Origin of the sequence: Amycolatopsis melonis (assembly GCF_040064235.1) — a bacterium.
GTDB classification, from domain to species: Bacteria; Actinomycetota; Actinomycetes; order Mycobacteriales; family Pseudonocardiaceae; genus Amycolatopsis; species Amycolatopsis melonis.
In genome coordinates, this window is the sequence record NZ_JBDZYD010000001.1 from 971,758 (window position 1) to 1,017,025 (window position 45,268).

At 70.9% G+C, this 45,268-nt stretch carries 43 protein-coding genes (1 of these 43 cut by a window edge); 21 read left to right on the forward strand and 22 right to left on the reverse strand.

Annotation, left to right across the window (positions count from 1 at the left end; genetic code table 11):
- Together ABJI51_RS04300 and ABJI51_RS04305 are read right to left on the reverse strand one after the other, a co-directional pair.
- On the reverse strand, positions 1 to 223 hold the 5' portion of the coding sequence (locus ABJI51_RS04300; protein ID WP_348947601.1) for a Zn-ribbon domain-containing OB-fold protein. Its footprint begins 200 nt before the window's first position; 223 of the gene's 423 nt are visible here — the first part of the coding sequence; the start codon lies at positions 221 to 223; the stop codon falls past the left edge of the window.
- Between the two features lie 20 nt (positions 224 to 243).
- Positions 244 to 1,419 carry a thiolase C-terminal domain-containing protein gene (locus ABJI51_RS04305; protein ID WP_348947602.1) on the reverse strand — a complete coding sequence of 392 codons (1,176 nt, stop codon included), beginning with the start codon at positions 1,417 to 1,419 and terminating at the stop codon, positions 244 to 246.
- Positions 1,420 to 1,641: 222 nt separating this feature from the next.
- Here ABJI51_RS04305 and ABJI51_RS04310 point away from each other — a divergent pair, with 222 nt between their 5' ends.
- The 7 genes from ABJI51_RS04310 (at position 1,642) to ABJI51_RS04340 (ending at position 8,872) form a co-directional block, all read left to right on the forward strand.
- The gene (locus ABJI51_RS04310; RefSeq protein WP_348947603.1) at positions 1,642 to 2,262 is read left to right on the forward strand and encodes a TetR/AcrR family transcriptional regulator; all 621 of its coding nucleotides are present in this window, start codon (positions 1,642 to 1,644) and stop codon (positions 2,260 to 2,262) included.
- On the forward strand, positions 2,262 to 3,752 hold the full coding sequence (locus ABJI51_RS04315; protein ID WP_348947604.1) for an FAD-dependent oxidoreductase: 1,491 nt from the start codon (positions 2,262 to 2,264) through the stop codon (positions 3,750 to 3,752). The genes ABJI51_RS04310 and ABJI51_RS04315 overlap by 1 nt, the downstream gene beginning before the upstream one ends.
- 41 nt (positions 3,753 to 3,793) lie before the next feature.
- Positions 3,794 to 5,020, forward strand: coding sequence for a cytochrome P450 (locus ABJI51_RS04320; RefSeq protein WP_348947605.1), 1,227 nt, complete (start codon positions 3,794 to 3,796; stop codon positions 5,018 to 5,020).
- 96 nt (positions 5,021 to 5,116) lie between these two features.
- The gene (locus ABJI51_RS04325) at positions 5,117 to 6,508 is read left to right on the forward strand and encodes an MFS transporter (protein WP_348947606.1); all 1,392 of its coding nucleotides are present in this window, start codon (positions 5,117 to 5,119) and stop codon (positions 6,506 to 6,508) included.
- 26 nt (positions 6,509 to 6,534) lie between these two features.
- The gene (locus tag ABJI51_RS04330) at positions 6,535 to 7,401 is read left to right on the forward strand and encodes a TIGR03620 family F420-dependent LLM class oxidoreductase (RefSeq protein WP_348947607.1); all 867 of its coding nucleotides are present in this window, start codon (positions 6,535 to 6,537) and stop codon (positions 7,399 to 7,401) included.
- Between the two features lie 28 nt (positions 7,402 to 7,429).
- On the forward strand, positions 7,430 to 8,182 hold the full coding sequence (locus ABJI51_RS04335) for an SDR family NAD(P)-dependent oxidoreductase (protein WP_348947608.1): 753 nt from the start codon (positions 7,430 to 7,432) through the stop codon (positions 8,180 to 8,182).
- Positions 8,183 to 8,197: 15 nt separating this feature from the next.
- Entirely contained in the window at positions 8,198 to 8,872 is a 675-nt protein-coding gene (locus ABJI51_RS04340; RefSeq protein ID WP_348947609.1) for an NAD-dependent epimerase/dehydratase family protein, read from the forward strand.
- Here ABJI51_RS04340 and ABJI51_RS04345 read toward each other — a convergent pair.
- A complete protein-coding gene (locus ABJI51_RS04345; RefSeq protein WP_348947610.1) occupies positions 8,859 to 10,289 on the reverse strand; it encodes an MFS transporter in 1,431 nt (476 codons plus the stop codon). The genes ABJI51_RS04340 and ABJI51_RS04345 overlap by 14 nt on opposite strands.
- 41 nt (positions 10,290 to 10,330) lie before the next feature.
- A complete protein-coding gene (locus ABJI51_RS04350) occupies positions 10,331 to 10,528 on the reverse strand; it encodes a ferredoxin (RefSeq protein WP_348947611.1) in 198 nt (65 codons plus the stop codon).
- Between the two features lie 116 nt (positions 10,529 to 10,644).
- Between ABJI51_RS04350 and ABJI51_RS04355 the strand changes: the two genes are divergently transcribed.
- Complete coding sequence (locus ABJI51_RS04355; RefSeq protein ID WP_348947612.1) at positions 10,645 to 11,274, forward strand: TetR/AcrR family transcriptional regulator; 630 nt, start codon at positions 10,645 to 10,647, stop codon at positions 11,272 to 11,274.
- A 53-nt stretch (positions 11,275 to 11,327) separates the two neighbouring features.
- Here the strand turns inward: ABJI51_RS04355 and ABJI51_RS04360 are convergent, their stop codons facing one another.
- Both ABJI51_RS04360 and ABJI51_RS04365 read right to left on the reverse strand, forming a co-directional pair.
- On the reverse strand, positions 11,328 to 12,545 hold the full coding sequence (locus ABJI51_RS04360; RefSeq protein ID WP_348947613.1) for a cytochrome P450: 1,218 nt from the start codon (positions 12,543 to 12,545) through the stop codon (positions 11,328 to 11,330).
- Positions 12,546 to 12,578: 33 nt separating this feature from the next.
- The gene (locus tag ABJI51_RS04365; RefSeq protein ID WP_348947614.1) at positions 12,579 to 13,823 is read right to left on the reverse strand and encodes an NAD(P)/FAD-dependent oxidoreductase; all 1,245 of its coding nucleotides are present in this window, start codon (positions 13,821 to 13,823) and stop codon (positions 12,579 to 12,581) included.
- Positions 13,824 to 14,081: 258 nt separating this feature from the next.
- On the opposite strand from ABJI51_RS04365, the gene ABJI51_RS04370 reads away from it, so the two are divergent.
- Positions 14,082 to 14,477, forward strand: coding sequence for a hypothetical protein (locus tag ABJI51_RS04370; RefSeq protein WP_348947615.1), 396 nt, complete (start codon positions 14,082 to 14,084; stop codon positions 14,475 to 14,477).
- A 322-nt stretch (positions 14,478 to 14,799) separates the two neighbouring features.
- On the opposite strand, the gene ABJI51_RS04375 is transcribed toward ABJI51_RS04370, so the two are convergent.
- The gene (locus ABJI51_RS04375) at positions 14,800 to 15,780 is read right to left on the reverse strand and encodes a LacI family DNA-binding transcriptional regulator (protein ID WP_348947616.1); all 981 of its coding nucleotides are present in this window, start codon (positions 15,778 to 15,780) and stop codon (positions 14,800 to 14,802) included.
- A 121-nt stretch (positions 15,781 to 15,901) separates the two neighbouring features.
- On the opposite strand from ABJI51_RS04375, the gene ABJI51_RS04380 reads away from it, so the two are divergent.
- Both ABJI51_RS04380 and ABJI51_RS04385 read left to right on the forward strand, forming a co-directional pair.
- Positions 15,902 to 16,831: a dihydrodipicolinate synthase family protein gene (locus ABJI51_RS04380; RefSeq protein WP_206792006.1), complete on the forward strand. Its 930-nt coding sequence runs from the start codon at positions 15,902 to 15,904 to the stop codon at positions 16,829 to 16,831.
- A gap of 100 nt (positions 16,832 to 16,931) precedes the next feature.
- Complete coding sequence (locus tag ABJI51_RS04385) at positions 16,932 to 18,314, forward strand: MFS transporter (protein WP_348947617.1); 1,383 nt, start codon at positions 16,932 to 16,934, stop codon at positions 18,312 to 18,314.
- Positions 18,315 to 18,954: 640 nt separating this feature from the next.
- On the opposite strand, the gene ABJI51_RS04390 is transcribed toward ABJI51_RS04385, so the two are convergent.
- From ABJI51_RS04390 to ABJI51_RS04410, 5 genes are all read right to left on the reverse strand, one after another.
- Entirely contained in the window at positions 18,955 to 19,287 is a 333-nt protein-coding gene (locus ABJI51_RS04390) for a recombinase zinc ribbon domain-containing protein (protein ID WP_348947618.1), read from the reverse strand.
- Between the two features lie 77 nt (positions 19,288 to 19,364).
- The gene (locus ABJI51_RS04395; protein ID WP_348947619.1) at positions 19,365 to 20,114 is read right to left on the reverse strand and encodes an SDR family NAD(P)-dependent oxidoreductase; all 750 of its coding nucleotides are present in this window, start codon (positions 20,112 to 20,114) and stop codon (positions 19,365 to 19,367) included.
- A gap of 23 nt (positions 20,115 to 20,137) precedes the next feature.
- Positions 20,138 to 22,318: a glycoside hydrolase family 3 C-terminal domain-containing protein gene (locus tag ABJI51_RS04400; protein ID WP_348947620.1), complete on the reverse strand. Its 2,181-nt coding sequence runs from the start codon at positions 22,316 to 22,318 to the stop codon at positions 20,138 to 20,140.
- Positions 22,318 to 24,792 carry a glycoside hydrolase family 78 protein gene (locus tag ABJI51_RS04405; RefSeq protein WP_348947621.1) on the reverse strand — a complete coding sequence of 825 codons (2,475 nt, stop codon included), beginning with the start codon at positions 24,790 to 24,792 and terminating at the stop codon, positions 22,318 to 22,320. The genes ABJI51_RS04400 and ABJI51_RS04405 overlap by 1 nt, the downstream gene beginning before the upstream one ends.
- A 10-nt stretch (positions 24,793 to 24,802) precedes the next feature.
- Positions 24,803 to 26,104 (reverse strand): MFS transporter, encoded by a 1,302-nt coding sequence (locus tag ABJI51_RS04410; RefSeq protein ID WP_348947622.1) that lies wholly within the window; start codon positions 26,102 to 26,104, stop codon positions 24,803 to 24,805.
- A 146-nt stretch (positions 26,105 to 26,250) separates the two neighbouring features.
- On the opposite strand from ABJI51_RS04410, the gene ABJI51_RS04415 reads away from it, so the two are divergent.
- Entirely contained in the window at positions 26,251 to 27,090 is an 840-nt protein-coding gene (locus ABJI51_RS04415; RefSeq protein WP_348947623.1) for an alpha/beta hydrolase, read from the forward strand.
- Between the two features lie 54 nt (positions 27,091 to 27,144).
- Here ABJI51_RS04415 and ABJI51_RS04420 read toward each other — a convergent pair whose 3' ends face one another.
- The 10 genes from ABJI51_RS04420 to ABJI51_RS04465 all read right to left on the reverse strand — a co-directional run bounded on the left by ABJI51_RS04420 (position 27,145) and on the right by ABJI51_RS04465 (position 36,850).
- Entirely contained in the window at positions 27,145 to 28,164 is a 1,020-nt protein-coding gene (locus tag ABJI51_RS04420; RefSeq protein ID WP_348947624.1) for a LacI family DNA-binding transcriptional regulator, read from the reverse strand.
- A gap of 267 nt (positions 28,165 to 28,431) precedes the next feature.
- Positions 28,432 to 29,319 carry a fumarylacetoacetate hydrolase family protein gene (locus ABJI51_RS04425; RefSeq protein WP_348947625.1) on the reverse strand — a complete coding sequence of 296 codons (888 nt, stop codon included), beginning with the start codon at positions 29,317 to 29,319 and terminating at the stop codon, positions 28,432 to 28,434.
- Complete coding sequence (locus tag ABJI51_RS04430; RefSeq protein WP_348947626.1) at positions 29,316 to 29,714, reverse strand: RidA family protein; 399 nt, start codon at positions 29,712 to 29,714, stop codon at positions 29,316 to 29,318. Before ABJI51_RS04430 ends, ABJI51_RS04425 begins: the two co-directional genes overlap by 4 nt.
- Before the next feature lie 11 nt (positions 29,715 to 29,725).
- A complete protein-coding gene (locus tag ABJI51_RS04435; protein WP_348947627.1) occupies positions 29,726 to 30,184 on the reverse strand; it encodes a cupin domain-containing protein in 459 nt (152 codons plus the stop codon).
- Positions 30,181 to 30,840 (reverse strand): cupin domain-containing protein, encoded by a 660-nt coding sequence (locus ABJI51_RS04440; protein ID WP_348947628.1) that lies wholly within the window; start codon positions 30,838 to 30,840, stop codon positions 30,181 to 30,183. Before ABJI51_RS04440 ends, ABJI51_RS04435 begins: the two co-directional genes overlap by 4 nt.
- Entirely contained in the window at positions 30,837 to 32,441 is a 1,605-nt protein-coding gene (locus ABJI51_RS04445) for an FAD-dependent monooxygenase (RefSeq protein WP_348947629.1), read from the reverse strand. Before ABJI51_RS04445 ends, ABJI51_RS04440 begins: the two co-directional genes overlap by 4 nt.
- Positions 32,438 to 33,172: an SDR family NAD(P)-dependent oxidoreductase gene (locus tag ABJI51_RS04450; protein WP_348947630.1), complete on the reverse strand. Its 735-nt coding sequence runs from the start codon at positions 33,170 to 33,172 to the stop codon at positions 32,438 to 32,440. Before ABJI51_RS04450 ends, ABJI51_RS04445 begins: the two co-directional genes overlap by 4 nt.
- Before the next feature lie 17 nt (positions 33,173 to 33,189).
- Positions 33,190 to 34,743, reverse strand: a complete 1,554-nt coding sequence (locus ABJI51_RS04455) for a phytoene desaturase family protein (RefSeq protein WP_348947631.1) — start codon at positions 34,741 to 34,743, stop codon at positions 33,190 to 33,192.
- Positions 34,740 to 35,768 carry an Ldh family oxidoreductase gene (locus ABJI51_RS04460; RefSeq protein ID WP_348947632.1) on the reverse strand — a complete coding sequence of 343 codons (1,029 nt, stop codon included), beginning with the start codon at positions 35,766 to 35,768 and terminating at the stop codon, positions 34,740 to 34,742. Before ABJI51_RS04460 ends, ABJI51_RS04455 begins: the two co-directional genes overlap by 4 nt.
- Positions 35,769 to 35,854: 86 nt before the next feature.
- A complete protein-coding gene (locus ABJI51_RS04465) occupies positions 35,855 to 36,850 on the reverse strand; it encodes an AraC family transcriptional regulator (RefSeq protein ID WP_348947633.1) in 996 nt (331 codons plus the stop codon).
- Positions 36,851 to 37,001: 151 nt separating this feature from the next.
- Between ABJI51_RS04465 and ABJI51_RS04470 the strand changes: the two genes are divergently transcribed.
- From ABJI51_RS04470 to ABJI51_RS04510, 9 genes are all read left to right on the forward strand, one after another.
- A complete protein-coding gene (locus ABJI51_RS04470; RefSeq protein WP_348947634.1) occupies positions 37,002 to 37,796 on the forward strand; it encodes an SDR family oxidoreductase in 795 nt (264 codons plus the stop codon).
- Between the two features lie 2 nt (positions 37,797 to 37,798).
- Complete coding sequence (locus ABJI51_RS04475; RefSeq protein ID WP_348947635.1) at positions 37,799 to 39,022, forward strand: styrene monooxygenase/indole monooxygenase family protein; 1,224 nt, start codon at positions 37,799 to 37,801, stop codon at positions 39,020 to 39,022.
- 14 nt (positions 39,023 to 39,036) lie between these two features.
- Complete coding sequence (locus tag ABJI51_RS04480) at positions 39,037 to 39,555, forward strand: flavin reductase family protein (protein ID WP_348947636.1); 519 nt, start codon at positions 39,037 to 39,039, stop codon at positions 39,553 to 39,555.
- A gap of 10 nt (positions 39,556 to 39,565) precedes the next feature.
- The gene (locus ABJI51_RS04485) at positions 39,566 to 40,411 is read left to right on the forward strand and encodes an FAD binding domain-containing protein (RefSeq protein ID WP_348947637.1); all 846 of its coding nucleotides are present in this window, start codon (positions 39,566 to 39,568) and stop codon (positions 40,409 to 40,411) included.
- Complete coding sequence (locus ABJI51_RS04490; protein ID WP_348947638.1) at positions 40,408 to 40,878, forward strand: (2Fe-2S)-binding protein; 471 nt, start codon at positions 40,408 to 40,410, stop codon at positions 40,876 to 40,878. The genes ABJI51_RS04485 and ABJI51_RS04490 overlap by 4 nt, the downstream gene beginning before the upstream one ends.
- Entirely contained in the window at positions 40,875 to 43,322 is a 2,448-nt protein-coding gene (locus ABJI51_RS04495) for a xanthine dehydrogenase family protein molybdopterin-binding subunit (protein ID WP_348947639.1), read from the forward strand. The genes ABJI51_RS04490 and ABJI51_RS04495 overlap by 4 nt, the downstream gene beginning before the upstream one ends.
- Positions 43,319 to 43,744, forward strand: a complete 426-nt coding sequence (locus tag ABJI51_RS04500) for an SRPBCC domain-containing protein (RefSeq protein ID WP_348947640.1) — start codon at positions 43,319 to 43,321, stop codon at positions 43,742 to 43,744. The genes ABJI51_RS04495 and ABJI51_RS04500 overlap by 4 nt, the downstream gene beginning before the upstream one ends.
- Positions 43,744 to 44,655, forward strand: a complete 912-nt coding sequence (locus ABJI51_RS04505; protein ID WP_348947641.1) for an amidohydrolase family protein — start codon at positions 43,744 to 43,746, stop codon at positions 44,653 to 44,655. The genes ABJI51_RS04500 and ABJI51_RS04505 overlap by 1 nt, the downstream gene beginning before the upstream one ends.
- A 62-nt stretch (positions 44,656 to 44,717) precedes the next feature.
- Positions 44,718 to 44,990, forward strand: a complete 273-nt coding sequence (locus tag ABJI51_RS04510) for a hypothetical protein (RefSeq protein WP_348947642.1) — start codon at positions 44,718 to 44,720, stop codon at positions 44,988 to 44,990.
- Positions 44,991 to 45,268 lie beyond the last annotated feature (278 nt).

Sequence of the window (45,268 nt, forward strand, 5' to 3'; positions counted from 1 at the left end):
GGTGGTGCAGGACCGTGTAGCTGTAGAGCGTGCCGCGGCCGCTGACGTCGCTGACCTCCCAGTCGAGCGAGTGGCACTCCGGGCAGGCGGGACCGGGCGGGTGGCGCAGCGCGCGGCACGCGGAGCAACGCTGAACCGCCAGCCGGCCTTCGACGGCGGCGTCCCAGAAGAACCGGGTGTCGGGGTTCGTCGCCGGGCGCGGGCGACCGGATGTGGAAGCCATGGTTGGCTCCTGCTCGTGGGTCATGCCGTCCGTCCCAGGACGACTCCGCTGGTGGGGGCGTGGGAGCCGCCGGTGACGACGGCGTGGGCCGCGCCGGCGACCTGGTTCACGGCGGTGCCGCGCAGCTGGCGCACCGCTTCGACGAGTCCGTTGAAGCCGTGGATGTACCCCTCGGACAGCTGGCCGCCGTTGGTGTTGGTGGGGATCACCCCGCCGAGCTCGGTGTCGCCGTCCCGGACCAGCCCGGGGGCCTCGCCGCGGCCGCAGAACCCGAGTGCCTCCAGCTGCATCAGCACCGCCGGGCTGAAGTGGTCGTAGAGGATGGCGACGTCCATGTCGCCCGGCCCCAGTCCGGACTGGGCCCACAGCTGGTCGCCCATCACCTCGGTCTCGGCCGCGACGGCGAGGTCGTCCCGGTACAGCGGGGCCACTCCGTACTGGCGTGGGCCGATTCCCATCGCCGCTCCGAGCACGGCGACGGGTGGCTGGCGCAGGTCCTTCGCGCGGTCCGGGGCGGTGAGGACCAGGGCGACCCCGCCGTCGCTCTCCTGACAGCAGTCGAAGAGCCGCAGCGGGTCCGCGATCATCCGCGACGCCTGGTGGTCGTCGAGGGTGAGTGGCCGGTCGTGGAAGAAGGCCTGCGGGTTCTTGTTCGCGTAGGCGCGCTGAACGACGGCCTGGCGGCCGAAGTCTTCCGAGGTCGCGCCGTATTCGTGCATGTAGCGGCGGAAGCTCGGCGCGAAGAACGCCGCAGGGGTCACCATGCCGAAGGGAGCGGCCCACGACATGGTGACCGCAGCGGTGGTGGCCCCTCTGTCGCCGGTGTAGTGCGACGGCTGCCCGAACCGTCCTTGCGAGCGCTCGTTCATCGCCCGGTAGCAGAGGACGGTCCGCGCCCGGCCGGTGGCGATCGCCATCGACGCCAGCGCGAGGGTACCCGGTCCGCCACCGCCGCCCCCGGAGGTGCGCGCGAAGAACGTCAGCGCGTCGAGTCCGAGGTAGTGGGCGACGGCCGGCTCGTCGTTGCCGTCCATCGTCATGGTGACGAGCCCGTCGACGTCCGAGGGGTCGAGGCCGGCGTCGGCGAGGGCGAAGGTACAGGCCTCGAGCGCGAGCCGTAGCTCGCTTCGGCCGGAGGCTTTCGAGAACTCCGTGGATCCGGCGCCGACGATCGCCGCCGATGGAGAGTGGCTCATGAACGGCTCCTACTTCCTCGTAGGGCGTTGGCTGACCTCGCTGAGTGCGCTGACCAGTACAGATTATAGAAACGACGCGATGGCCTTTCCTAACTCCTTCCAGAGAAACACGGGCCGGGCGCGCTTGTCAACGGAGCGTCCCGGGCGCTTGACGTGAGGGCCGAGTTGGTCTCTACTGGGGGAAAGGACATGAGGTCGTTTCCTAATTGCGAGGTCGAAGTCATGACTGTGTCGAGTCAGGGGAAGTCACCTGGCCGTCCGCTGGATGCCCAGCGTGAGACCGCACTGCTGGACGCGGCGCTGGAGCTGTTGTCCGAGGTGGGCTACGAGCGGCTGAGCCTGACCGAGGTGTGCCGCAGGGCCAAGGCCAGCACGAAGACGGTGTACCGGCGCTGGGCCAACAAGGACGAGCTGATGACGGCGGCGCTGCGCCGGGCGGTCCTGCGAGCGGTGGACGAGCCGTTCGAGGTGACGGCCACCGGGACGCTGCGGGGTGATCTGCTGGAGAACTTGCGGGCCTCCGCCGGGCGACAGCGGCAGTTCTCGCCGCAGTACACGGCCGGGCTGCTGGTCGCCGCGTCCAGCGGCAGCGAAGCCGGCCGGATGGCCAAGGACCTGTTCCGCACGCACTACACCCGGGTGACCGAGACGGTCCTGGAGTGGGCCCGGCAGCGGGGAGACATCGGCGAGGACGTGGACGCGGCGTTCGTGGGGGACCTCATCCGGGGCATGGAGCTCAACCAGGTCCTGGTCGGCGACGGGCAGCTGGACGACGCGTTCCTGGAGTCCTTGGTGGACCGCGTGCTGATCCCGGTGCTCACGGCGGGCCGGGAGAGTGCTTGATGAAGGTCAGCGTTGATCTGAACCGCTGCGCGGGTTACGGGCAGTGCGTGTTCGCCGCACCCGACGCCTTCACCCTGCACGGTGCCGAAGCACTGACCTACGTGCCGAACCCGCCCGACGAGATGCGCGAACAGCTGCTGCGCGCCCAGGTGGCCTGCCCCGTCCAGGCCATCACCCTCGGGGTCGAGGACGCGGAGGCAACGGCGGCGAGCAGCCCGCGCCAGGACCCGCACGTGGTGGTGGTCGGGGCGTCGCTGGCCGGGGTGAAGACCGCGGAGTCGCTGCGCGAGGCGGGGTTCGCCGGACGGCTGACGATCATCGGAGACGAGCCGCACCGACCGTACGACCGGCCACCGCTGACCAAGGCTTGCGTGAGCGAGAAGCTGCCCCCGGACCGCCTGGAGCTGCCGGTCACCCAGAACCTGGACGCCGACTTCCGCCTCGGGGTGGCAGCCGTCGGCCTGGACACCGGCCGCCGGCTGGTGCACCTCGCGGACGGCAGCAGCATCGGTTACGACACCGTCGTGATCGCCACGGGTACCCGGGCCCGCCCCTTCCCCGGAGGCGCCACCGACGGCATCACCGGCATCCTCACCGTCCGCACCCGCGACGACGCCGCCGAACTGCAGCGCCGCCTGGCTCTGCAGCCTCGCCGGGTGGCCGTGATCGGCGCCGGCTTCCTCGGCGGCGAGCTGGCCTCCGGCTGCCGCGAACTCGGCCTGGACGTCACCCTCGTCGAGGCCCAGCGCACTCCGTTGCAGGGGCCGTTGGGCGGCACGGTCGGTTCCGTTGTCGCCGATCTGGCCCGTGCCAAAGGCGTCGACCTGCGCCTGGCCACCACGGTCGAGGGCTTCGACGCCGACGAGACCGGCGCGCTGCGGCAGATCCGCCTGTCCGACGGCACCACCGTCGAAGCGGATCTCGCCGTCGTCGCCCTGGGCGCCCAGCGCAACGTCGAATGGCTCGACGGCTCCGGCGTACTCGCCGACGGCGGCGGAGTGCGGTGCGACGACTACTGCCGCGCCGTCGACGAGCAGGGCGAGGTCGTGCCGGACGTGTACGTGGCAGGCGACGTCGCCGCCGCTCCCCACCCCGTCCTGCCCCACCGCCGGCTGTCGGTGGAGCACTGGAGCAATGCCCTCACCCAGGCCGAAACAGTCGCCCGCAACATCACCCGCCGGGAGGACCACGACCCGGTTCCCCACACCGGCCTGCCGGCGTTCTGGTCCAGCCAGTTCGGCGTGAACATCAAGGGCGTCGGCTACCCCGGCATCGCCGACCAGGTCGAGGTCGTCCAGGGTGCGCTCGGCGATGGCTCCTTCAGCGTGCTGTACGGGCGCGGGAACCGCACCGTCGCCGCGGTCACCTTCGACAACGGGCGTCATCTGCCCTGCTACGAGTCCCTTGTCCGCGAAATCGCGCCGTTCCCGGCCGGGTTCGCCGCCTGCGACGACAACACCTCCCACGCGGTCCATCCGGTCGGCCGCTGAGCAGCTCATCGCCCCACCCACCGGAAGTGAGGAACGGTCTCATGACATCCACCGTGTTCAAGCAGGTCCTCCACCCCGACAGCCGCGTGCACCCCTGGGACCTGTACGCCGAGCTGCGCAAGGAAGCGGTCTCCGTGCAGGACGACGGGACCCATGTCGTCAGCCGGTACGAGGACGTGAAAGCGCTGCTGAGCGACCCGCGCATTTCCTCGGACGTCGGCAAGGCGGCACCGGGCACCCGGCTCACCGCGAACGTTCCGGCGCCCGGAACGGCCCCGACGTTCATCGTCCGCGACAACCCCGAGCACGACCGGTTGCGCGGCATGACCATGCGCCACTTCGGCCCGCCCGCCCGCCCCGGCGGCGTGGAGGAGTACCGGCCGATGGTGGAGCGGCTGGTCCGCGAGCGCCTCGACAACCTGATCGGACGGACCGAGTTCGACCTGGTCGAGGAGTTCTCCCACCCCATCCCCGTCCGCGTGATCTGCCACATCATGGGCATCCCGATCGAGGAGGGGGCCACCGTCCTCAGCCCCCTCCTCGGCACCGTCGAAGCGGAGTTCCTGGTCGACCCGTTCGATCCCGAACCGGTCGCGGTCTGGAAACGCAACCACGCAAAGGCGGTCGACTACCTGAGCGCCCACGTCGAGCGACTCCGTGAGAACCCCGGAGACGACATGCTGTCCCGGATGATCCACGACGACCTCCCCGGCGCCCCGATGAACATCTCCGAACTGCTCGGCACCGCACTCATGATCTTCGGTGCCGGCCACGAGACCACCGTCAACCTCATCACGAGCAGCATGCTCCTGCTGCTGCGTCACCCGGACCAGCTGGCCCGGCTGAAGGCCGACCCCTCGCTCGCGTACGGCGCGGTCGAGGAGACCCTCCGGATGGAGCCGCCCGCGCACATGCGGCCCCGGGCCGCCACCGCCGACATCCGGGTCGGTGACCACGTGATTCCCCAGGGTGCTTCGGTCGTCCTGAACCTCGCCGCGGCGAACCGGGACCCGCGGCGCTTCACCGATCCGGACACCTTCGACATCACACGCCCCGACAACACCGCTCACCTCAGCTTCGCCGGTGGCACCCACTTCTGCTTCGGTGCCCCGCTCGGCCGGATGGAAGGCCAGATCGCGGTCCGGGAACTGAGCCGGCGCCTCGTCAATCCGCGTCTGGTCCAGGATCCGCCGCCCTACCGCGACTCGCCGGACCTGCGCGGCCCGTCGGCCCTGCGGCTCACGGTGGACGAGGTCCTGCCCGCCTGACCGCCGAAGGCGCACCCACAGATCGATCAATCAGAGAGAACGAAACACGTGACGAAGGAGATCGAACTCCCCGCGGGACAATCCGTGGGGCGCGCGATGGCGATTCTGGGGCTGGCGGCGATGGCCTACTCGCTGGCGCAGACCTCCATCGCACCGGCACTGGGCGACATGGCCGTCTCGCTGCACGCCGGCAGACAGGACGTGGCGTGGACGTTCACCGCCTACCTGGTGTCGGCCGCGGTCCTGACGCCGGTGGCCGGGCGGCTCGGCGACATGTTCGGCAAGCGGCGGCTGCTCGTGATCGCGCTGGTGCTGTTCGCGGCGGGCGGCACGATAGCGGCTCTGGCGGGCAACCTGGCTCTGGTCGTGGCCGGGCGAGTCGTGATGGGCGCGGGCGGCGGCATCTTCCCGCTGTGCTTCGGCATCGTCCGCGACACCTTTCCCGAACGGCGACGGGCCGGAGCCGTGGGCCTGGTGTCCGCCATCGCCGGCATCGGCGGCGGTATCGGCCTGCTGATGGGCGGCCTGCTGGTCGACCACGCCTCGTACCGCTGGATCTTCTGGGCCGGTACGGCGATGGCGCTCCTCGCGGCCGTCGCGGCGCAGACGCTGCTGCCGGAGTCCGCGAACCGCGCCCCCGGCCGGGTCGACCTGCGGGGCACCCTGCTGCTGGCCGTGGGCATCACCGCCCCGCTGATCGGCGTCAGTCAGGCCACTCTGTGGGGTTGGACCAGCGGCCGGACCCTCGGGCTGATCACGTTCGGCGTGGCGGTCCTGGCGTTGTTCGTGCTGGTGGAGCGCCGCACGGCCGAGCCGTTGGTCGACATGGCCGTCCTCCGGCGGCGGCCGGTGCTCATGACCAACCTGGTGACCTTGCTGGTCGGCTTCGGCTTGTTCGGCGTCTTCCTGCTGGTGCCCCCACTCGTGCAGACACCCCGGTCGTCCGGTTACGGCTTCGGTGCCGACGCGACCCGCGCGGGACTGCTCATGCTTCCGGGCTCCGTGACGATGCTGTTCGCAGGACCGCTCTCCGGCAAGCTGAGCAGCCGCTTCGGGAGCAAGGTGCCCCTGGCCCTCGGCGGCGCGATCAGTTCCGCCGGTCTGTTCGCCCTGGCCGCGGACCACCGCTCCCAGGGCGCGGTGCTCGGCTTCACCACGCTCGCGTTCGCCGGGATCGGCCTGAGCTTCGCTGCCTTGCCCAACCTGATCGTCGACTCCGTGGAGGCCACCAAGACGGGAGAAGCGACCGGCGTGAACGCACTGGTGCGTTCGGTCGGCTCCTCGCTCGGGAGCCAGGTTATCGCGGGAATCCTGGCCGGCAGCGCGACCGCCGCCGGCCTGCTGCCCACCGACCACGCCTACACGGTCTCCTTCGTGGTCGCCGCCGCCGGCACGCTCGCTGCCACCGCCGCGACGCTGCTCATCCCGCGCACCAGGGGCAGTCACCGTGAGCCGGGCTTGGCGGACGCCCCCGCCCTCGCGGGCTGATGGTGACCTACAGACGAAAGGACAGCATGGATCTCTCCGGTGTGGGTGTGTGGAGTGCCGGGCTGGGCTACGGCGATGCAGCCGAGGCCGTCGACGCGGTCGCGGAGCTGGAGGAACTGGGATTCAGCGCGGTATGGGTCCCGGACCCGGGCGGGCCGGAGGTGTTCCACGCGGCCGACCGGCTGCTGGCCGCCAGCCGCCGGATGGTGGTCGCGACCGGCGTACTGAACCTGTGGGCGCACACACCGGCGGCGGCCGCGGCGGCGTACACCTCGTTGTCCGCCGCGCACGGGGACCGGTTTCTGCTGGGCGTCGGCGTGAGTCACGCCCACCGCGTCGACTCCGGTCGCTACCGCGGGCCGCTGGCCGCGATGACGGCGTTCCTCGACGGGCTGGACACGGCGGACGAGCCGGTGCCGTCCGAAGGCCGGGTCCTCGCCGCGCTCGGCCCGAAGATGCTGGAGGTGGCGGCGAAGCGGGCCCGGGGCGTGCACCCCTACCTCGTCACCCCCGAGCACACGCGGCGGGCCCGCGAGGCCGTGGGTGGGGGAGGGCTCGTACTCCCGGAACAGACGGTCGTCCTCGCCGCGGACGCGGACGACGCACGGGCGATCGCGGGCGACTGGCTGCGGTCGTATCTCGCCCAGCCGAACTACGCCAACAGCCTCCTGCGGCTGGGATTCACGGAAGAGGACGTGTCGACGATGAGCGACCGCCTGTTCGACGCCGTGATCGCCTGGGGAGACGAAGCAGCGGTGAAACGCCGCATCGACGAGCACCGGGCTGCCGGCGCCGACCATGTCGCCCTGCAAGTCCTCACCGCCGAGTCCGCCGCCTCGCCGACGGCTCTTTCCCGCACGCAGTGGCGGCGCCTCGCCACCGCCCTGATTTAGCACCTGCCGAACATCCAGAAGGACAGCCATGAACAGCAGCGTCATCGTCACCGGCGCGGCCAGCGGCATCGGGCGCGCCACCGCCCTCGGGTTCGCCCGCGAGGGAGCCAAGGTGCTGGCCGCCGATCTCAACGACGAGGGCCTCAAGACGGTCGTCGAGGAGATCCGGGCAGCGGGCGCGACCGCGGAGGCCGTCAGCGGTGACCTGAGCGACCCAGCTGTGATCGAACGCGTGGTCGGCGCCGCCGTGGCCGAATTCGGCGGCGTCGACGTGCTGGCCAACATCGCCGGCGTCATCGATTCGCAGTCCGCCGCCGCCGATGTGACCGACGCGGAGTGGGAGCGGATCATCCGGATCAACCTGACCGCACCGTTCATGCTCGCCCGGGCCGTGGTGCCGCACATGCTCGCCAAGGGCAAGGGCGCGATCGTCAACACCGGTTCCACGGCAAGCCTGCGCGGGAGCGCGTCCGGCACCGCCTACACGGTGTCCAAGCACGGCGTGATCGGGCTCACCCACTCCCTCGCGGTCATGTACGGCGGCTCCGGGATCCGCACCAACGCCATCGCACCGGGCCCCACCATGACGAACATCGTCGCCGGCTACCGCGGCGACGAGGAGGGGCACGGCCCCAAGGTCCTCGCCGGGTACCGGCAGAACCTCCCCCGCTTCTCCGAAGCGGACGAACCGGCCGCGGCCATCGTCTTCCTGGCTTCGGACGCGGCCGGCAGCATCAACGGTGTGGTCCTGCCCGTGGATAACGGCATCGCAGCCGCCTAGCACCAGGAGCAGCCGATGCGAGTCGTCATCTTCGGGGCGTCCGGAATGATCGGTCACGGTGTGCTGCGCGCCTGCCTCCTGGATCCGCAGGTCGACTCCATCCTGCTGGTGGTGCGCAGGCTGCTGGACGTGGACGATCCGAAGGTCCGGCAGGTCGTCCATGCCGATTTCACGGATTTCGCGGCCATCCAGGGCGAGTTCGAGAATCTGGACGCCTGCTTCTATTGCGCGGGTGCCTCCTCGACCGGCCTCCGTGAGGAGGAATACGCCCGGATCACCCATGACCACCCGCTGGCGGCTGCCAACGCGGTGAGCGCTGCCAACCAATCCCTGACGTTCACCTTCGTGTCGGGAGAGGGGGTCTCCGAATCGAGCCGGTCGATGTGGGCCCGGGTCCTGGGCCGCACCGAGAACGCACTGCTGGCGATGCCGTTCGACGCCCATGTCTTCCGGCCCGCCTACATCCGGCCCCGCAACGGCGCCCTTCCCCGAAGTTCGGCCTACCGCTTGATTTACCGGCTCACGTCGTGGCTCTACCCGGTGCTGCACCGGCTGGCCCCGGCGCACACGACCACGACCGAGCACCTGGGCCGCGCAATGATCGCCGTCGCCCGCTCTCAGGGCAGCGCTCCCGCTGTGCTGCACAGCCCTGACATCAACCGGCTGGGTGCCGTCGTCAGGGGGCGGTGACCCGGCGCGGCAGGAAGGCGGCGACGGCGAGTGCCAGCAGCGCGGCGCCGGCGCCGAGGGCCAGGACGGTGCGGAATCCCGCTTCGGACGGCAGGGCCCTGCCGGCAGGGCCGAACGGGGTGGTCATGTGGGCGAGGACCACCCCGATCACCGCGCTTGAAGTCGCGGTTCCGATGGAGCGCATGAGGGTGTTGAGGCTGTTGGCCGCGGCCGTCTCGGAAATCGGCACGGCGCCCATGATGAGCGCGGGCATCGCGCCGTAGGCCAGCCCGATGCCGGCGCCGATGATGCAGGAGGCCAGGACCAGCTGCCAGACCTGGGACATCAGCACGACGTCGATGCCGTAGCCGGCGGCCACGACGATCGCGCCGAGCATGAGGGTGGCCTTGGGGCCCCTGGTTCTGGTGATCGCGGCGGACACCGGGGCCACGGCCATCATCACCAGTCCCATCGGGGCCATGACCAGCCCGACGGTCAGCAGTGACTTGCCCATGCCGTAGCCGGTGGCCTCGGGCAGCTGCAGGAGCTGGGGGAGGACCAGGGACATCGCGAACATCGCGAAGCCGAACACGATCGAGGCCACGTTGGTCAGCAGCACCTGGCGGCGGGCGGTGGTGCGCAGGTCCACCAGCGGCTGTGCGGTGCGCAGTTCGAACCAGCCCCAGACCAGCAGCACGACGGCGGCGACGGTGAACAAGCCGAGGGTGGTGGGGCTGCCCCAGCCCCAGTCGGCTCCCTTGGACACCGCGAGCAGGAGGCAGACGAGGCCGGCCGACAGCCCGATGGCGCCCGCGAAGTCGAAGCGGCCGCCGGTGCGCACTCCGGACTCGGGGATGAGCGCCAGGACGGACGCGAGGGCCGCGGCACCGAAGGCGGCCGAGGTCCAGAACAGGACGTGCCAGTCGAAGTTGTCGGCGATGAACGCGGCGGCGGGGAGGCCGAGGGCGCCGCCGACGCCGAGGGAGGCACTCATCAGCGCGGTCGATCCGGGGAGCTTCTCGGCGGGCAGTTCGTCGCGCATGATGCTGATCCCCAGGGAGACGACACCGGCGGACAGTCCTTGCAGAATGCGCCCCACGAGGAACGGGAGCAGGGAGTCGCTGAGGCCGCACAGTACTGAGCCCGCGACCAGCAGGGCCAGGCTGACCAGCAGCATTCGCCGCTTGCCGTACATGTCGCCGAGGCGTCCCATGACCGGGGTGGCGACGGCGGCGGCGAGCAGCGTGGCGGTGATGGCCCAGGCGATGTTCGCCGCCGAGGCGTTCAGCAGCTGCGGCAGCTCGGCGATCAGCGGGATGACGAGAGACTGCATCAGCGAGACCACGATCCCGCTGAAGGCCAGCACGGCCACGGTGGTGCCCGGCCGCGGCGCGGCCGACGGTCTTTCTTCGGTGAGGCGGGATTGTGCTTGGGACATGGTGGTTTCTTTCGTGTGATGGTGGCGTTGAGGTCGGCCGGCTATTTGTCGGTCAGCCGGATCGCGGCCGCGGGGCAGACCACGGCGGCCTCCCGTACCCCGTCGTGCAGTTCGGGGGAGGGGGTGTCGGTCAGCAGGACGGCGATGCCGTCCTCATCGCGCTGGTCGAACACCTCGGGGGCGGCGAGGACGCACTGCCCGGCGGCGACGCATTTCGGTTCGTCCAGTTCCACGTGCATGGGTCTCTCCTGTGTTGTAGGCCACGCTGAGCGCATAAGTGATATACAACTATCACTTCATTTGGATGGGAGGTTAGCACATGAGATAGTCGACTATCGTTTGCTACCCTGTGATGATGACCGCCGAGACTCCGAGACGGCCGCGGGCCGATGCCGCTCGCAACTCCGGGAAGATCCTGCGGGCCGCACGGGAGGCCTACGCCGAGATCGGCCCCGACGCGCCCATGGAGGAGATCGCCCGCCGGGCCGGGGTGGGGATCGCGACGCTCTACCGCCATTTCCCCAACAAGGAAGAGCTCGCTACAGCGGCCCTGGAGCAGAAGGCCGCCGAAGAGATGTCGCCCGCGATCGACCGGGCACTGGCCGACGACGACCCGATGCGAGGCATGACGGCCCTGCTGGAGGCGATGGCGTCCCTGGGCTCACGCGAGCACAGCACCTTCGCTGCCGTGCGGCACTACGGCTCGCTCAGCCCGGAGATCTCCACCCCGTACTACGAGGCGCTTCTCGTGCTCGTTCGCCGCGCTCAGCTGGCCGGCCTCGTCCGCGCGGACCTCGTGCCGGACGACCTGCACCGGATCACCGTGATGCTGCTGAGCGTGTTGTGGACGATGCCCCCCGCCAGCGAGGGCTGGAAGCGCTACGTCACGCTCGTCCTCGACGGCCTGTCCCCGGCCCGGCCGTCCTCGCTGCCGCCCGCGGCACCCCTCTGGCACCCGGAGAAGCGCGACACCCGGCCTGCCTGACAAGGGCCGGGTCACCGCCGGCGTGACCGCGACGGTGACCCGGTTGTCCGTCCCTACCAGGTGACCGGCAGCTCGTGGACGCCGAAGGCGGACATGTCGTGCCGGAACTTCACGTCCTCGAGCGGGACGGCCAGGCGGAGATCGGGCAGCCTCCGCAGCAGTGCGGGCAGCGCCTCCATCAGTTCCACGCGGGCCAGGTTCTGCCCGAGACACTGGTGGATGCCGTGCCCGAAGGCGATGTGCCCGCGGACGGAGCGGCCGATGTCGAAGACGTCGCCGGTGTCCGGCAGGAACGCCGGGTCCCGGTTGGCCGCGGGCAGGTTCACGGTCAGGATGTCGCCTTCCTTGATCTCCTGGCCGCCGATCGTCAGGTCCTCGGTGGCGGCACGCCAGATCATGTCCTGGGCGATCGCCAGGTAGCGCAGCAGTTCCTCGACGGCGCCGGCGACCACCTTGGGGTCGTCGGTCTCCCGGATCCGCGCGGCCTGCTCCGGGTGCTCCAGCAGGGTCAGTGTCCCCAGGGAGATCATGTTGGCCGTGGTCTCGTGCCCGGCGAACAGCAGGATCATGCCGTTCATGGCCAGTTCCTCGCGCTTGAGCTCGCCCGTCACGACCCGCTCGGCATACAGGCGGCTGAGCAGATCGTCGCCCGGCTCGCGCTCCTTGCGCGCCACCAGTTCCATGAGAAAGCCGAACAGTGAGGCACTCGCGGCCGTCTTCTCCTCCGGCGTGGCCTGCGCCTGGTTGATGACGAGGCTGTTCTGCTGGAAGTACTCGTGGTCTTCGTAGGGCACTCCGAGCAGCAGCGAGATCACCAGAGACGGGATCGGCAGTGCGTAGGCCTGCACGAGATCCGCCGGGGAGCCTTCGGCGATCATCTGCTCCAGGAAGCGGTCCACGATCTCCCGGATCCGGGGACGCATCGCTTCCGTGCGTTTGACGGTGAAGTCCTTGGTGAGCATCAGGCGCAGCCGGGCGTGTCCGGGGTCGTCCATCCGCGGGAAGGCCGGCACCGGCGGCATCCCGGCGGGGCTGAGCTGGGGGTAGCGGGCGGGGTCCGCGCTGAACCTCGGGTCGGCCAGGATCTTCTTGACGTCCTCGTACCGGCTGACCACCCAGGCGGTGCGGCCGTTCCACATCCGCACGCGCTGCAGCCCGTCGCCCAGCCGCCAGGCCTCGTACTCGGGCGGGAGGTCGAACGGGCAACGGGAATCGCGCACGCCGGGGTAGACGGGAAGGCCGGTGCCGTCGTTCGTGACAGCAGTACTCATGAACACTCCAAGAAGAGGACGGAAAGGGGATGGCTAAGCGACGGGCGTGGTGTCGAGGGCGTCTGCCCACGGCGTCCGGGCGGCGATGAGGGCCCGCCAGGCGCGCAGGATCTTGGGTGGTACGCCTGCGGAGAGCACTCCGGTCAGGCGGTCATCACGGCGGTAGGCGACGAGCAAGCGGGCCCCGGCAGCGTCGTGCTCGACGACGACCGCTTCGTCGTGGCCGCGCAGGTATCCGTAGGCCTGGGTCTTCACGGCGTACTGGTCGGACCAGAAGTACGGCACCGGCGCGAACGGTCGCCCCGGGTCCGGGCCGAGCAGGTTCCGGGCGACGGCCATCGCCTGTTCGGCGGCGTTGGTTCGGTGTTCGATGCGCATCGCCGTGCCGAACAGCGGGTTGTGCCAGCGGGCCACGTCACCGACGCCGTACACCCCCGGCGCGGCGGCACAGAACTCGTCGCACACCAGCCCGTCGTCCACGGTCAGCCCACTGCCCGCCAGCCATTCGGTGTTGGGCAGCGAACCGATGGCGACGAGGACGTCGTCTGCGGCGATGTCGGTGCCGTCGGCGAGGCGCACGCCGGTGACACCGGTCTCGGACCTGCGGATCTCGCTGACCGCAGTACCCGTGCGTACCCGCGCTCCCTGTTCGTGGTGGACGGCGGCCAGGAATCGTCCGACCTCGTCCCCGACCGCCGGCCCCATCGGCACCGGCCCGGCCTCGAGCAGGGTCACTTCGGCACCCAGACCACGAGCCGTGGCGGCCACTTCGGCCCCGACGAACCCGCCGCCGACGATCACCAAGCGCCGTCCCGGCCCCAACCGGTCTTTCAGCACCAAGGCGTCGTCCAGGGTGCGCAGCACGTGCACCCCTGACACGCCGTCGCACCCCGGCAGACGGCGAGGACGGACACCGGTCGCCACGACCAGAGCGTCGTACGGCACCCGGGCTCCGTCGGCGAGCACCACTTCACGTCCGTCGCGGTCCAGCCCGGCGGCGGCAACACCCAGAAGCGGGTCCAGGTGCAGGGCGTCGATGTCCGCCGTCGAGCGCAGCTGGAGCCGATCCGGCTGCCAGGCACCCTTCAGCAGCTGCTTCGACAGCGGAGGCCGGTCATAGGGCAGATGCGGCTCGTCACCGATGAGGGTGATGACGCCCTGGTAACCGGACCTGCGCAAGGCCTCGGCAGTGCCCAGCCCGCCCGCCGATGCCCCGACGACGACAACCCGCTCCACCTCACCCCCACGCGGATGCCCGGCGCCGGCTGTCGCTTCCATCCGAAACTTCCCTTCATGAACCACCCCGGCAACAAACGATAAGTCACTATCGCTTAGGTGGTCTATTGGTGTCAACCAAACAAGATGCAACTCTCGCTTCTGGCCGATCAGGTCTGGGTGTCCTCGTCAGACCAGGTAAGATCCCGCGAGACGCGAGCCAACAAACGAGGGGGTTATGTCATTTAGTGTGCTGCGGTATCTGGCTGGAGTACACGACCTTGGCTGGTCATCACCCGCGCACAGTCGTCCGCTCGCTCCTTGAGGACCTTCCGTGAGGATGAGCGCATAAACCTGCTGCTCCTCGCCGCCCTCGTCATGGTCATCCGGTCGACGGCGGCGGCCCGGGCTCGACCGGCGGGAACCTGGGCGCCGGTGGTGATGGTGCCGGCCGGTGTCGTCGTCGGTCTGCTGTACGAGAACTCCATCGCGGCCGAGTTGAACACCGAGGTGCGGCAGGCAGTGGAGATCATCCTCGCGGTGCTGCTGTTCGTCGATGCCGCCGAGGTTCAGGTGCTTGACGGTCAGCCGGCGGAGGTCGATGCAGTCGAGAGCGATACCCGGCTCGTGGCGGACGGTGCTGCCTGCGCCCTCGCATCCGGCCGAGGTGGGCGGCACGGCCGGCGCGGGTCTCGCCGGTCTCGGTACAGCGGATGATCGCGTCGACTCCAGATTCGTCCTGCGTGGGCGGACCGGTGAGCACTCCGCGCAAGGTCTCCTCGGTCAGCCCGAAACGCACCGGTCGATCCGGCCCTGCGGACGAGCATCGCTTCGTTGATGATCGGCACGACCTTGAGTGCCATGTGGATGGTCCTGGAAGGACACCAGGGGTGACGGGAGGCAGGCACTCCGGCCGGTGCGCTGATCCTGCGCGCGCTCGGGATCCAGTCCGCCGATGTGAAGGAGATCGTCGCCGCCGACCTGCCGGCCCCCGCCCGAGGACTGATCGGCCGGCGGCGCCCGCACAACCCACGTCACTTCAAGATGATCGTGGTGCCGTGGAACGGCGGGGGATCAGGGTCGGTGCGGAGACGATGGTCCGCGGCGCCCGGTCGTCGCTCGCTTCGTTCAGCAGGTCGAGGGCTGTGGTGGCGATCTGGGCGAAGGGGACGCGGACGGTGGTGAGGGGGACGGGCAGGCTGCTGACGACGGGGATGTCGTTGTAGCCGACCAGAGACACGTCTTCCGGGACACGTAGGCCGAGAGCGTGGGCGGCGGCCATGACGCCGATCGCCGTGTTGTCGTTGACGGCGAAGATGGCGGTGGGCCGGTCGGTGCGGTCGAGCAGGACCCGGCCGGCGACCTCGCCGGACTTCATCGAGAAGGAGTCACCGGCGATCAGCGACTCATCGACGGCCATCCCTGCTTCGGTGAGGGCGTCGCGGTATCCGTCGAGCCGGCCGCGGGCGCTGGAGGCGTAGTCCGGGCCGCCGACGAGGCCGATCCTGCGGTGGCCGAGGTCGATGAGGTGGCGGACGGCCAGCCGGGCGCCGAGCCGGTCGTCGCCGATGGCGGCCGGGCCGATGCCGTCGGTGCGTAGCGCCAGTGCGTGCGGGACGCCTTGCGCGGTGGGGACGTCGAGCCTCGCGGTGGTGAGGATGAGGCCGTCGACGCGGCGGCGGACGAGGGTCTGGACGGCGAACTGCTCGGTGGCGGGGTCGTCTTCGGTGGTGGCCACGACGGCGAAGAGACCGCGACTTGCCGAGGCTGCCGCGATCTGCTCGTACAGGATCGCCATGACGGTGTCGGTGAGCCGGGGGACGATCACGCCGACGGTGTTGGTGCCGGCGCGGCGCATGCCAGCGGCGAGCGGGTCGCGGACGTAGCCGAGTTCGGCGGCGATCTGGCGGACGCGCTGGGCGGTTTCGCTGTTGGATCGGGGGAGGCGTTCGTTGAGGATCCGGGACACGGTGGACTTGCTGACCCCGGCCGCCCGGGCGACGTCGACGATGGTCACCACACGCTGAAGGCTACTGGTTGGCGGCGCATTTCCGGGGGAGGGGTTGACGGCAGAGAGCTCGTGGCGCATCGTGTGGGAACGTTCCTGCAACCGTTCCCATCGATGTCGGAAAGGCTCGAGAATGTCTTCGGAGCACACCCTTGACCTGCGCGGACTGGTGCCCGCCCCCGTCACGCCGTTCACCGTGGACGGTGCGGTCGACCACGCGGCTCTCGCGTCCTACGGCAAGTGGCTGGCCGGGTTCGAGGGGGTGAAGGGCCTGGTCTGCCTCGGCCACGCCGGCGAGGGCACCTTCCTGACCCAGGACGAGCAGGTCGCCACCATCCGCACCCTGGTCGAGGCGGTCGGCGGCACGGTCCCGATCATCGCCGGCATCACCGGCGAGGGCACCGCCGTCGCCGCCGAGGAGGCGGTGCGTGCGGTGAACGCGGGTGCGTCCGCCGGGCTGGTCTACCCCTCGCACGGCTGGCTGCGGTTCGGCTTCCAGACCGGCGCGCCGCAGGACCGCTACCGGGCGATCTTCGAGACCTCGGGGCTGCCGCTGATCCTGTTCCAGTACCCGGACGTCACGAAGGCCAGCTACGACCTGGCGACGCAGCTGGAGATCGCCGCGCAGCCAGGCGTGTTCGCCACCAAGAACGGGGTGCGCAACATGCGCCGCTGGGACACCGAGATCCCGGTGCTGCGGGCCGAGCATCCGGAGCTGCAGATCCTGTCCTGCCACGACGAGTACCTGTTGCACACGATGTTCGACGTCGACGGTCTGCTGGTCGGCTACGGCGGCCTGGCGCCGGAGCCGCTGCTGGAGCTGATCGCCGCGGGCAAGGCGCGGGATTACCCGGCCGCTCGCGCGGTCCACGACCGGCTGCTGCCGGTGACCAAGGCCGTCTACCACCGCGGTTCCCACATGGAGGGCACCGTGGCGCTCAAGCTGGGCCTCAAGGCCCGCGGCGTCCTGCCGACCGCGACCGTGCGGTCTCCGCTGATCGACCTGTCCGCCGAGGCCGAAGAAGAGATCGTCCTCGCGCTCAAGGCCGCCGAACTCCTCTGAACGTCGATCGGGGCGGCAGCACGCTGCTGCCGCCCCGCGATCCGGTGACAATGCAGTCCCGAAGGACTCCGCGACGAGGCGGAGAGCGAGGAACGAACCCATGACCACCATTGCTGCAGGCGGAGGCACCACGGCGACCGCGACCGCGGCCCTGGTCGCCCGCCTCGAGCGGCTCCCGATCACCCGCCGGCTCCTGCTGATCCGCGTCATCATCGGCTCGGCGACCTTCTTCGACGCCTACACCGTGCTGGTCATCGCCTTCGCGATGCCCCAGCTGGTCACCGAATGGCACCTCAGTCCCGCCCAGGTCGGCGCCATCCTCTCCGCCGGCTACGTCGGCCAGCTCATCGGCGCGGTCACCTTCGGCTGGATCGCCGAGAAGTTCGGCCGGATGAACACGCTGCTGATCACCATCGTGCTGTTCGTCTCGATGGACGTCGCCTGCCTGTTCGCCTGGAGCGGCACCTCGATCCTGATCTTCCGGTTCCTGCAGGGCATCGGCACCGGCGGCGAAGTCCCCGTCGCCAGCGCCTACATCAACGAGTTCATCGGGGCCCGCAAGCGCGGCCGGTTCTTCCTGCTCTACGAGGTCATCTTCCCGGTCGGGCTGATGTTCGCCGGGATCGCGGGCTACTTCCTGGTCCCGGTCTACGGCTGGCGCGCCCTGTTCGTCGTCGGGCTCATCCCCGCCGTGCTGACCATCCCGCTGCGCCTGCTGATGCCGGAATCACCGCGCTGGCTGGCCACCAAGGGGCGCGTCGAGAAGGCGGACGAGGTCGTCTCGATGCTCGAGAACGAGGCCGTGAAGCAGGGGCACGTCCTGGTCGAGCCCGTCGTCCGCCCGGTGGACCCGAAGGTGAAGACCCGCTCGGACTGGCGCGAGCTGTTCCACGGCATCTACCGCAGGCGCACCCTGATGATCTGGGTGCTGTGGGCGACCGTCTACCTGGTCAACAACGGCCTGGTCACCTGGCTGCCCACCCTCTACAAGCAGCTTTTCCACCTGCCGCTGCAGACCAGCCTCGCCTACGGCTGGATCACCTCCGGCGTCGGCGTGCTCGCGTCGGTGGCTTGCGCGCTGCTGATCGACAAGGTCGGCCGCAAACGCTGGTACTCCTGGGCTTTCCTGCTCGCGATCGTGCCGCTGACAGCCCTCACTGTCTCCGGCGCCACCTCGGCGATCCAGGTCCTGATCATGGCCACGCTCGCCTATGCGATCCTGCAGACGATCTCGTTCTCCCTGTACCTCTACTCGGCCGAGCTGTATCCGACACGGCTGCGGGCGATCGGCACCGGCTTCGGCAGCGCCTGGCTGCGCGCCGGCTCCTCGGTCGGCCCGCTGCTGGTCGGCTGGATCGTCGCCGACCTCGGCATCCGCTACGTCTTCTCCGCCTTCGCCGCCGTCGCCCTCATCGGCGGGATCGTCACCATCCTGTTCGCCATCGAAACCCGGAACCAGGTCCTCGAAGAACTCTCACCATGACGTGACCTGGGCTCCGGGGGCAGACCCGGCGATCCGTTCCGTTCCCGGAACGACCGCTCCGAACCCGCCGTGCCTGCCGCTCAGCCGACCCGCGTCGATCGGGTCACGTCCAGGTGCTGCAGCGAGCGGCGGCCGCGGCCCCGGGGCAAGCCCGCGTCGTCCTGTCCGCCTGCTGGGAAACCCCTTGCCGGCGACGCCGGAAGGCCCCGGAACTCGCGCGTGCTTGGTGGGGGCCTTCGAGGCGGAGCGGCAGGCGTGATGGTCACTTTGTTTCGTCGGTTTCGCCATTTTCGGCGGGGAGGGCCGGCGGCTGATCACGATCAGGAAATTTCCGCTCATGTCCGATAGAAATACCCCCGTCACCGTTTTCGTAGTTCCTGATCAAGGAGCTGTGGTCACCAGGCCCGGCATGACTTGCGCCCCCAGTCGAACCCATGATCCGGGGGGTGGTGTCACCGGGTCTGGTGGCATCAAGGGCGAACACCCGGCCCGGACCGGAAACCGCCAGCTCAAACGCGCGTCTTCCTCGCCGCCTTCGCCTCGTTGTCCGACCCGGCCAGCAGGACCTACTACTAAAGCAGCAGGTCGGTGGCGAACTTCAGTGTGGGGTTATAGATCAACTCGGTCCTCGGACACTCAATTACCCGGCTGGAGCGGGTCGTATGGGCTCCTGACCGACGGGTTTGACTTCTCGGGTGGCACCGCCACAGCGGATCGTCAGGCAGTTCGTTCTCAGGTGGCTCGCGATCGCGGGATCATCGTTGTCGGCCGTCTCGGGGAATCGGGCGCGGAGATCATCGAGCAAGTGGTCTTCGCGGACGTAGACGTTCTTGGCGAGTTCTGGTGGGCGGTTGCGGGCGCTGGTGTGGCCGTGACGGCAGCGGTAGCCAGGGCGGCCGTTGATCCGGTGTGAGTCCAGCCGGCGGCCGCACAGCTGACATTGCACGAGCCCTGCCAACATGTACGTCCTCATTTCACCGTGCTGGGTGGGGTCGGGCCGCGCGCATGCCCTGGACCGCCGGGAACGTCGCCTCGCCTGGGCCGCCGGCGCTACTGGTGGGTGCCCCCGTCGACGCGGATCTCGGTGCCGGTGATGAACGCGCCGTCTTCGGAGGCGAGCATCGCGATGACGCCGGCGACGGACTCCGGTGGGGCGAAGCCTTCGCCGATGGCCGGCTGGAGCTTGCCGAACAGCTGCCAGTCGACGTCTTCGGGCAGGTGCTGGACCGTCGTTTCGGTGATGCCGCTGCGGATGCTGCCGGGGGCGACGCACACCGCACGCAGGCCCTGCTTCGAGTACTCCTGCGCTATGGAGTGGGTGAACGACTGGATGCCGCCCTTGCTGGCCGAGTAGGCCGCCATATATGGGTGGGCGAACGAGGCCGACGTCGAGCTGAAGTTGACGATCACGCCGTGCCCGGTGTCCAGCAGCGCCGGCAGTGCGGCTCGGGTGACCAGGAACGTGCCGGTGAGGTTGACGCCGATGATCCGGTTCCACATCTCGAGCTCGCACTCGTGGGTGTGGGCGCCGCGGAGGATGCCCGCGGCGTTGACGAGCACGTCCAGGCCGCCGAGCCGGTCGATGCTCTCCGAGACGACGGCGTTGACCGCCTCCTCGTCCGAGATGTCGAGCACCCGGGCGGTGAGCCGTTCGCTGCCGGCGATCTCCTTGAGGACCGTTTCGGCTATGTCGGCCGCGACGACGTGCGCACCTTCGGCCAGGAGCCGGAGCACGGTCGCCCGGCCGATGCCGGAGGCGCCGCCGGTGATCAGGACGCGCTTGCCGGTGAATCGCTGCATTCGTGCGGGTTCCTTTCCGGGAGTCAGTTCTTGCTGAGTTCGATCAGTTCGGAGAGGGCGTCGTCCGGCAGGTGCGCGCCGCCGGAGGTCAGGAAGTGGGTGAACTGCTTCATGGGCAGTGAGGCGACCATGCGCAGCCAGTCCTGGGCTTCGCCTGCCTGTTTCGCCTGTTCGGCGCCCATCGATTCGGTGATCTTGTGGGTGATGAGCGGGCCGACGACCGGGTGGCCGAACCAGTCCTGCACCGGTGAGTCGAGGCTCAGCACCCGCGTGATGGTGTCGCCGGTGAGGGTGATCGGCGCCTCGGCGACGATGTCCGCGGCACTGTGTCCGATCTGGACGGTGTACTCCCCGGGCGCGACGACCCAGCGGGCGAGTTCGACGTCGTAGTAGGCGAAGGCGCGGCGCTCCAGGGCGAGGTCGACCGCCCGGGTTTCTCCCGGGGCCAGCTCGACCTTGGTGAACGCACGCAGTTCACGGGCGGGCCGGCGGACCGGTCCGGCGCCGGTGGCGACGTAGACCTGGATGACGTGTTTCCCCGCGATGGGCCCGGTGTTCGTCACGGTGACCGAGACCGTCGCGGTGTCGTCGCCGGTGACGGTCACGGAGAGGTCGTTCGTCTCGAAGGTGGTGTAGGACAGGCCGTGGCCGAACGGGTACCGGACGCCGACCTCGGCGGTTTCGTAGTAGCGGTAGCCGACCATCACGCCTTCGCCGTAGCGGACGTGGCCCTGTTCGCCGGGGAAGTTCAGGTAGCTCGGGTTGTCCTGGAGTCGGAGGGGGATCGTTTCGGCGAGGTGCCCGGAGGGGTTGGCGATGCCGTAGAGCAGGTCGGCGAGGGCGCTGCCGCTCGCTTGGCCGAGCAGCCAGCCGTCGAGGATGGCGTCGACGTCGTCGTGCCAGCCTTCGAGGGAGACGACTCCGCCGTGGGACAGCACGACCACGGTGCGGGAGCTGACGGCGGCGACGCGGCGGATGAGGTCGATCTGCCCGTCCGGCAGGGCGATGGTGTCGCGGTCGTAGCCTTCGGACTCGTCGATTTCCTTCAGCCCGGCGAACAACACGGTGACGTCGGCTTCGCGGGCGATCTCCACGGCGTTGTCGTCGAGCCCGCTCGCGTGGGTGACGGATGTTCCCAGTGCCCGGATGGCATCGAGGGCGGTGTCGACGCGGGTCGGGTTGACGTGCGAGCTGCCGCCGCCCTGGAACCGGGCCTCCACGGCGAACTCGCCGATGACGGCGACACTGGCTTCGGGGGCGATGGGCAGCGTGTCCCGCTCGTTCTTCAGCAGCACCGCGCACTCGGTGGCGAGCCGTTTCGCCAGGGCGTGGTGGGCTTCGACGTCGAGGGTGCCGGTCGCGGGCGTGACCCGTTCGGTGAGGGCGAGCACCCGCTGCAGGCTGCGGTCGACGACGGCTTCGTCGAGTTCACCGCGCTGCACGGCCTGCACGATCTCGGCGTCGGTGACCCCGCCGGTGCCGGGCATTTCGAGGTCGAGACCGGCCCGCAGGGCCGCGACCCGGTCGTTGACGGCGCCCCAGTCGGAGACGACGACGCCGTCGAAGCCCCACTCGTCGCGCAGGATGTCGGTGAGGAGCCACCGGTTCTGGGAGGCGTAGACGCCGTTGACGCGGTTGTAGGAGCACATCACGGTGGCCGGGTGCGCCTCGGTCACGACCTTCTCGAAGGCGGGGAAGTAGATCTCGCGCAGGGTGCGTTCGTCGACGTCCGCGCTGATGCTCATGCGGTCGGTTTCCTGGTTGTTGGCGGCGAAGTGCTTGACCGACGCGCCCACGCCCTCGCTCTGCAGGCCTCGCACGTGTGCCGCGCCGAGCGTGCCGCTGAGCAGCGGGTCTTCGGAGTAGTACTCGAAGTTGCGGCCGCACAGCGGTGACCGCTTGATGTTCACGCCGGGCCCGAGGTTGACGGTCACCCCGGCGGCTCGCGCTTCGCGGCCGATGGCCGCGCCGATCTCGGCGGCGACGCCCGCGTCCCAGCTGGAGCCGACCGCGGCCGCGGTCGGGAAGCAGGTGGCGGGCCGGCTGTCGTGGATGCCGAGGTGGTCGGTGTCGGCGTCCTGGAGCCGCAGCCCGTGCGGCCCGTCGACCAGGAGCATCGACGGCACGCCGGCGATCGCCTTGGTGGACCAGAAGTCCTCTCCGGACAGCAAGGCTGCCTTCTGCTCCAGGGTGAAATCGGGCATCAGAGGCTTCCTTCCTGACCGCCGACGGCGGCCACCAGATCGTTCTTCAGTTCGGCCGAGGCGCCGGGGACGTGGTCCAGGACGACGTTGAGGGAGACACTCGCGGCTTCGGGCGCGGAACCGTCGAGGGGAATGCCGGGGAAGTGCTTCGCGAAGGCTTCGGTGACCGCACGCCACACCTTCGGGTCTTCGGAGAGCGTCCGAAGTGGAGTGTCCATCGTGTACTGCTCCGGCGCCCGCTCGGCGATGTCGTATTTCCAGGAGTGCTCTCCGCCGGTCACCTGGACGACGAGCTCGTCCGGGTGCTGGGGGAGCACCACGGTCGCTTCGGTGCCGTCGGGGAGGGTGACGTCCAGGTGCATCCGGCCGTCGTCGTTGCGCCAGGCCACGGTGGCGCGGCCGTGGACGGTGTCGTGGGTGACGGTGGCGTGGGTGAGGCCGCCGCCCGGACGTGGGGCGATGTGCATCCGGCGGTAGCCGGGTTCGGCGGGGGAGAGGCCGCCCACGACCCGGTGCAGCCAGTCGGCGATCGCACCCAAGGCGTAGTGGTTGAGGGAAGTCATTCCGGACGGGTTGATCGTCCCGTCCGGGCGGATCGAGTCCCAGCGTTCCCAGATCGTGGTCGCGCCCATGGTGACCGGGTAGAGGAACGACGGGCACCCGGTTTCCAGCAGGAGGAGGTAGGCCTCGTCGAGGTGGCCGGTGCGGCTGAGGGCCTCGGTGACGAACGGGGTTCCCGCGAACCCGGTGGAAATCCGGTAACCGGCCTTGGCCACCAATGCGGCCAGCTGGTCGCCGGCCTTGGTTTCCTGGGCCGGGTCGAGGATGCCGAAGCAGATCGCGAGGGCCAGCGCGGTCGCCGACTCGTTCGCCAGCCGTCCGGACGGGGTGACGTATTCGTGCCGGAACGCCGCACGCACGCGATCGGCCAACGTCGTGAAGTGGTCGGCGTCTTCGGCCTCGCCGAGCAGCGCCGCGGTCTTGGCCAGCTGTGCGGTGGTGCGGCACAGGAACGCCGACGCGACGAGGTGGCGGTCGGTCTTGCCGCCCGCCGGGTTGTCCATCGGCGCGTCCGGGTCGAGCCAGTCGCCGAACTGGTATCCGGTGCTCCACAGGTCGTTCTCGTCCAGCCGGGACTCGACGTCCCGGACGAACGCCGCCATCGAGTCGTAGCTTTGCCGGAGGATGTCCGGGTCGCCGTACTCGGTGTAGAGCGTCCACGGGAGACTGACCGCGACGTCACTCCACAACGCGGTGGGCGATGACGGAGTGGACAGCACGTCCGGGACGACCCACGGCACGTACCCCTTTTCGCAGTGCTCGGCGGCGAGGTCGGCCAGCCACGAGCCGAGGACGCCGCGCACGTCGTAGAGGAACGCCGCGGTGGGGGCGAAGGCGTTGAGGTCGCCGGTCCAGCCCAGGCGTTCGTCTCGCTGCGGGCAGTCGGTGGGCACACCGACGAAGTTGCCCCGCATGGACCAGACGACGTTGGCGTGCAACTGGTTCAGCAACGGGTTCGAGCACTCGAACCACCCCGTGCGGGGCATGTCGCTGTGCACCACGACCGCGGCGATGTCGTCGGCGGCGAGGGTGCCCGGGTAGCCGTCCACTTCGACGTAGCGGAAGCCGTGGAAGGTGAACTTCGGCTCCCACGTTTCGCGGTCGCCGCCGCGGAGGGTGTACCGGTCGGTGGCCGCGGCCGTGCGCAGCGTTTCGGTCTCCAGCTCGCCGTCGGTGAGGACTTCGGCGTGGCGGAGCGTCACCGTCCGCCCCGGCTCGCCCTGCACGCTCAACCGGACCCAGCCGGAGATGTTCTGTCCGAAGTCGACGATCGGTTTACCGCTCGGGCTCCGCGTGATCGAGACGGGCTTCAGTGCTTCGATCCGCCGGATCGGGGGAGCGGTGGAGGTGACGAGGGCCGACAGGTCCCATTCGAACAGCTCCACCGGCTCCCACGGGTCACCGAACTCCGGCTGGTCCCAGCCGAGGGGTTCCAGCCGGGCGTCGTACTCCTCGCCGTCGTAGAGGCTGTTCGCCAGGACGGCTCCGGTGCCGGTGGTGAACGAGGTGTCCGAGCCGATGGTCTCGGTGCGGTCGTCGTACTCCAGATCGAGCTGGAGGAACAACGCCGGCCGGTCGGCGTAGTGGTGGCGCTTGCCCTCCCAGCCGAGGCGCCCGAGGGCCCACCCTTCGCCGACAACGGCACCGACGGCGTTCGCGCCGGGCACGATCCGGTCGGTCACGTCGTGGGAGCTGACCGCGAGACGGTGGCGGTAGGAGGTCCAGCCGGGGGCCAGCACCTCGTCGCCGACGCGCTCGCCGTTGAGGTGGGGCTCGACCAGCCCGATCGCGGTGACGTGCAGGGTCGCGCGGCGGGGCGTGCCCTCGACGGTGAACTCGCGCCGGAAGTACGGGGCCGGCGCTCCGGCTTCGGACGCGGGCGTGATGAACCTGGCCTGCCAGGTGGGGGACACGGAATCTCCTCTATCGGACGGACTTGACACGCAGCACGACCAGTCCACTGAGGACGGTGCAGGCCGCGGCGACGAGGAACAGCAGGGTGTAGTTCTTCCCGGTGGCCGCGGCCCCGATGGTCAGGAAAACCGGCGCGACCAGCGGTGCGACGGACTGCGGGATCGAAGTGGCGAAGCCCATGATGCCCATGAAACGGCCGGCCTCCGTCTCGCGCTCCGGGAGGACGTCGAGGGCGAGCGCCTGGTCGACGGCGGAGAACATGCCCAGCCCGACCGAGGTCGTCAGCGAGCCCGCGAACAGCAGGGGCACGCTGGACGCGAAGGCCATGACCACCGCGCCGAGCGCGAAGACCGCACCCGCGACGAGGACGAACACGCGACGCCGGCGGAGCTTGTCGGACAGGAACCCGCCGCCCAGCGCGCCCGCGGACGTGGCTAGCACGCCGAGCCCGGAGAGCACGGCGACGGTGCCGGCCACCTCGGCCACGCTGATCCCCAGGCGGGCAGCGAGGAAGAAGGCGACGAACGTCGTGTTGAGCGTCAGTCCGAAGTAGAACAGGAAGCGGCTGAGCCAGTTCCACGAGTAGTCGGGGTACCGGCGCGGCCTGAACATGTACTTGCCGGCCAGGCTTCGCGCGGTGAGAGGTTCGCCGTGGGGCAGCGTGCGGCTGTCGGGCTCGTGGATCAGGCAGACGAAGAGCGTCACCAGCACGACGCCGACCGAGCCGGGGACCAGGAAGAGCAGCAGCGCGTCGCCGACGAACCGGCTGGCGAGCACGACCCCGCCCACGGGGGCGATGAGGGTGGCGAAGCCGACGAGCCCGGCGACCTTGCCGCGCTGTTCCTCGGGCAACCGGTCCGCTTGCGAGTTCGTCAGCGCGCCCAGGACCTGTCCCCAGCCCAGCTGGGCCAGCACCCAGCCGAGCCCGAGCACGAACACGCTCGGGGCGGTCGCCATGACCACCAGCGACACCACGCCGAGCAGCATCCCGCCGATCATGAACGGGCGGCGACGCCCCAGCCTGCTCCTCGTCCGGTCACTGAGCACGCCCAGCAGTGGTCCGAACAACAGAACCGAGGCCGCACCCCCGCCGGTGATGTAGCCGAGGTACTCCTCGTGCCCGGGCGCGAGCTGGGCGAGCTTCACCGAGAGCGAGATCCCGAGGGGGGTGATGAAGGCCAGGAACACGCCGAACTGGGCCAGGACCATCAGCCAGATGTAGCGGGCGGAGACCTTGGGCAGTGCCGGGGCGGGCTCGGGGGACAGCACCGGAGGCGGTGGCGGGACGGCGGACGATTGGCTGTCGATCATGGCAAGACTCCGTTGTCCGAAAGCTCAGGTCAGACGTGGTATCACGTGCTAGCAAGCGCTGGGCGGTGATGCTAATCTCCCGGAGCTAGCACGTGCAAGCACTCCTTCATGAAACGTTACAACCCAGCTGGGGACGGAGCCTGAGCTTGAACACCGAAGACATCGCGGTCCCGGGGCGGCACGGCATGGTTCCGGCGCGCCGCTACGCGCCATCGGGGGAATCACCGGACCGGGCCGCGCCGCTGGTGTGGCTGCACGGCGGTGCTTTCGCCTGGGGCGACTTGGACATGGCCGAGGCGCACGCCGTCGCGGCGGCCGTTGCGGGCACCGGTCGCGAAGTGGTGAGCGTCGACTACCGCCGTGTCCCGGCCTTCAGCTGGGTGCGCAAACCGGCGCCCGGCCGGCCGGCCGGAGTCCGGTTCCCCGTCCCCGTCGACGATGTCGTCGATGTGTTCGCCCGGGTGCGGGAGCGGTCGGTGGACGGGCGGGTCGTTCTGGGCGGGGCGAGTGCCGGCGCATGCTTGGCGGCGTCGGCCGCGGTCCGGCTACGCGACGAAGGCCGCGCGGGGCCGGACCGGCTCGTGCTGGCGTACGGCACCTTCCACGCGGCGCTCCCGGCTCCCTCGGCCCGGCTCGCCTCGCGCCTGCGCGGGTGGCATCGGTGGGGGCAGCTCACGCCGGGCGCCGTCGACAAGATGAACCGGAACTACGCGGGCTCTCCGGAAGTGCTGCGGGAGGCGTTTCCCGGCGGCGGTGAGCCGGCCGGGCTGCCTCCGACGCTCGTTCTCGACGCCGACCGTGACTCGCTGCGGGCGTCGGGGGAGGCGTTCGCGGCCGAGCTTGCCGCCGCGGGCGTCGAGGTGCAGCACCGGATCGTTCCCGGTACTCGCCACGGTTTTCTCAACCGGCCGGAGCGGCCGCCCTTCCGGCTCGGCATCGACGCCGTCACCGGCTGGCTCGCCGAAAGCGAGCTACGGCCGGCGTGAACCCCGGCCCGGCTCGGCATCGACGCCGTCACCGGCTGGCTCGCCGAAAGCGAGCTACGGCCGGCGTGAAGCCCGGCCCGGCTCGGTCGATTCCCGGGCGACCACGGTCGCCGCGGCGTCCGCCTCGCCGGCGGGCAGCGGCCGCCCGGTGGCTTCGCGCAGGGCCAAGGCGGCCAGGTGCCGCCCGAGGCCGGCGTAGTCGATCCGGATGCTCGAGATCGAGGGGACGAACAGTGCGGTGTAGGGGTTGTCGTCGTGCCCGATGACGGCGAGGTCGGCCGGAACGCGGTGGCCCGCGCGCACGGCGGCGCGGACCACCCGCGCGGCGCTTTCGTCGTTGTAGGCGACGACGCCGGTCACGTTCGCGTCCAGCCAGCCGTGCACTGCTTCCCCGGCCGCGTCCGCATGGTCGTCGACGTGCCGGACCACCAGCGGCGGCAACCCGGCGGCCGCGGCGGTTTCCTGGGCCAGCCGCAGCCGGGACTCGACCAGGCCGGCCAGGCGGGGGTCGGCCGTCGCGGCGAAGCCGAGGCGCGTGTGCCCGCGTCCGCGCAGGTGCTCGACCTGCAGGCGCGGGCCGTCCTGGAGGCCGAGCGGATCGGGTGGTGCCGAGCCGGCCATGGAGCCGGGGATGATGCGGGTGACGCCGCAGCCGCGCATCGCCGTCAGCTCGTCCGGCGTGAACGGCGTGAACCCGACGACCACTTCGGGGTCGAGGAGTTCCCAGAGCGGGCGTGCGGTGCCCGCGGGGTGGCGGGTCTGGGTGACGAGCGAGTACCCCGCTTCCTCCAGTGCGTGGGAGGCTTCTTCGACGCACTTGCCGACGCTGAATTCCACCGGCCAGTCGGGGACGACGAGCAGGACCAGCTTGCTGCTGCCGCGGCGCAGCGCCTGGGCGGCGGTATGGGGCCGGTAGCCGAGGCGGGCGGCCTCGGCCAGGACGCGTTCCTTGGTCGCTTCGGAGATCCGTTGCCCGGACGTTCCGTTGAGCACGAAGCCCACCGTCGCCCGCGAAAGGCCCAGTGAACGCGCCACGTCGGCAGCGGTCACCCGCTTGCCCGTCTTCGCCCCCACCACTCCCTCACCTCGCCGGCCAACGGCAGCTTGCACGTGCTAGTTCCCGACTCTAGCACCCGTCAACGGCGGCCATCACTCGGTCGGGCCGGCCCGCAGGAGCCCGAAAGGGAGATCTCGCACGCTTCCGGGTGCGGTACGAGCTCGGTGAGCTGATCGCGGTGTCGTACCGGAGCGGCGTGGAAGCCGGCCGCACGACCCTCCGTTCGGCCGGCGGCCGGGTTGATCGCTCGGCTGCTTCTTCGTCAGCAGCACCGAGCTGGTGGTCTACGGGACACCGGCGGGGTAGGCCTTGAGGTCGGTCGCGACAACCCGGTTGCGAAGCTCGCCGAGGCCACTGACGGAGGTGACGACCTCGTCTCCGGGCGCCAGGAACACCTGCGGTTCGCGGGCGTTGCCGATCCCGCTGGGGGTTCCGGTGAGGATCACGTCGCCGGCTCGCAGGGTCATGCCCCAGCTCAGTTCGGCGATGATGCGCTCGAAGCGGAACGCGACCTGGCGCGTGGAGGCCTCCTGCAGGACCTCGCCGTTCAGGGTGCAGCGCACGGTGAGGTCGTACGGGTCCGTGACCTCGTCGGCCGTGGTGATCCAGGGGCCCAGTGGCATGGTCGCGTCGATGCTCTTGCCTTTGAGCCATTGGCCGCCGTGGCGGCGCTGAAGGTCGCGTTGGGAGACGTCGTTGGCGACGCACAGGCCGAACACGTGCTCCCAGGCCCGCTCTTCCGGGATGGACCGGCCGTCCTTGCCGATGATCAGCGCGACTTCGGCTTCGTAGTCCCACTTGGCCGAGATCGCCGGGTCGTAGGCGATGTCGTCGTGCGGGCCGATCACCGTGTCCGGGCCCTTGGTGAAGAACGTCGGGTGCCGTGGCCGTTCCGGTGGGTCCTGTCCTTCGCGTTTGCCCCGGGATTCCTCGAAGTGGTCCCAGTAGTTCCAGCCCGTGCAGAGGATGTCGCGGTTGAACCGGCGCAGCGGTGCGACGATCTCGACCGCGTCCAACGTGACGCGCGTGCCGTGGCGCAGGTCCACCAGGTCGCCGCGGACGACGTCGTCGAGCGTCGGGGCCGCGGCGGGCAGGATCGTCACCGTGCCTTCCTCCGGTTCCACCGCGCCGAGGTGGTCCCTGCCGTCGACGCGGACCGTGGCCAGCTTCATCGCGCGTCCTCCGGGAGCACGGCGATCGCGTTGATCTCGATCAGGTAGTCCTTGTTCACGAACTTCGAGACCTCGACCATGGTCGACGCGGGGGCCACGCCGGTGAAGTACTGCCGTCGCACGGCGTGGATGGCGTCGAAATCCTCCATGTTGCGGACGTAGACGTCGACGCGGGCGATGTCGTCGAGCGTGCCGCCGGCGGCCTTGACCGCGGCTTCGAGGTTCTGGCACACCTGGTGGGTCTGCGCGCTGATGTCGCCGACGCCGGTGACACCGCCCGCCGCGTTGCGGGCGGTCATGCCGGAGATGAAGACGAGGCGGCCGGAGCGGGTGGCCTGCGCGAAGTGTCCATTGGGGACGGCCAGGTCCGGGGAGACGATTTCCTGTTTGGGCACGGTGATTCCCTTCAGCGGGCGTCGGCGGGGTCGGCGTACCAGCCGGGCTGGGTCGGATAGTGCGGGCCGTCGTAGACCTCGACCAGGACCGACTCCTCCTCCGCGAGCGTCGGGCCGTGCTCGGATCCCTTGGGATTCCAGTAGAACGCGCCCTCGGTGAGCGTGATGCCGGTCGGCACGTAGGTGTAGCGGCCGGACAGGCAGAACATGAACTGGTTCGACGCGTGCGCGTGCCGGGACGGGATGCCCGCGCCCTTCCGGAACCGGACGAGCGCGATCGACGCGCCGGTCTCGTCGTCGCGCCAGAGCATCTTGTGGGACAGGCCGTCCAGGGTCTTGTCGATCCAGTCCAGGTCGTGGGTCTGGACGAGGATCTCCCGGAACCGGCTGAGCGCGCCGGGTGCGCCCACGCGGGCGCGGTCGGCGGCTTCGCCGGAGTACGCGGCGGGGGCCGAGAGGTTGGTCGTCATCGGTTCTCTCCCAGGTATTTCAGCTCGATCAGGCGGCTGCGGTAGCGCGTCGGCCCGACGTTGACGAGGGTCTGGAGGCCGCCGGGTTTGCGGTAGCGGACGTCGCCCGGCGCCTCGGTTTCCACCGGTCCCGGCCCGTCGGTGGTGTCGATGCGGGTGTCGGAACCGTCGAGGGTGATCACGACGTGGGGGTGCCGGTGGCGGTGGCCCGCGAGCGAGGCACCCGGGTCGAGGACGATCTCCCACGCCCGCACCAGGTCGGTTTCGAACACGACGTGGTGGCCGACCGGCTCGGCGGGCACCGGGGCGGCTCGTTCGCCGAGGTCCAGCAGCTCGACGAGCCGGTTGCGGTACCGGGTCGGGCCGACGTTCGTCAGCATGTGCACCGGCGATGTCGGCCGGAAGATCACGCCGCCGACGTACTCGTTCACGAACCGCGGCGGTGCGCCGTCGAGCCAGTCCATCCGCCCCGGCGAGGCTTCGAGGTTCACGACCAGGTACGGGTGGTGGTGCAGGTGCCACGGCTGCGACTCGCCGGGCTCCAGGGCCACCTCCCAGACGCGCACGTGGTCGTTGACCAGGAGTTCGGTCTGGCCGATCTCGGCCAGCACGACCGGCGTTCCGTCCGGTGCGTGCACGGTGGTTCCCGCGGTCACGTCAGCGCTCCTTCCGCCGGGACCCGGCCGGTGATCCGCGCATGGGCGGCACCGAGCGGGTCGACGTCGATGGTGGGGTCGAAGGCGGCGATCGCCGCCACGTGGCCGTCCGGCCGCAGCAGCACCGCCGTGTCCGGTCCGACGCCCAGCCGCCGCATGGCTCGCGAACCGGGGTCGAACAGGGCGCGGCCGCGCAGGGGCGAGTCCAGCGGGGCGTCCCACCGGCTGACCACGACGCGGCGCAGTCCGGGCGTGTCGTCGGCGGGCAGCCGCGGGTTGCGGCGCGCGTCGGTGAAGTACAGGCCGAGGAACGTGTCGGCGCAGAGGTCGTGCGCGTGCACGGCGCCGTCCGGGCCGAACAGGCGGACGTCCGGCAGCCGGTCGCCGGCCCGGAGCGGGCGGGGCTCCTCGCCGGTGGCGATCATCGACCAGTCTCCGGTGCCGTCGACGTCGAGGCGGACGCCGAGCAGGGAGCGGGTCACCGCGACGCCCCAGCCGCCGCCGGCCATCGCGGACACGCCGTCGTCGCGGCGGTCCATGTAGGCGCGGGCCGCTTCGGCCATCTCGCCGGAGCCGCGGACCGCGACCGGGGCCTGCTCGCGCTCGTAGCCGTCCAAAAGGGACTCGTCGGCCCAGCCGCGGAGCACCCACGCCAGCCGCCAGGGCAGGTTCGACGCGTCGAGCACGCCGGTGTTGAGGCCGAGCGCCCACATCGGGGTGATGAGGTGGGCGGCGTCGCCCATCAGGAAGACACGGCCGGCGCGCCAGCGGTCGGCGACCCGGTGGTGCACGGGGTAGATGTTGGTGCCGAGCACGCGCAGCCCGTCGACGTCGCCGATGAACCGCTTCGCCTTCGCGGCGAGTTCGGCCCGGTCCGGCTCGGGCGCGCCGGGCTCGAGGGGATACAGGAACCGCCAGCAGTGCGGCTGCCGGACGAGGATCATCCACTCGGCGGGGTCGCCGAAGTAGGCGAGGTAGGGGTAGTCACGCGGATTGGCGACGTCGAGGTCGACCTCCAGATCGACGAGCATGTACCGCTGGTCCAGCGTGTGGCCTTCGACGGTGATGCCGAGCTGTTCGCGGGTCTGGGACCGGCCGCCGTCGCAGGCCAGCAGGTACCGCGCGGCGACCCGCTGCTCTCCCGTGGGCGTGTCCAGCCGGAGCGAAACGTGGTCTTCGTGCTGGTCGAAGCCGGTCATCCGGTGTCCCATGCGGACGACTCCAGGGGCGAGTTCCTCCAACCTGCGGCGCAGCACGGGTTCGAGGTGGTGCTGCGGGATGTTGACCACGAACGGGAAGCGCGTGTCGTCGCCGAGGAGACCGGTGTGGACGCTGGCGCGGGCGGTGCCGGTGGCGCGGTCGATGTCGCCGATCTCGTCGATCCGCAGCGACGCCCGCAGTACGTCGTCCACGGCGTCGTAGCGGTGCAGGACTTCGAGGGTGCGGGTGAGCACCGTGCCCGCCTTGGTGTCCAGCGAGAGCATTTCGTCTTCTTCGAACACCACGACCGGGATGCCGTAACGGACCAGCCCCAGCGCCGTGATGAGCCCGATCGGGCCGCCGCCGACGACCGCGATGGGCAGGGATTCCTGTTCGCTCACAATTCCTCCTGCGCGAAGGCCCGGTCGCGGGTCAGCGTGGATCCGGTCATCGTGGCCGCGTCCGAGAGCAGGAAGAGCAGGCAGCCGACGACGTCCTCGGGGGTGCCGATCCCGGTCGTCGCGGCCCAGTGCTCGCGCTCGCCGCCGGCCGGGTTGGCGGCGCGGAACTGGGGTGTGTCGATCACGCCGGGGAAGATCGTGTTGACCCGCACGCGGTAGTCGGCGACCTCGGCGGCCAGGGACTTCGCGAACGACGTCAAGGCGCCCTTGCTCGCGGCGTAGGCGGAAGCCTGGGCTCGGCCGGCGTGGGCGAGCCCGGAGGAGAACACGACGATGCTGCCGGACCGGCGGGCGATCATGCCGGGCAGCACGGCCTGCGTGCACCAGACGACGCCGTCGAGGTTCACGGCCAGGGTCTGCCGCCACGTGTAGGGATCCATGCCGACGACGTCGCAGCGTGGCTGGATCGCGGCGCCCGCCACCAGGGCGTCGATCCGGCCGTGCCGGAGCAGGACGGCGTCGACCGCGTCCTGCACGCGCTCGCGGTCGGAGACGTCGACGCGGTGCTGTTCGATCCGGTCGTGGCCGTCGAGGTCCGGGGCGTGGACGACGTCGAAGACGACGGCGGTGCCGCCGCGCTCGGCGAAGGCACGGGCGGTGGCGGCGCCGATGCCGTGGGCGCCACCGGTCACGACCAGGACCTCGTCCTGGGCGTCGAAGGTGGATTTCATGGCTCCTCCTGGAGGGGTCAGCGGTGGCGGAGCAGGCGCTGGGCGACCAGGTGACCCGAGCCGCCGCCGAGGCCGGGACCGGGATGGGTCGAGGCGCCGATGTGCCAGAGGCCGGGCACCGGCGTGGCGTGCCGGGCGCCGGCCGGCGTCGGGCGCCAGAGGAAGTTCTGGTCGAGCTCGGCCGAGCCGCCGTACGGGTCGCCGTGGACGGCGTTGACGTTGTGGGCAGCGAGGTCCACCGGAGTGACGACGTCGATCGCGCGGACGAGGTCCATCAGCCCGGGGGAGTGGGCGGCGACCCGGTCGAGCACGCGCTGCGCGAACGCCCGGGCCAGCTCGGGGGTCCAGCCGCCGGTGGTGTCCAGTTCGCCGGCGGCGTCCCCGGCCGGGGTGAACGGCACCTCCTGCAGCTGGAGCCACAGGGCGGCCGCGCCGTCCGGGACGCGGGCCGGGTCGAGGACGTCCTGCCTGCCCACCACGACGGTCGGTTTCGCGGGCAGCAGCCCGGCTTCGGCCTGGGCGCAGGCGATCCCGGTGCTCGCCGAGCCGTCGGAGAGGTGGATCAGCGGGACCTCGGCGAGCCGGTCCTCCCGCCACCGCGGCGGCCCGGAGAGGGCCACGTGGATCTGCATCGCGCCGCGCCCGTAGCGGAACCGCTCGGCCGCGCCGGTGAACCGGCCGTCGACCGCGCCGGGTGGCAGCAGCTCACGCACCAGCGCGGTCGGGGTGCACGAAGCCAGCACCGCCTTGGCCTTCAGCCGGCGGCCGCCGGCGAGGACGCCGACGGCGCGCTTGCCCTCGACGAGGATGTGCTCGACCTCCGTGCCGGTGTGGACTTCGACGCCGAGTTCGGCGAACAGCTTGCCGAACGCGTCGACCAGCCGGGCCGACCCACCCGCGACCACCGGCAGGCCGAAGCCGTGCATGGTCGCGGCGAGCACCGGGACCATCAGCCCGCCCCCGGCGTGGTCGGGGGACAGCCCGGCGTGCAGCAGCCACGGCGTCCACAGGTGATCCACTTCGGACCCGCGGAACTCGCGGCGGCAGAACGACCGCCCGCTCGTCACCGCGTCGCGGAGAAGCCGCGTCCGGCGGGCCAGCTTCGCCCCGGCGCGCAACGCTGCCACGGACCTGAGCTCGGACGCCATCAGCGTGCCGAAGGGTTCCGCGATCTCCAGGAAGCCGTTCAGCGCGGCCAGGTACGTGTCCCGGTCGCGGCCGTCGGCGAAGCGGGCGGCGGTACGCTCGGGGTCGCGGTGGGCGTAGGTCGTGCGGCCGTCGTCGGCGACGCTGGCGGTCACCCAGCCGTCGGTGTTGCGGTACTCGAGGCCCAGCCGGTGCAGGTCGTCGCCGAGCGCCGCGTAGGCGGGGCCGGAGACGAACAGCGGGTGCCACGACGAATACGTGTCGTGCACATAGCCGGGCAGAGTGCGTTCCTCCGACGCGATGAAGCCGCCGAGGACGGCGTTGCGCTCGACCACCGCGACCGACCAGCCCTCGCGGGCCAGCTCGGCGGCGGCGACCAGGCCGTTGATGCCGGAGCCGATGACGACGGCGTCGTACTCGCTCATCGCGCCCCCACCTCCTCCGCCAGTGCTGCCCGGACCGCCGGGGTCAGCCGGATGCCTTCGGCCCGGGCCTGCTCGTGCCGCAGGGCCTCCAGCTCACCCGGCAGGTAGACGCGGTCGTGCCCCGGCGCGACCGGCGACGTCGCGAGCCGGTCGGCGAACGTCCGCATCCGCTCGGGGAAGCCGTCGCCGAAGTGGGCGGGGTCGAGCGCGAGGAAGAAGTGGGCGCAGTCGTTCGGGACGGCCGTGTCGGCGTAGAGCCCGGCCACCTCCGGGCCCGACGCACCGCCGGACAGGACGCCGGTGAGGACGTCGACGAGTACGGCGAGGCCGTAACCCTTGGGCCCGGCCGCGGGCAGCAGCATCCCGGCGAGCGCGGCGACCGGGTCGGTGGTGGGGACGCCGTCGGCGTCGGTGCTCCAGGTCGCGGGGATCGTCCGGCCGTCGGCCGCGGCGAGCCGGATCTTGCCCAGCGCGGCCTCGGACAGGGCCATGTCGAGGACGATCGGCTCGCGACCCGGGACCGGGGCGGCCAGGGCCAAGGGGTTGTTGCCGACGACCGGCGCCGCACCACCCGGGGCAGGCATCAGCGGCCGGGTGTTCGCGGCGGCGACCCCGATGCAGCCTTGCGCCGCGGCGGCGAGCGCATACCGGAAGGCGCCGCCGAAGTGGAACGCGTGCCGGACGGTGACGGCGCCGATGCCGTACTGTTTCGCCTTTTCCACCGCCAGCCGCATCGCCTGGTCGCCGGTGAGCTGCCCGAGCGCGTTACGACCGTCCAAAGTGGCCACAGCGCCGACGTCGGAGACGACGACCGCGGTTTCCTCCGTGCTGACCGATCCGCGGCGGATCCGCTCGAGGTACATCGGGACGAGCATCGTGCCGTGCGAGGGGATCCCGCGGGCATCGGCGTCCACAAGGGATTCCGCGACGACACGGGCGGCGTTCGCGGACAGTCCTGCGGCGGCGAAGATCCGGCCGATTTCGCCGGTCAGCTCCTCGATCGGCACCGGGTCGGTTGCGTCCACCGTGCACCTCGCTCCTTCGTCGGCCGGGTCGTTCCGGCAAACGGTAGGAGCACGGAGAACGAGCGGCTATCCGCTCAGCGAGGCCGTTAGCCGCGCAGCGTGGCCGACGGCGATTCGCCGAACCGCTGCCGGTACTGCACCGAGAACCGGCCGGCGTGCAGGAAACCCCACCGCACGGCGACCTCCGTGACGTTCGTCCGGGCCGGGTCGGCGAGCCGCAGCTCCTCGTGGACGCGCCGCAGCCGCACCTCGCGCAGGTGGTTCATCGGCGTCGTGTCGAGGAACCGCCGGAACCCCTCCTGCAGCGCGCGCACGCCGAGCCCGACTGCCTCGGCGACGTCCTCCACGGTCAGCGGCTCGGCCGCGTGCGCCTCGATCAGTTCCACGGCCTGCTTGATCACCTTGGGCGCGCTCGGCAACGGCTCGCGGTGCAGCACCGCGCTGTAGTTGTTCGGCTGCGCGAGCAGGAGCTGGCTGAACAGCAGCCGTTGCAGCTCGGTCATCGCCAGCGGCTCGGCGGGGATGCCGCCCTCGGTGTCGACCTCGCGGCGCAGCAGGTCGACGACGTTGCGCCACGACCGCACGGCCTGCTGGGTCATGTCCATGCCGAGGTCGAACCGCAGGGGCCGGACCAGGGGCTTGCCGAGCATCCGGCTCAGGTGCTCTTCGAGACCGGCCCGGTCGATCCAGACGATGAGCTGCGGGTTGTCCGCGCCCCACCGCATGACGAGGTCCTGGTCGGGCGCCGGGACCGACGCGGTCAGCGGGTCGGACAGCACGGACTCCTTGCCGCACGTGATTTCGGCGCGGCCGGCCAGGGGCATCTGGACGAGGAAGAAGTCCTGCAGCTGCCCGGGGGCGATGCGGACCTCGGCGCCGTAGTCGAGGTAGTGCAGCCCGACCTGCCCGAGCCGCACGGAGTGGAAGCGCGCGTCGACGCTGCGGTGGCCGTCGAGCGGCACGAGCTGGTGCGAGCAGAAGGCACGGGCCACCAGCTCGCGCGCTTCGTCGACGTCGCGGGTGCTGAGGTGCTCGCCGTGCGCGAGGGGCAGGGCGGCACCCGGTTCCGCCTGGTCGGTCATGGGTCACCTCCGCTGACCGGTAACTATCCGCTTTTCGCGGGGCCGACGCGACAGGTGGCCGCGCAAAACGCACAGTGGCCGCGCCGGACGGATAGCTGAGGCCGTCGTCACAGACCTACCTTCCCTGGCAACCCGGACACAGGGAGGTGCCATGCAGGGACTCGCCGGACGGACCGCCGTCGTCACCGGCGGCGCGACGATCATCGGCCAGGCCGTGGTGCGCGCGCTGCACACCGCCGGCGCCAGGGTCGTCATCGCCGACATCGACGACGCCGGCGCCAAGGCCGTCGCCGCCGAACTGGGTGACGACGTCGTCGCCGTGCCCACCGACATCACCGACGACACGGCGATCGGCCGGTGCGTCGAGACCGCGGTCGACCGGTTCAGCGGCATCGACATCCTGGTCAACCTCGCCTGCTCCTACGTCGACGAGGGCGCGGACTCGACCCGCGCGCAGTGGGCGCAGGCCCTGGACGTCAACGTCGTGAGCGCGGCGATGTTCGCCCAGGCCGTCCGCCCGCACCTGGCCGCCCGCGGCGGCGCGATCGTCAACTTCACGTCCATCTCGGCCAAGGTCGCCCAAACCGGGCGCTGGCTCTACCCGGTGAGCAAGGCCGCGATGGTCCAGCTGACCCGGAACATGGCCCTCGACCTGGCCGGCGACGGCATCCGGGTGAACTCGGTCAGCCCCGGCTGGACCTGGTCGAAGGTCATGGACGAGCTGACCGGCTCCGACCGCGCCCGGACCGACCGGGTCGCGGCCCCCTTCCACGTCCTGCGCCGCGTCGGCCACCCGGAAGAGGTCGCGAACGTCGTGGCCTTCCTCTGCTCCGACGCGGCGTCCTTCGTCACCGGAGCCGACTGGGCCGTCGACGGCGGCTACTCGGCGATGGGCCCCGAACAGGCCGTCCCGGCCATCCCCCAGCTCAGCGACCCACGGAGGTAGCGATGCGCACGATCACCATCGTCGGCGCCGGCCAGGCCGGGCTCCAGCTCGGCATCGGCCTGCTCGACCACGGCTACGACGTCACGATCGTCTCGAACCGGACCCCGGACGAGATCCGGGACGGCAAGGTCATGTCCAGCCAGTGCATGTTCGGCGGCGCCCTCGCCCGCGAACGCAGCCTGGGCCTCAACCTCTGGGACGACGCCTGTCCGCCGGTCGAGGGCATCTCGTTCACCGTGCCCGACGGCAACGGCGGCAAGGCGATCTCGTGGGCCTCACGGCTCGACGTGCCCGCGCAGTCGGTCGACCAGCGCGTGAAGATGCCCGCCTGGATGAACGAGTTCGAGCTGCGCGGCGGCAAGCTCGACTTCACCGACGCCGGCGTCGAGCAGCTGGAAAGCTACGCACGGTCGTCCGACCTGGTGATCGTGGCCGCGGGCAAGGGCGACATCGCGCGGCTCTTCGAGCGCGACGCCGAGCGGTCGACGTACGACGCTCCGCAGCGCTCGCTCGCGCTCACCTACGTCACCGGGATGCGCCCGCGCGAGGAACACTCCGCCGTCTCGTTCAACCTCATCCCGGGCGTCGGCGAGTACTTCGTCTTCCCGGCGCTGACCACGAGCGGGCCGTGCGAAATCATGGTCTTCGAAGGCGTCCCCGGCGGCCCGCTGGACTGCTGGCGTGACGTCCGCTCCCCGGCCGAGCACCTCGAGACGTCGCTGCGGCTGGTGCGGCAGTTCCTGCCGTGGGAGGCCGATCGCTGTGGTGACCTCGCCCTGACCGACGACAACGGCGTGCTCGCCGGCCGGTTCCCGCCCACCGTGCGCAAGCCCGTCGGGGTGCTGCCGTCGGGCGCCACCGTGCTGGGCCTGGCCGACGTCGTGGTGCTCAACGACCCGATCACCGGCCAGGGCTCCAACAACGCGAGCAAGTGCGCCACCTCGTACCTGTCCAGCATCCTCGAACACGGCGACCGGCCGTTCGACCGCGAGTTCCAGCAGCAGACCTTCGAGCGGTACTGGGACTACGCGCAGTACGTCGCCGGGTGGACGAACGCGCTGCTGGCCCCGCCCCCGCCACACGCGCTGGAGCTGCTCGGCGCCGCCGGGGCGCACCCGCGGATCGCGCGCCGGTTCGTCAACGGCTTCGACGACCCGCGCGACTTCTTCCACTGGTTCATGGACCCCGCGCTCGCGCAGGGCTACCTGGCCACCGTCGCGGCCTGACCCGGAGGACTGCCATGACCGCCATGACGGAGCTGCCCGTGACCCGCGAGTTCGGCCCCCGCGAACTGCGTTCGGCCCTCGGCCGGTACGCCACCGGCGTCACCGTGATCACCGCCTGCGCGCCGGGCGGGCGCCGGATCGGCGTCACCGCGAACTCGTTCACGTCGGTGTCGCTGGAGCCGCCGCTGGTCTCGTGGTGCCCGGCCAAGCGCGCCCCGAGCCTGCCCGACCTGCAGCGGGCGACGCACTTCGCCGTCAACGTGCTCGCCGCCGACCAGCACCACCTGTCCGGGCAGTTCGCGACGGCGGCTCCGGACAAGTTCGCCGGCGTGGCGGTGCAGGAGGGCCTCGGCGGGGTGCCGCTGATCGAGGGCGCGCTGGTCCGGTTCGAATGCCGGACCGTGCGCTGGGTCGACGCCGGCGACCACCTGATCTGCCTCGGCGAGGTCGAGCGTTTCGACACCGGCGACGGCGAGCCCCTGGTGTTCCACGCCGGGGCGTACCACGTGGCCGCACGCCACCCCGAGTTCTGAGGCGGTCCCCGTGATCCTTCCGCCCCTGCAGTACCTGCGCCCTGCCAGCCCGGCCGAGGCCGTCACCATGCTGTCCGAAGTGGACGGAAGTGTCGTCCTCGCCGGCGGGCAGACGTTGCTCAACATGCTCAAGCTCGACCTCGCCCAGCCGTCGGCACTGGTCGACGTCCACCGCATCGACGGGCTCCGCGGTGTCCGGACCGCCGACGACGGCACGCTCGTCGTCGGCGCGGCGACGACCTACGCCTCGCTGGCTGCCGTGCGCGGCCATCCCGTGGCCGACATGGCGGCGGGCCTGGTCGACCGGCAGGTGCGCAACCGCGGCACGATCGGCGGCAACTGCTGTCTCAACGACCCGACGAACAACTTCCCGCCGCTGCTGTCGGCGCTCGGCGCCCGGTTCCGGATTCTCGGCGCCGCGGGGGAGCGGGTGCTGCCCGCGGACGAGTTCTTCCTCGGCACTCTGGCCACGGCGGTGCGTCCCGGCGAACTGCTGACGGCGATCGAGATCCCGCCGCTGCCGTCGAATGCCGTCGTCGCGCACGAGCATCTGCAGGTCGGGGCCGATTCGTGGGCACTCGCGCGGGCGGTCGTGCGGCTCGACGTCACCGGCGGCGTCGTCGTCGACGCGCGCGTCTTCCTCGGCGCTGTCTACGGTTCGCCGCTGCGGCTGCCCGAGGTCGAACGGCACCTGGCCGGAGCGGCGGTGACGCCGTCGCTGGCGGACGTGGCCGGATTGGCCCGAGACGTCGACGCCGCCGACGACGTGCACTGCTCGGCGGCCTACCGCCGGGAGATGGCCGAAGTCCAGCTGCGGCGGGCCCTGCTCGCCGCCGTGCAGAGGAGCACCCGATGACCAGGGACATCACCGTAACGGTGGACGGCAAGCCCGAGACCGCCGCGGCCCAGGACCGCACGCTGCTGGTGCACTGGCTGCGTGACGCGCTCGACAAGCGCGGCCCGAAGATCGGCTGCGACACCGGGAACTGCGGCGCCTGCACGGTGCGCTGGGACGGCACGCTCGTCAAGTCGTGCATGGTGCTCGCCGTGCAGGCCGACGGCGGGACGGTCGAGACCGCCGCGTCACTGTCCGAAGAGGACGGTTCGCTCAACCCGCTGCAGCAGTCGTTCAAGGATCACCACGCCCTGCAGTGCGGTTACTGCACGTCCGGCATGCTCATGACGGCCACCGACTTCCTCGGCTCCGGCGAGGAAGTCACCGAGGAGACCACCCGCCGGGCGCTCAAGGGCAACATCTGCCGCTGCACCGGCTACCACAACATCGTGTGCGCCGTCCGCGCCGCCGCCGGGGAGCGCCCGTGACCACCGAACAGATCGCGCGGACGGCCACCCGGCGGTTCACCGGGAAGCCGATGCCGCGCAAGGAGGACGACCGGCTGCTCAAGGCCCAGGGCGAGTTCGGCGACGACACCCCGGTCGCGCACCTCGGCTACCTCGCCTTCGTCCGGTCCCCGTACGCGCACGCCCGGATCACCGCGATCGACGTCTCGGCGGCCGAGCGCGTCGACGGCTACCTCGGCTGCCTGCTGCCCGAAGAGGTCGAGACGCTCACCGACCCGTACATGGAGCTGCAGGGCCCGCCCGGCGACGCCGAAGTCGACCGCTGTCTCGCCTCCGGCGGTACCGTGCGGTTCTCCGGCGAGCCGGTCGTCGCGGTGGCGGGCGACTCCCGCGAGGCCGCACGGGATGCCGCCGCCGCGGTCGTCGTCGAGTACGAGCCGCTCCCGCACGTCGTCGACGCCCGTGAAGCCGTCCGTGAAGACGCGCCGCTCGTCCACCCGCAAATCGGGTCGAACATCGCCTTCGACACGCTCTACGACTGGGGCGACATCGAGTTCGCACTGGAGAAGGCCGACCATGTCGTCGAGGTCGACGAGCTGCACTTCCACCGGTTCTCCTCGACGCCCCTGGAGTGCAGTGCGATCACCGTCGAGTACGACGCCGGTGTCGACACGTTCACCTTCACCGGCGGGTTCGCGACCCCGCAGCTCGCGACGTTCAACCTGGCCGTCGCCCTGCGGCACCCGGCGAACAAGCTGCGCGTGCTGAGCAAGGACTTCGGCGGCTCGTTCGGCGTCAAGCTCAACACGCACATCCCGGCCACCGCGGCGGCGCTGCTGTCGCGCAAGCTGGGCCGGCCGGTCCGCTGGACCGAGACCCGCTCCGAGCAGCACCTGATGGGCGGGCACGGCAACGAACGCTGGTTCCGGAACGTCAAGATGGCGCTCCAGGCCGACGGCACCGTCCTCGGCCTGACCTACGACGCGCTTGACGACGTCGGCGCCTACACCCGCTACGAGCCGCTCGGCGGCGTCATCTGGACCCAGGTCGCCAACGCCTGCTACCAGCTCAAGCACCTCAAGGTGCGCTACCGGTCGGTGTACACGAACAAGGGCCCGGTGCACCCGAACCGGGGCTACTCCCGGATGCAGCACCTGTGGCTCGTCGAGCGGATGATGGACATCGCCGCGCACCGGCTCGGCTTCGACCCGGTCGAGTTCCGCCTGCACAACTACGTCCAGCCGGACCAGTACCCGTACACCACGGTCAACGGCTGCGTCTACGACTCGGGCGACCTCCCGCTGTCGCTGCGCAAGGCCCTCGATCTCATCGACTATCCGGGAGCGCGCCGCCTGCAGAAGGAGGTCGCCGGTACGGGCAAGCGGATCGGGATCGGCATCGGGTCCACATTGGACTCGGGAACGAACAACTTCGGCCAGGCCCGGCTGGTCAACGCGCACCTGCCCTTCGGCGGCAACACCGAGGGCGGCCTGGTGAAGCTGGGCGCGGACGGGTCCGTCTACGCCACCACCGGCGGTGTCGCGTTCGGCCAGGGCCACGAAACGACCGTCGCGCAGGTCGTCGCGGACATGCTGGGCGTCGGCTACGACGACGTCCACGTGCAGCGCGGCAGCGACTCGGCGTTGTCCGCGCAGACCGGCTTCTCGGGCTCGTACGCGTCCCAGTTCGCAGTCACCGGCATCGGCGCGATCCTCAACGCCACCAAACGGCTGATCCGGGAAATCTCCCTGGTCGCGGCGGCCACGCTCGGCTGCACGCCGGAGGAGATCGAACTCGCCGACGGCACCGCACGGGTCGCCGGTGACCCCGGACGCGCGCTGCCGCTCGCCGCCGTCGCCGGGATCGTCCACTTTTCCCCGGCCGACCTGCCCGCCGACGTCGCCGAAGAGGTCGGCCTGGTGGCCCGGTCGGTGTACCGGGCGCCGTTCGAACTGCCCGACCTCGAACGGAAGTACGGCAACCTCACCCTCACCTACGCCACCCAGATCCACGCCTGCGTCGTCGAGATCGACGAGGAGACCGGGCACACGAAGCTGCTGCGGTACGCGATGGTCGACGACTGCGGCACCCCGATCAACCCGATGGTGATCGAGGGCCAGGTCCACGGCGCGACCGTGCACGGCATCTCCGCCGCGCTGTTCGAGCACTTCGCCTACGACGGCGACGGGCAGCTCGCCGCCGGCAACTTCTACGACTACCACGCCGCCACCGCGCTCGACCTGCCCAGTTTCGCCTACGGCAACGTCGTGAGCCCGTCGCCGTTCACCCCGATCGGCGCCAAGGGCATGGGCGAGGGCGGTGGCGCACCGCTGCACGCGCTGAGTGCCGCCATCCAGGACGCTCTCGGCGACCACGGCATGGTGCTCGAATCGTTCAATCCCCCCGAACGCGTCCTGGCGCTGCTGCGGGGCCTCGACGCGGAGAAGGTCAAGGTGCTCCGATGAAACTGACCGGCCGGTTCGAGACGACGGCGAGCGCTGCCGCGCTGCTCTCCCTGCACGGCGGGACCGACGCGCTGGCCGCGGTGCCGAGCCTGAGCGAGGTCCGCCTGGACGGTTCCGGAGCGGTCCGCGCGGTGTTCACCCCGCGCAGCACGTTCGTGCCCATGCCGTTCGCGGTGAAGGTGGCCGTCGAGCGGGTCGAACCCGCGGGTGCGGTCCTGTCCGTGCACGGCACCCGGGGCCCGACCACCCTGGACGTCCTGCTGCGGCTCGAGTTCGCGCATTCCGGCATGGCCACGGTCGTGTCCTGGGCTGCCGACGTCGCCGTCCGCGGCCCGGGCGCGACCGTCGGCCAGCGGGTCGTCCGCGACCTCGTCGCGGCGGCTCTCGACGAAGTCCTGCGCGACACCGCGGCGGCAGCGTGATGACGTCGATCGACCTGCACCTCCACCTCGCCCCGGCCGGCCTGGATCCGCTGGGCCCGTCGTTGCTGCACCAGCCCGACGAGGCCGTGGCCTACCTCGACCGCGCGGGCCTGGACGAGGGTGTCGTGTCCATCCCGCCACCGTATTTCCGGCAGCCCGCCACGGCGGAGTGGGTGCGCGCGGTCAACGACGGGATCCTGCGCGCGGTCGACGGGCGGCCGCGCCTGCGACCGCTGGCGTACCTTCCGCTGGAGGAGCCGGAACTCGCGGCCGCCGAGTACGACCGCGTCCGGACCGAACCGCGGTTCGCCGGGGTCTGCGGTGCCGCGGGCGGCCGGTCCCTGTCCCTCGCGGACGCCCGATTCAGTCCACTGTGGAAAGTCCTGGACGCGGACTCGCGGCTGCTTCTGCTCCACCCGGGCGCGTCGCCGGACGAGCGGCTTTCCCCGTTCTACCTGCACAACCTGCTCGGCAACCCGGTCGAGACGGCAGTCGCGGCCGCGCAGCTCGTCTTCGGCGACGTCCTCGCCACCCATCCGGGACTGCGCGTGCTGCTGGTGCACTGCGGCGGCGCCGTGCCCACGGTCGCGGGACGCTGGCAACGGGGCGTCGACACAGCCCGGCCGGGAGTCGCGCCGCTGACCGAGGGCCCCTTAGCCGCGTTGCGACGCGTGTTCGTGGACTGCCTCGCCCACGATCCCGCGCTCGTGGACCAGGCCGTCGCGGTGTTCGGGGAGGACCGCATGGTGCTCGGCAGCGACTGGCCCTTCGCCATGGGCACCGACGACCCGCGTGGTCAGGTCGCCCACCGCGGTCCGGAGTTCGTGCGGCAGGTCGCCTCGGTGAACGCGGCTTCCGCACTGGCATCGCACAACGGACAGCCGGACGCGCTCAGCGGATATCGGCGGTGACCCGGGACACCTACCGTCGAAGGGGTCAGCAGCCCAGCGGACGAACCGAGTGGTGATCCACCATGACGAACCCCGAACTCACCCACCGAGCCCTCGCCGTCCTCCGCGCGACGGAGTGCGGCCGCGTCCGCGTCTCGCTCAGCTGCGAACCGGACATCTTCGTCGACGGCCTGGCCTTCAGCGACCAACCCGGCGCCCGCGCCCTGATCCACGCCGGGCTGATCAGCCCGGCCAGACCCGGCCGCATCGGCGAACAGGTCCCGGCGAGGTTGACCGACATCGGCCGCGGCGTCCTGGCCGACGCCGGCTTCGGCGCCCGGGGTACCGCCGCCTGAACGCGGGCCGTGTCACGGCGCACCTCGATCGCGCATCGTCCGCCTGGGAGCCCTCGCCGCCGGGACTGCGCTGCTGTCTGCGTGCCTCACCGCGATCGCCAAGGTCCACGCACCCAGCCGCATCGACGGCCTGGGTGAGCTGCGGAACGGCTTCCGGGCGGCGCGGAAGCCGTTGCCGGCGGCCGGAGTGTGGCCGTCACGAGGTGCGGCTGCGAGCGGTGCCGGGCCTTCGTCGCGGCCGGCTTGGCGGCGGGGGGGGGGGGGGGGGGGGGGGGGCG

What these genes read in the sequence shown, in the direction of transcription:
- ABJI51_RS04305 (WP_348947602.1), bottom strand. Translation starts at nt 1,419, where the DNA reads ATGAGCCACTCTCCATCGGCGGCGATCGTCGGCGCCGGATCCACGGAG.
- ABJI51_RS04310 (WP_348947603.1), top strand. Translation starts at nt 1,642, where the DNA reads ATGACTGTGTCGAGTCAGGGGAAGTCACCTGGCCGTCCGCTGGATGCC.
- ABJI51_RS04315 (WP_348947604.1), top strand. Translation starts at nt 2,262, where the DNA reads ATGAAGGTCAGCGTTGATCTGAACCGCTGCGCGGGTTACGGGCAGTGC.
- ABJI51_RS04320 (WP_348947605.1), top strand. Translation starts at nt 3,794, where the DNA reads ATGACATCCACCGTGTTCAAGCAGGTCCTCCACCCCGACAGCCGCGTG.
- ABJI51_RS04325 (WP_348947606.1), top strand. Translation starts at nt 5,117, where the DNA reads ATGGCGATTCTGGGGCTGGCGGCGATGGCCTACTCGCTGGCGCAGACC.
- ABJI51_RS04330 (WP_348947607.1), top strand. Translation starts at nt 6,535, where the DNA reads ATGGATCTCTCCGGTGTGGGTGTGTGGAGTGCCGGGCTGGGCTACGGC.
- ABJI51_RS04335 (WP_348947608.1), top strand. Translation starts at nt 7,430, where the DNA reads ATGAACAGCAGCGTCATCGTCACCGGCGCGGCCAGCGGCATCGGGCGC.
- ABJI51_RS04340 (WP_348947609.1), top strand. Translation starts at nt 8,198, where the DNA reads ATGCGAGTCGTCATCTTCGGGGCGTCCGGAATGATCGGTCACGGTGTG.
- ABJI51_RS04345 (WP_348947610.1), bottom strand. Translation starts at nt 10,289, where the DNA reads ATGTCCCAAGCACAATCCCGCCTCACCGAAGAAAGACCGTCGGCCGCG.
- ABJI51_RS04350 (WP_348947611.1), bottom strand. Translation starts at nt 10,528, where the DNA reads ATGCACGTGGAACTGGACGAACCGAAATGCGTCGCCGCCGGGCAGTGC.
- ABJI51_RS04355 (WP_348947612.1), top strand. Translation starts at nt 10,645, where the DNA reads ATGACCGCCGAGACTCCGAGACGGCCGCGGGCCGATGCCGCTCGCAAC.
- ABJI51_RS04360 (WP_348947613.1), bottom strand. Translation starts at nt 12,545, where the DNA reads ATGAGTACTGCTGTCACGAACGACGGCACCGGCCTTCCCGTCTACCCC.
- ABJI51_RS04365 (WP_348947614.1), bottom strand. Translation starts at nt 13,823, where the DNA reads ATGGAAGCGACAGCCGGCGCCGGGCATCCGCGTGGGGGTGAGGTGGAG.
- ABJI51_RS04380 (WP_206792006.1), top strand. Translation starts at nt 15,902, where the DNA reads ATGTCTTCGGAGCACACCCTTGACCTGCGCGGACTGGTGCCCGCCCCC.
- ABJI51_RS04385 (WP_348947617.1), top strand. Translation starts at nt 16,932, where the DNA reads ATGACCACCATTGCTGCAGGCGGAGGCACCACGGCGACCGCGACCGCG.
- ABJI51_RS04390 (WP_348947618.1), bottom strand. Translation starts at nt 19,287, where the DNA reads ATGAGGACGTACATGTTGGCAGGGCTCGTGCAATGTCAGCTGTGCGGC.
- ABJI51_RS04395 (WP_348947619.1), bottom strand. Translation starts at nt 20,114, where the DNA reads ATGCAGCGATTCACCGGCAAGCGCGTCCTGATCACCGGCGGCGCCTCC.
- ABJI51_RS04400 (WP_348947620.1), bottom strand. Translation starts at nt 22,318, where the DNA reads ATGCCCGATTTCACCCTGGAGCAGAAGGCAGCCTTGCTGTCCGGAGAG.
- ABJI51_RS04410 (WP_348947622.1), bottom strand. Translation starts at nt 26,104, where the DNA reads ATGATCGACAGCCAATCGTCCGCCGTCCCGCCACCGCCTCCGGTGCTG.
- ABJI51_RS04425 (WP_348947625.1), bottom strand. Translation starts at nt 29,319, where the DNA reads ATGAAGCTGGCCACGGTCCGCGTCGACGGCAGGGACCACCTCGGCGCG.
- ABJI51_RS04435 (WP_348947627.1), bottom strand. Translation starts at nt 30,184, where the DNA reads ATGACGACCAACCTCTCGGCCCCCGCCGCGTACTCCGGCGAAGCCGCC.
- ABJI51_RS04450 (WP_348947630.1), bottom strand. Translation starts at nt 33,172, where the DNA reads ATGAAATCCACCTTCGACGCCCAGGACGAGGTCCTGGTCGTGACCGGT.
- ABJI51_RS04455 (WP_348947631.1), bottom strand. Translation starts at nt 34,743, where the DNA reads ATGAGCGAGTACGACGCCGTCGTCATCGGCTCCGGCATCAACGGCCTG.
- ABJI51_RS04465 (WP_348947633.1), bottom strand. Translation starts at nt 36,850, where the DNA reads ATGACCGACCAGGCGGAACCGGGTGCCGCCCTGCCCCTCGCGCACGGC.
- ABJI51_RS04470 (WP_348947634.1), top strand. Translation starts at nt 37,002, where the DNA reads ATGCAGGGACTCGCCGGACGGACCGCCGTCGTCACCGGCGGCGCGACG.
- ABJI51_RS04475 (WP_348947635.1), top strand. Translation starts at nt 37,799, where the DNA reads ATGCGCACGATCACCATCGTCGGCGCCGGCCAGGCCGGGCTCCAGCTC.
- ABJI51_RS04480 (WP_348947636.1), top strand. Translation starts at nt 39,037, where the DNA reads ATGACCGCCATGACGGAGCTGCCCGTGACCCGCGAGTTCGGCCCCCGC.
- ABJI51_RS04490 (WP_348947638.1), top strand. Translation starts at nt 40,408, where the DNA reads ATGACCAGGGACATCACCGTAACGGTGGACGGCAAGCCCGAGACCGCC.
- ABJI51_RS04500 (WP_348947640.1), top strand. Translation starts at nt 43,319, where the DNA reads ATGAAACTGACCGGCCGGTTCGAGACGACGGCGAGCGCTGCCGCGCTG.
- ABJI51_RS04505 (WP_348947641.1), top strand. Translation starts at nt 43,744, where the DNA reads ATGACGTCGATCGACCTGCACCTCCACCTCGCCCCGGCCGGCCTGGAT.
- ABJI51_RS04510 (WP_348947642.1), top strand. Translation starts at nt 44,718, where the DNA reads ATGACGAACCCCGAACTCACCCACCGAGCCCTCGCCGTCCTCCGCGCG.